This is a genomic window from Idiomarina sp. MD25a (assembly GCF_001870515.1).
In the GTDB taxonomy this organism is placed as follows: Bacteria; Pseudomonadota; Gammaproteobacteria; order Enterobacterales; family Alteromonadaceae; genus Idiomarina.
This window is the reverse complement of the sequence record NZ_MDGT01000001.1, coordinates 1-57671: the sequence shown is the minus strand read 5'-3', so window position 1 is coordinate 57671 and position 57671 is coordinate 1. Positions and strand designations below refer to the sequence as shown.

Below are 57671 nucleotides of genomic sequence, written 5' to 3'. Positions count from 1 at the left end.
GATGCGTCGATGGTTAAGAAACACAATACAAGAGGTACTCCAACGTGTCTGCAGAGAGCACTCAAGTTAACCAACTTTTTATGATTTATATCGGCGGTAGCGCGCCGGGTGCACATATTGAGCTCCATGATGTGCGGTTTGTCGTCGCGCCAGCGATTGAAGCCACTTTTCCGGCATTACGACAGCAGTGGTTCGGTTCGCAGAAGGGTCTCCACATGGATAGCTACGTTGCCTTACATCATGTCGATGGCTATCGCATTTCGCTCATTAAAGAGCCTGTCGACAATCAGGGGGTATCCTTATACTTTGTGAATTTTGGTGGTTATTTCCCGGGTCGTTTGGCGGAATTCCATGATTTTACTGTAGTGGTGGCGAAGTCAGCCGCGGATGCTAAACAACGGGCGCGAGTGCACGTTTCTGCCACAGGGCTTGCGGGGGCCGAACAACTGCATAAAGACGACTTGCTTGAAGTCGATGACTGCCTCAAGATTGATTTACTCGATGGCTATGCCATTAAACTTGAATACGATGGCGTGCAACAGCCGTTAAAGCCCAATTGGATGGGCTACCACCCTCTACCGTAGGATTTTCGAATGGCGGACAAACACCCCCTGCATCAACGACACCACGCTTCGGCTAAGCAGTCGGAAGAAGCCATCGCGCGACTGCAGAATAATGACAGCTATAAACTGGCATTTGCTGATAACGACTTTCTACTGGAAGACGATCTTCGCCATGTTCGATTGCAATTAGAGTACTTAAAGCCTGAGCGCGTGCTCGATAAGCATCAGATTGATGCGACGGTAGTCGTGTTTGGTAGCGCGCGTTTTTTATCACCGGAACAGGCGCAATATAACCTCGATATTGCGCAAGCTGAGCTTGATAAAACCCCCAACGATGCGACGACTAAAGCACACTGGATTAAAGCAAAGCGGGATTTAAAGAACAGCCGCTATTACTCAGAGTCGCAGAAATTTGCGCATTTAGTTACTGAGCACAGCCAGAATTACCCTGAGCATCGCGTTGTGGTAATTTCAGGCGGTGGTCCAGGTGTGATGGAGGCGGCTAATCGCGGTGCGACTGAGGCCGGTGGTGAGAGTATCGGACTTAATATTGTGTTACCCAAGGAGCAATATCCGAACCCTTACATCACGCCCGAGTTTTGCTTCCAATTTCACTATTTTGCCATTCGAAAAATGCATTTCTTGATGCGGGCACGCGCTCTAGTTGCGCTCCCAGGCGGCTACGGCACCTTAGATGAGTTGTTCGAGACGCTCACCTTAATTCAAACAAAGAAAATCGATCCAGTGCCTATTGTACTGATAGGCAAAGGCTTTTGGTCGAAGTTAATTAATTTCGACTTATTGATTGAAGAAGGTTTAATAGCGCCCGATGACGTGAAGTTGTTTACGTTAGTCAATACGGCGGAAGAAGCGTGGGCGCATATCTGCCGATGCTATGAACTCAGTGAGGGGAGTAAATAAATGACATGGGATGCGCTTGAAACGCCTTATTTACGTGTTGATCGTCCGCGGTTTGATGCCAATATCAAGCGTTTGAACTGCCATCTCAGCGCATTAAAGACGCCCTTGCGGCCCCACGTAAAAACGCTCAAATCGCTGCCTGCGGTTAAGGCTATCTTTAATGGTGGCACGGGACCGATTACCGTATCGACGCTAAAAGAAGCTGACTTTTTTGCAGAACACGGCTTTCTAGATCAAATTTATGCGGTGGGGATTGCGCAGAACAAACTGCCTCACGTTAAGCGGTTGATCGAACAAGGCGTTGATTTAAAAATCATCTTAGAGAGTGAGACACAGGCGCTTCAGGTGGTCGAGTTTTGTCGTATGCATGACATCGTTATTCCTGTGCTTATTGAAATTGACTGCGATGGCAGCCGTGCAGGATTAACTGCTGAGAGTCCTACGCTGATGGATGTCAGCAAAATCCTAGCGCAAGCCGAACTTTTTAAGGGTATTCTGTTGCATGCAGGTGGCTCGTACGGTTGTATGACACGTTCAGACAAAGTCGCGGCGGCTGAGAACGAACGTGCCACTGCGGTTCATGTGAAGGAGCGACTTGAACTGGTAGGAATTGACTGCCCGATGGTCAGTATCGGCTCTACGCCTACCGCACACTTTGCCCAAGATCTCACGGGCGTGACGGAAGTGCGTGCCGGTGTTTATACATTTTTTGATTTAGTGATGGCGAATATCAATGTGTGCTCACTTGATGATATCGCGTTATCTGTGGTGACCACTGTCATAGGGGTGAAGCCGGAGAAAGGTTGGATCCTCATTGATGCGGGCTGGATGGCGTTATCGCGCGACCGCGGTACAGCATCGCAAGCGGTCGATTATGGCTATGGTATGGTGCTAGATGCTGCGGGACGACCGCTTACCGACTGGATAGTAGAGAGCACTAGCCAAGAGCATGGGGTCATTAAACAGCGTGCAGGCTCGAGCGAAATACCCAGCGATGTTCAGATCGGCGATAAATTACGCATCCTTCCGAATCATGCTTGTGCCACAGCCTCTCAGTTCGATAAGTATTATGTTGCTGATGCAGAGGGGCAATTGAGCGAACAATGGTCACGGTTTAATTTCTGGTAACAAAAAAGGAGCCATTCGGCTCCTTTTTTATATGACCGAGGTGTTTATACCATCGGTTTAGTGCCTTTACCGCTACTACTATCGCGACGCCAGAGGCTGGTGATCCGCGCTGAACGCACGATGAGCCAAGTGAGTCCAAACAATGCCACAGCGAGCCCGAAAGCGAGTAACCGACTGTATGTGCTTGAGGAATAGATACCGCCATTACCGACGGGCACAGGCTCGGGAGGCATGAGTGGAAGACCGTAGCGTTCCGCCATTTTCTTAATGCCGATAAAATGAATGCCTGGGATATTCTCTTGTAAGAAGTAGCCCATCACCGTATCCACCGCGTAAGCGCGAGCCGGTGCGTCGTACTGTAGTCCTGATTTAAACATATCATCGATACCTGGAGGACCTACGATAGTCGCACCACCGCCGACGTTGACGAACGCTTTGTAGTTACGATCGGATGAGTATTCACGGAAAATCGCGATACGGTCGGCCACCGCTTCTTGATAGTTCGCCGGTTCAATAATCGGCAAGCCAGCGCGTTCAATCGTTTGACGAATCGATTGAATACCGGCTTGTGGGATACCAATGCCGCGGTCTTCGATGCCGCCAATCGAGGCATATTTAGGCTCGAACGAGATCACGCCGGCTTTGTTGAGTTCACGTGCCATGTCCAACCACAAGAAACCGGGTACGTTAGCTCCCCACTGCGATGACGACGCCGAAGCGATAATAACCGGCTCCGCTTCCATGGCTTCAATTGCAGAATACACGGCAAGGTTTAGAGCAGGGAAAGAGCCAGATACAGTCACCGCGACTAAGTCACCTTTTTTAACGCCTGCTTTAGCTAATAGTTTAACCGCCACGGCTGCCCAGTTGGGGTTCACTGTGGTCTGTTTAGACTCGCGTCCACCATGGTTAGTCGTGACGATGCTATTATCGAGACCGACAAAGCCCGAGCGTTGAGGGTCGAACTCTGGGTTAATCGGCTCCTTTTCAGCGCGCAATGGACGGATGACTTCCATTCCTTGGCGCATAATTTTTGCAGCCGTTACCATGGTGGCGTAGTTTTCGTCCACGATTGGATCGGTTTCTTTAACGTTTTCGACGGCGAGTAAAGCAATTAATGCCGCGATCATTAATACGATGAGTCCCCAGGCTGGCACACCTGAAGAACGCCAATAAATCTTAGTAAAACTACTCATTTGGGATTCTCCTTACCAGCCAGGCATGTGGAAGGCGCTGCTTGCTTCATACATCTGCAACGCTTCAGGCATGATGACAATCAGTGCGAGGCGCACTAATACGGCGGTGACGGCCAAGCCGCACAGCGTCTGCAGAACACCTTGGCGTTCAAACCAGATCGCGATCAGACCGGGAATAATATAGCCGATAATATTGCTCGACATGACGGCCATCATAAAGGATGACTCCAGTGTCGCGACTTGTGCTTGTGCATCGTCACCACCCGCGACCATTTGTAAATCGACCCAGTTAACTAAGCTGCCGAGGAACAAATCCATCAAGCCTGCGATGAGATAGCCAGTCAGGATCATAATGATCGTTTGTCGACGGCCGTAAATAATGGCAAAACTAGATATTACGCGCACGATCAAGAACGTGAGCAAGGCCGCTACGAGCGTAATCACCAGACTCATGGGTTCGGTCAGTTGCAGGGCAACATAACCAGGAACAACGAGGCCACCGGCGGCGAGTCCGAGCGTTTGTGTGAGCAATAACGTAAAGAACAATCCGATGCCAATGGCAACGGCTAAAATATTTAATGCGATCACAGGTCTTCCTCCTTCAAGGAACGGTTTTGGAAGAACCGAGCGACTTCTTCGCCGCCACCATGAATGTTACACATGCCGACAACGAGTGCACTGTTGCCAGCTTCTTCCAGCAAGGTTTCGGTAATATCAGTAATGGCAGCGTTCTCCATTACGAGAATTTTTTCTGGGTCGAGTCCGTATTTCACTGCGGCGCGAACAAAAATAAAGGTGCCTGAACCCATCAGGATATAGCGATCCGCTTGGGTCCACTCAACAGCAGCCTCAGCCATTTGCTGAGAACGGTGCGGACGGTCGGCTCGGCAGTTGATCAATACAATGCGTTTGCGCTCCTTGCCGTGTTTTTCTAGCATGTTTTCCCAAATCTTACCGGTCGACTCGGGATCGTTTGCAGCAAATGCATTAACGAAAACAATTTCGCGGCGGAAATAATTTACGTGAAGTACTTGCATAGCGCCGGCTTCGGGTTCGAGTCCAATCATGCCTTGCAATGCCTGCTCTCGCTCAACACCGAGGTGCTCGCAAACTTTTAATGCCAACGCCACATTCTCAGCATGTTCGGAATATTTAAATTGCTTGAGAATATCGTCACCGATGGCGTCGACCTCTTGTTCAGTGACGCCGTGTAGCTGACTGTTGCGGTCTTTGGTCGAGTGCTCGAAAACACCTAATAGATCGCGTTCTGCCGTGAAGAGATTACCTTTGACGGGTGTGCTGCCCGCTAATGCTAAGGCAACGTCCTCTTCGCCCGGACCCATGACATCCAGGTGGTCGGCGCGCGCATTGGTGATGACGCCCACGTTAGAGCGCACCATACGCAGTTCGCTGAGCGATTGGTAATGTGGCTGCAGTGCCATACATTCCATCACTACAATTTCGGGTTTAAGTGAGGCCATGCGTTTGAGCGTGCGCATTTGCTCAATAATGTTGGCACCGCTAATGCGGTAGATAGGAAACTCTCTTCCTTGAGGGTCAGTGATAGCGGCTGCAGAGCCGGTGGTTTTAGCGCAAATACGCTTGCCACCTGATCTTAAGCCCGCTGCGATAAGCCGAGTGACACTGGTTTTGCCGCGGGTCCCATTAACATGCACTCGTACTGGAATTTTATCGACCAGTAATTTGTGCCGGAACGCTTCAAACGCCGCAGCGATAACCAGTAAAAGCCAGATCGCAGCGACAATTCCGAGCAGGATGGGAATATCGTTCATCCAATATCCCTCGGCCCAATACTGTGACGAGAGTGTCTCTGCCATAATTTAAATAGCCTTTTAGGTTATGAATATACATACGAACGTGCATGTATATATTTAGCGAACTGCAAAGAAAAATACCAAGTATTTTAGTAATCTTTACAATTCGCTCGGCTATTTAAAACAGATCACTCGAAGGCGAATTAATTATTTAAAATAGGTTTTAAAACAGCTATTTTGCCATCAATTTTGGTCATTAATTTGAGGTCTAAAATATCCGCCATTAATGGATATATGTGAATATTTTCAAACCGATCGATAGTCATCCCGTTTTTAAACGCTGGACCCACTGCGACAAATAAACCATCCATGTCACGATTGTTGTAATAACCGTGCGTGCCACCGTCGGAGCGCTCTTCGACAGGTCGAGTTGCGAAACTCACCGGTGCATCAGTTGAAAGCACGATGGCGGGCTTACGTGGGCCATCACTGACATGTAATTGTTTAAGCTTGTCATCGGTTTCAACGCGATAGCCAAGGTCGCTACTGTTCTCTAGCTGTGTTCGAAGTGCCGCAATATCATCAGCGCTGGTGTCTTCGTTAGCATAAATGAGATAGCGTGTTTGCGAATTTACGGTGGTAAACTTTTCTTCATCAATGGCTAAGTCATCTGGGTCGATCATGGCATCTGCTTTAATCGGCGCCATGCCGTGATCGGAAACCACAATTAAGTTAACTGAACCTTCGGTTTCGTTCTGAATACGCTGCCACAGTTGTCCTATCAGCTTATCGACGGCTTGGACCGCGCCTTTTGTCTGCTTCGAGTCGGGACCAAACTTATGACCCATTGAGTCAACGATTGAAAAGTAGCCGGTGATCATTCGAGGGCGACTTTGTTCGGGCAGTTGTAACCACTGAATGATTTGGTCAACTCGCTGCTGGTTAGGGGCAAAGTGGCTGTACGGGTAATAATAGGTGGGTGTGCGTCCATTGATGCGTGCGCTGGATTCAGGCCAAAAGAAAGTCGCTGATTTTACGCCTTGGAACTCCGCCAAATTCCAAATTGGTAACGTATGCAGCCACGTACTGTCCTCAGTACCATCAGCCATTTTGTAATGTTCTTCGCGTTCCGTATCGTAAAAATTATTATCAACGATACCGTGGTGGGATGGGTACTGACCGGTGACTATGGAAAGGTGGTTCGGGAACGTCTTAGATGGATAAACTGGCATGAGCCCCTTGGCGCGAACACCTTGCTCAGCTAAATGACTAAGATGCTCGGCGTGATGTTGCTCAATATAGTTATAGCGAAAGCCATCAATAGAAATAAGCACAATAGTCTGTTGGTCAGTTTTTGCAAAGGCTGACGTTGCGGCCAATAAACTACTACAAACCAACAGTAGTGAGGTAAGAAAACGTTGCATGGCAGATTCCCTGATTCGGTCTATTAAACCTTTTTAACAAACTCAGATTTCAATTTCATTGCACCGACACCGTCAATCTTGCAATCGATATCATGATCGCCATCGACCAAACGAATGTTTTTGACCTTAGTGCCGACCTTAACAACTAATGATGAACCTTTGACTTTCAGGTCTTTAATGACGGTGACGGTGTCGCCATCATTGAGCTCATTGCCATTGGCATCACGAATCACTTTACTGTCTTCATTGCTCTCGTCATGCGGTGACCATTCGTGTCCGCATTCCGGGCAGACTAATACGTTACCGTCTTCGTATGCGTATTCAGAAGCGCATTGTGGGCAAGCAGGCAATTGATCCATCGAGAGACTCCATCTTAAAAAAGCGCTCAGTTTACCCGAGTTTGCTTAATAGAACATTTGATTTAGACCAAAACCATGACAATTGCGGTCGTTACAAAGGCTAAAAGAATGTTCAACACAATGCCTGTGCGTGCCATATCGCGGATGCTGATGCGATTAGACGCAAATACAATGGAGTTAGGTGGCGTTGCCACGGGCATGCAAAACGCGCAGCTGCAAGCAATAACCGCTGGAATCATGAGTATCTCGATAGGCTGATTAATTGCCTGTGCGGTTGCCGCTAAAATGGGCATTAATAGCGTTGCTGTGGCTGTGTTAGAGGTAAACTCGGTCATAAATGAAACCGCCAGCGTGAGCACCAGTACCAACAACCACAGTGGCCATTCTCCTAGTACTGTTAACGATTCGCCCATTAACGTGCCGAGACCACTTGCCATGACGCCTTTAGCGAGACAAATGCCGCCCGCGAATAATAATAAAATACCCCATGGGATATCTTTCGCTAGCGACCAATCGAGTAAGGTGGGTTGTTGCTTTTCTCCCGTTGGAATAATGAACATGGCTAACGCACCCGCTAAAGCGACAGTCGCATCGTTCAGTGCGGGTAGCCCCAGCAGACCTGTCCAGCCGCCAAACGGGGTGGTGCGCATCACCCACAGTAATACTACGACACCAAACACAGTCAGCACGCGCTTCTCATAAGCTGACATTTTATCTTGTTTGGGTAATTGTAATGGCATGCTCAAATGAACGTTACGAGTGAGATACCAAGCCATTAATGGGATGCTGATAACCATCATGGGTATGCCAATACCTAGCCAACGCGTGAAGTCGAAGCCCTGCCCTGAGATATTTTCATATATTGAGGCAAAAATAAGATTAGGTGGGGTACCGACTAAGGTGGCAATGCCGCCCACCGACCCTGAATAGGCAAGACCTAACAGCAGGGCTTTTTGGAATGGCTTGTTGTCGGTGGCATCTGCAAGTGCCAATGCTACGGGCAGTAAAGCCAACACACTCGCGGTGTTAGAGATCCACATCGAAAGGAAGGCGGTTGCACACATGAACGCGACAACGATGCGACGGCCACTGTCGGGTCCAATGAGCGCAATTAATGATAGTGCGAGTCGCTTGTGTACGCCGCTGGCTTCAATGGCTTTTGCCATCATGAACGCCGCCATGAATAGCAGAATAATGTTATCGCCTAAGGCTGTCGCTGCCTCTTTAGGGTCAAGAACACCAATAACCGGTAGTAAAATAAAAGGTAGCAACGCCGTTATCGCTAGTGGAATACATTCAGAAACCCACCACCAAGCCACCCATATGACGATTGCTAAAGTCAGCGCAGCATCAAGCGGCATTTCTAAACTTCGTGTTACTATGACACTTAATAGGGCGGCAATAGGGCCGATGATTTTATGGGACATGAGCGACCTTTAGACGTGTTCTTTTTATTGTAAGGAAGTGTAGCATGCGCGATATCGTAATCTTGCACGAAAATGAAGAATGGTTGAAGCCTCTATACAAAGCGTTCGGAGAACGTGGCGTGACACCTAAAAGCTGGTTTTTAGATGAAGGTGTTGTACCGTTTCATGACCAACCGGACGATGCGGTTTACTACAATCGAATGAGCGCGTCGTCACATACGCGGGGACATCGCTTCGCGCCGGAACTGACTAAGCTGGTGTTAACTTGGTTAGAAAGCCAGAATCGTACCGTCGTGAATGGTTCGCAAGTGTTAGCGCTCGAGGTGTGTAAACTTTCACAGTATGCCGCATTGCAACGTTCAGGCTTGTCGGTACCGCGTACTTTTGCAGCAGTTGGTAAAGCGCAACTCGTTGAAGCTGCGAGGCAATTTAACGATTGGCCTTTAATCGTCAAGCCTAACCGTGGAGGTAAAGGTCTCGGCGTACAAAAGTTCAATCAGCTTGATGAGTTGGTTGCTTATACAGAGAGTGCCGACTATGAGGAGCCGCTCGATGGTACCTGGTTAGTGCAACAATATATAAAGGCTAAATCACCGGTTATTACGCGGGCTGAATTCGTCGGTCAGAAGTTCGTTTACGCGGTGCAGGTTAATACTGAACAGGGCTTCGAATTGTGCCCAGCGGATGCTTGTGAGATTGCTGAAAAATTCAAAATTACCACGCGTTTTAATGAACACTCGATTATTCACCAATTGGAAACGTTCTTACGTAGTAATGACATTGACGTAGCAGGCATTGAGTTTATAGAAAACAGTCAGGGTGAACTGTTTGTTTATGATGTGAATACCAATACAAATTATAACCAAGACGCCGAGCAGCGTGCGCACGTTGCTAAAACTGGCATGGGTGCGTTGGCGGATTATTTAATCGCATTAGCCGGTTAGAAAAATGACCGAGCTCTTAATGAGCTCGGTCGCTTGTTCTTTATCACTAAAATTTATAGTCGATACCCATCCAAACGGTCTGTGGTTTGTTCGGGCGAGCGCCATCAGGTGTACGTGCAACGATCGCTTGCTGATCGAAGATATTTTCGACTTTTACATAGACGGATGTCTGCGTGTTAAGTTCGTAGCGGCTGACTACATCGGTAACGAATAGAGACTCTGTTTCGTTAAACGCCGCAGTGCTGTTGTTACAGCCTACGCTGACACACATAGAATCAATATATTTAAAGTTGAGGTAGTTGATCCAACCGGCATTGTTATCAAGGCTAATACGGACGTTTGCCGTGTGCTCTGGAATGTCGTTTAACCGATCACCGTCCATAAGCCCCGAGACTGCATTATCTTTACTGATCTCACCTTGAGTGTAGGTGTAAGCAATATCAATCGGAATCAAAAACTTGCCCGCAGCAAAGGTGTGTTGCGCTTGGAACTCTAAACCTTGCACAACCGATTCGCCAAGTACATAAGTACCGGATTCAGCACCGTTATCACATGGTGTGGCGATAGAGCACAACTGGGTGGTGTCGCTAAAGTCGCTATAGAATGCAATGGCTTCAACAAAAGTATTTTGTTGTTGATAGCGTAGGCCGGCTTCGTAGTTAATACTCGTTTCGGGCTCTTGGTTTTCTGTTGCACCGCCACCGAGTGGTGAAAAGCCTTTGTGGATGCCCGCTAGCACCTGCCATGAGTCGCTTAAGTCGTAGGTAAACGATGCGCCGGGTAGCCACTCATCGCTTGAGTTGGAACGGGATGCTGGCGCAGTAGTACGTGCAGCCTCATCGTACTGGTTACGGAATGATGACACATCTTCATAACGCAAGGCTAAATTAACTTTTAGCGCTGGGTTAACTTGCCAACTATCGGTCACCCAGAGGCTGGTTGCATCGGCACCTTCAATACGGTTATTGCTACCTGAAGGGCTGACCGTGGATTGATAGACTAAGCTGCCGTTGATTTGGTCGAAGATCTCCACAGGTTGAAAGCGATCCATTTCATCCGTGTGGTCGCGTCCACCGACTTCAAGTGCATGCGCGCCAAGTTGCCACTGTGCATTGAGCTCAATGCCATAGCTTTCATAAGCGCGGTTATTATGTTTGTATTCAAGGCCGAGGGCATCTTCGGTACCGTCAAGAATATCTTGTGCTAGCATGTCGCCTTGGTTCGCTGCACTAACATACGACCCACCACCGTTGAGCTTAAACCAGTCACGTTTGAATTCGTTACGATATGCGACAGCATTGAGCGTAACATCACTGTTTACATCAAAGCCGTAAGCCAAGCTAAAGCTTTTATGGCTGTTGTCCATTTGGTCAATCGATGAGATGCCGTAGCGACGATTTGGTGTCTTCGCGAAATCGGCATCGGTTAGGCCAAGATAGGTCTCGTTAGAGATTTCTTCAGAGTACTGCGCCTTGAAAAGCAGGTGGTGTGGTCCTTGATCAAAGCTCAGCTTCGCGGTGTAGTCTTGAATATCATAGCCGCTGTCGCCATGACTGCGATCAATGGCTTTAAAACCATTACTTTCGCGTTGCACTGTCTCAAGTAAGAAGCCCCAAGCGCCTTGCGTGCCACCGACATAAGCATGAATATCGTTACTGCTGAACTCACCCCATTGTGCTAATAGCTGACCTGCAATAGTCTGTTCAGGAATGGGCGTAGATACCAGATTAAGCACGCCGCCTGTTGTTTGAGGGCCGTAACGCAGTAGTGGTGCCCCTTTCAGTACTTCAACAGAGGCCATCCGCATGGTGGTTGGGAAATAATACGCTGCTGGGTTTGAATAAGGTGCTGGTGCCATCATCACACCATCTTCTAATAGCGTGACTTTGCTTACCCGCCCCGCATTTGCCGCGCGAATACCGATGTTCGGACGTAGACCAAAGCCGTCTTCCTCTAACACGTAAACGCCAGGAAGGGTTTTCATCAACTGGTTAATATCGGTGGGTACTTCAACGCGCATTTGTTCTTCATCTATCACGGCTGATGAGCCTGCGATCTGACGCGCTTGTTCGGTTGAGCCAATGATTTTAATTGTTTCGATTTCGGTGTTCTCTTCCGCCATTATCAGCGGGCTACTTAGCAAGCTTGCGATAGCGAATGCAATCGGGGCTTTTTTCATTGTTTATCTCCACACGTTATTTTGATGCGGCAGATAGTAATTAAAATGCGAATAATTCGCAATTAAAAATTAAGAATTTATTAATTATTTATTTAGCAAAGGTGTAACTAATGTAAACACCTAGTTAAGTGCTTGAGCTTTTGACCTAGCGAGGTATGCTGAGAATCAGAGATTTATATGAATTTTATTGGATTGATTATGTTTCGGTTTGTAGTTGTTATCTTTCTGACCAGCGTCGTTATCGCGGGATGCTCGTCCTCATCGAAAAGAGATATGAAGCAAGAACAAGTGTTCATTTGTGGCGCCTATACGGTGTATACCGAGTGGCAGAATGAGCAACTTAAAGTACGTTTTGGAGACCGCCAAGACACACTAAAGCAACAACCCGTGGCATCGGGCGCTAAATTTGTTTCTGATGATGGTGAAAGTAGCTTCTGGAACAAAGGCAATATGGCCACATTTATCTGGCGGGGCGAGTCGCTTCCCGAGTGTCGAGCCGCTGACTCTCTCCCCAAGGCGTTCTCAGCATCGGGTAATGAGCCATTTTGGGCGTTATCGCTTAATGGAAAGCAGGCTGAGGTAAGCACACCAGAGAAGGAGTGGATTGCCACGATTGCGTCCGTTGAACCCGTAAATGAAGATTCCGATACGCCGAGTTGGCGATTGTCTACGGCGAACGGCGACCAAATAGATATTCGTTCCGAGGTGTGTCGGGATACGATGAGTGGAATGGTGTATCCCTTTTCGGTGAGGTACTCGGGACAATTAAATGTGACAGGGTGTGGCGGCGAAACGTTGGACTTGGTGCAAGGCCCTAAGTGGATTCTGACCGAGACTAATGCATCAATGACGCCTTCGTCTAATATGTATATTCAGTTCTTAGCCGATGGCAAGTTAGTGGGCTCGGACGGGTGTAACCGTCGTTTTGGACAGTATCAGTTTGGCAGCGAAATGGTGCACTTGAAGTGGATAGGAAGTACACGTCGTGCATGTTCAGAAACCATTATGCAGGACGCAAACATATTTGCCGAAGCAGTTAACAATGTCCGCGCCATTAGCTTTGATCAGAATCGGCTCGTAATAGAAAGTCGCAACGGAACCCAATTAAAACTAAAAAATGAAAAACTCTAGGAAACCGCGTGCAATTAAAGAAATATACAGACTATGGACTCAGAGTACTGATTTACCTTGCTGCATCTGAGCAAGATAAAAGAGCCACGATTAGTGATTTGAGCGAGGTGTTTTCGGTACCTAAAAACCATTTAAACAAGGTCGTTCACCATCTGGGAAAACTTGGGCTCATTAAGACTTGGCGCGGAAAAGGAGGCGGTTTTTCTCTTGCTACTAACGCCAACCGAATGCGTCTTGATAGCGTTATCCGCCAGCTAGAAGGTGATGAAGAGTGGATTGATTGTTTAAACCCAAGATGTAAGATTTATCCAGTATGTGATTTAAAAGGCATTATTCACGCAGGTAAAGAGCAGTTTTATAATTACCTTGCTAAATACACCATTGCTTCTCTGGTTGAGCGACCAGAGGAAATTCAAGTGCATTGGCACATAAATACTTAGGAGTTGAATAATGAATCATAAAATAGCTCTTAGTTTGGTGTTAGCGGTCTGTAGTTCTGCTGCTCATGCAGATGGCTGGTTACATTGCGGAGACGTATTTGATAGCGAACGTGGCGAGTTAGTGGGTGAGCGCTATATTCAGTTTAATAATGATAAAATTGTGAGTGTCACTTCTGACAAGCCGGCATCAGACGTTGTCGATTTGAGTGATAAAACCTGTCTTCCGGGGTTAACTGACTTACATGTTCATTTAGATGGTCAATCAGGCCCTGGCGCCTATTTAAATCGTTTTACCGAGGGGCCTGCCGATCTGGCTTATACCGCTCAAAATTACGGTATGAAGACCTTGCTCGCTGGTTTTACTACGGTGCGCAATCCAGGTGATTCTTTTAATGTGACTCTGGCGTTGCGTGATGCGATTAAAGCAGGCAAAGTCAATGGGCCTCGTATATATAGTGCAGGTAAATCGCTTGCTACTACGGGCGGACATGCGGATCCTACCAATGGTGTCAGACCTGATTTAATGGGTGAGCCGGGGCCGAAACAAGGCGTTGTGAATAGCCCCGCAGATGTTAAAGAAGCGATTCGTCAACATTATAAAGATGGTGCTGACTTTATAAAAATCACGGCTACCGGAGGCGTGTTAAGTATGGCTTCAAGTGGTGAGAATCCTCAGTTTACTGATGATGAACTTGAAGCATTGGTCGCGATTGCGGATGACTATAATTTCCATATTGCTGCGCATGCACATGGCAAGAGCGGTATGCTGCGGGCGGTGAACGCGGGTATCGATACTATTGAGCACGGCACTTATATGGATGATGAGGTGATCGCAGCGATGAAGGCTAATGGAACGTACTTAGTGCCTACGATTATGGCGGGTAAGTTTGTTGCTGAAAAGGCTAAGATCGACGGCTACTTTCCTGCTGTTGTTAAACCGAAAGCTTTGGCTATTGGTCCAAAAATTCAAGATACCTTTGCGACGGCTTATAAAGCTGGCGTGAAAATTGGATTTGGCACCGATAGTGGTGTTTCTGCTCACGGCGATAATGCGAAAGAGTTTGAATACATGGTTGGGGCGGGTATGCCTGCCGAAGAGGCTATTCAAGCGGCAACGATAGCTGCCTCAGATATCTTAAGAGATCCGCGTTTAGGTCGTATTAAAAGCGGTTCATACGCCGATGTCATTGCAGTCGATGGTAATCCACTTGAGGATATCACCGAACTGCAGCGTGTGACCTTTGTTATGAAAAATGGACAAATTCACAAGCAATAATAAGCAGTAACTACGAAGGGAAGCGAATCTTCCCTTCGAGTTGTACTTGCGTGTTGTCGTTATTCCGTACTTCGTAACCCTCGGGTGAGTCACTGTTACGCCAAAGGCGAATACGAGCTGGCAGAATGACTGGGCGCTTAAAAGTGACATCAATATAGTTAGCACTTTGACCCTCGATGCGTTCGATATCGGCTTGTGCTCGGGCCATCATATACATGCCATGAATAATTGGTTTGTTAAAACCAAACCAACGCGAAGTAAATGGGTGTAGATGAATTGGATTGAAATCACCCGATACACGCGCGTAACGTCTCCCAAGCCCCGATCCTAGTTGCCAATGATGTAAGTAGGTCCAGTTGGGCTTGTCAATCTTAGCCTCTGGTTTCTTGGCTCTCGGTGCCTCTTTACCTTGGGCTTTCATCACCTGGTATGTGCTAACGCAGCGCACCACTTCTTTATTGTCTTGATAAAAACTGACTTCGAACTTGGGGCGCAAACGGCGAGGCGAGACTTGAGGGCCTCGTGCTGGAACACTGACCGAAGCTTTAATATAAAAAGGTTGGTCAGGTTGAATTTGTTCTAATTGCTCGAGGCGGTTGTTCAAATGAACCAAACCCGGTGCCGGCCATGGGAAGCGCTTATCGAGCATTTGCGCTAAGTGAGTCCGTTGTGCGAGGCAATAAAACAAGGATAAGGGGATATCACTGACAAAACCACCGAACATATTTTTGTAGGCATCAATGCGTTTGACCGATAGGGCTTCTAAACTATATTCATGCTCGATTTTATCAGCTTCAGCCTGGCTATTATCGTTACGCAGCAAGGTGAGCAACGAGCGTGCGAGCATGCCGGGCATTGCTGGGAGCGTTGTTGGTGAATGCATGACACCATCCATATTAGTTATTTACCCTCGTAGTGATGTGACTACCGTGTTGACCTTTGTGAACATCAATGCGCGTATCGATACGCTCCTTTAATTCTCTCACATGGGAGATGATTCCAACACTCCGACCACTGGCGCGTAGATTAGCCAGCACATCGATTGCGGCGTCTAATGCCTGCTCATCGAGACTGCCAAACCCTTCATCGACAAACAACATATCGAGCTTGATGCCGCCAGAATATTGTTGTACCACCTCAGAGAGTCCGAGTGCTAGCGCTAATGCGGCTTGAAAGCTCTCTCCGCCGGAAAGTGTCTTAGTAGAGCGTTGAATGCCTGTGTAAGCGTCCGTAACAGCAAGGTTCAGACCACTGGCTGAGCGAGCATCACTGACTTCGTTTTCACGTACTAATTGGTATCGGTGATGCGTCATTTGCCCTAAATGTTGCGATGCAACAATTAGTATATCATCTAGTAGAACACTTAATATAAATCGGTGCAAACTTAAACGTTGGCTGTTTTGGCCTGTAGCTAGATTGGCAAGCGTGCCAATACTGGCATACTGCGCTTCCAATGCTTGGTTCTGTATTGCCAATTGCTGCAGGCGTTCTGCGGCCTTTTCGTTGTTAAGTAATACACTTTGCTGGTGGTTAAATCGACTTTGTTCCAACTCACGATCTTTACGTAACTTTTCGAGTTGCCAGGTTAGCTGTTCGATATCAGCTGGCGGAATATCATCAATATAGCGTTGTAGCTCTTTGATAGTCGACTTGAGTTCGATAGCACGTTGATTGTATTCGGCAACCGCTTGGCTGAGTTGTTTAAGTTCTGACTCGTCGATTTGTGCCGACTTGAAATCTTCATCGGAAATAAAGTTGCTGGCTGAAAGCTGGGCTTCCCAAGTCTGTTGTGCATATTTCAAGGCTTGCGTAAGGCGTTCGCCCTCCTCTGTCTCTGCCTTCAACTGAGCTTGAGTGGCATGGTACTGCTGCGATTGCTTCTGTGTTGCTTGCTGCGCCTGCTCAAATTGCTGTTCAAGCTGGCCGAGCTGTCGCTTAAGTTCTGCAATTCGTGGTTTTACTTCGGCGACACTCATGTCGCTTTGCTGCCAACGCTGTCTTAAGTTTTCTAGCTCGGTTTGTGCGCTCGCATGTTTAGCTTTCACTTCGGCGTATTGTGAACGGCAGTGGTCAAGTTGTCCTTCAAGTTGCCCGCGCTGTTGCTCCGCTAGTTCAAGCTTGTGTTGAAGCGTTTGGCGGTGGTTTAACAGTGCTGTTCGCTGTTTACGCTCATTATTAAGTCGAGCTTCTTGCTGCTCCAGTGTTGCTTCGGATAAGTCAGCCAGCTCGGATAATTGTTGAGTTAGTTGGTGTTCATGTTCACTGGTTTTTGTGAGCGTTGTTTGTTCATCGTAAAACGCCTGCTCTGCCGTGCGATAGCTTTCACGAGCTTGCTCGAGTTCATGCTGCTCAACTAATGCGTTTGCGTCCGATTGAGCAGGGCTAGGATGTTCTGTGCTACCGCAAACGGGACAAGGCTGTTGAGGTTCGAGCCGGCGGGCAAGCAAGGGGGCTTGGCTCGCAAGCCAGCGTTGTTCAAGTTCGTTGACCTGATTGTAGACGTGCTGTTTGTGAGCGAGTTTCGCCTCCAATGAGCGTTGTAATTGAGCCTGAGTGTTTTTAAGCACAGCTGCTTGTTCAGCCAACTGCTGCTTTTTCGAGAGTTGTTTGCGTTGCTCTAATAATGCTTGAGTACGGCTTTCCAACTCGGGTAACTCATCAATTTGTGTCTGTACTTGCTGTTGCTCTGTTCGTAGTTGCTTGAGCTCTGACTGAGCGGCGTCGTAGTCTGTTCTGAGTTGCTTACCCTCCTTTTCTTGTTGAACAAGCGTAGACTGATACTGCTCGACTTGCTGTGTTAAACGCTCCAGTTGCTCTACGGTTGGTAAAAGCTCCTCTAAGCGTTGGAGTGTACTTCTAAGCGGTTTATTTTGCTCAAGCTTTGTTCGTGCGTCCTCGAGCTTAGCTTCAGTGTTTGTCAGTGACTTAGCTTGTTGCTGTTTGTCCTCGCTAAGCTGGGTTTGTTTTTGTCGGCTTGCGTTTAGCCGTACCTCCGCTTGTTGCCAGTCATTATAGGCAGGAACCAAGCGAATGGCGGCTTGAGCCTTGTTAATACGGTGTTGTTTGTTATCGATTTCTGCTTGCTGGGTGTGCAACTCATCGTGTTGTTGCTTGGCGTGTTGTAAATCTTTGGATTTGGCGTTGCGCGTGTGTTGTTGTTTGAGTTGATAATCGGTATCAACGACCTGCTGATGAAGTTGTTGCAGGGCGTTCTGCTGGGTTTCCAGGCGAGGTTTTAGCTCTGCGACCTGCTGCTCAAGCTGAGTCAGGTCATCACATCCTGTGCCTTCGAGTATGTGTGCTTTCTGTTGCTCGAGCTTTTCAAATGCTTTTTTAAGATCGCCGGCCTGTTGTTTAAACAACTCCTCATAACGCTTGAAACGCTGGGTCTGAAATAATTGCGACAGAATATTTTCACGCTCATTGGCATCGGCGTTGAGTAGCTCACGGAATTTGCCTTGCGGTAACACAACCACTTGCCGAAACTGCTCGGCACGTAACCCGAGAAGCCCTTCTATGAATTTATTCACCTCGGTTACTTTACGCGTTTCGATCGGCTGCCAGTCCATTGTGCTAAGTGACTGCTGGCTATGCCATTCGCCGCGTAACTCATATAATGACGCAGTAGTACGACGCTCAACAGTGGCATTGCCACGCTGCCCTAAAACATGTTGTGTGGGCTGGCGCGTCACCCGATAGATTTTGGTACCGATGGCAAATGTGAACTCCACTTCGGTAATACAGTCATCGTCTGCATGATCACAGCGCATTTGTTTTCCAGCGCGGTCTTGCCCTGTGGTTTCACCATAGAGTGCAAAACTAATGGCATCGAGTAGTGTCGTTTTACCGGCTCCCGTGGCTCCATTGATTAGAAACAAGGGGTGTTCGCCCAACAGCGTAAAGTCAATTGACTGTTGCGTGGGAAAGGGGCCAAATGCCTGCATCGTAAGCGCGAGCGGTTTCACGATCCTGACTCCTCTTGTTCAATCTGTTGAATGACCTGCGAAATTGCGTTTTTCTGATCTTCAGTAAGCGGCTCTCCGTGGACTTCAGAAAAGAAGTCTTGGATGAGCTCACAATCTGCCTTTTTCAGCTGTTCCTGAGAGTGAGCCGCGGGGGAGCGTTGTTCGTGCTCAAACTGCGCTTTTCTTAACTGCATCAAATTAGGGTAATAGGCGCGGAGTTTCGCCATCGGATGTAGAATCGCTTGTTTATCAGTCAGTATCGCCTGAATGAAGTCGTTACTATGCGGATCGTGTTTAGCCTGTTCAATCAAATCGGCTAACTCACCCTTAAGCACGCGCATATCCTGGCTGGGTTTAAGCGCGACTTGTTCAATGTTCTGCACACCCTGGTTGTTTATATCAATTAACGTGACCGACTTACTTTGGTTCACTTCAGAAAAGCTATATTTCATTAAGGAGCCACTATAGCGGATATGTTCAAGGCCTTTATATTGAGGCTGATGAAGGTGTCCTAAAGCCGCGTAATCAAAATCAGCAAACATTTGCCAATCAACGCGATCGGCCCCGCCGATCGAGAGTGGCCTTTCTGACTCTGACTCTGATGCACCGTCTAAATAGCAGTGACTGACGATGATGTTGCGATACTGGCTATTACGTTGAGCGTTGATACGGTCAACAATCATCTGATGAGCTGTATTAAAGTTTTTACAGTCACTTCCGAACCAATGGCTTACCTGCAATGGATCGTGGAAGGGAACGCACCATAAATATACGTCGGCGTCTGCATCGCTCAATACAACGGGCTCGACCGACTGCGGTAAGTCGGTAATCAAGTGCAACTTAGCTTGTTTAAGCAGGCTATGTGCAAAGCCAAGGCGCTCGGCACCATCGTGATTACCTGAAATGGCGACGATGGTACACTGCCGTTTTACCGCAACTTGTTCGACAAAGTCACTGAACGCTTTCACAGCGGCTGAAGGCGGTACTGAACGGTCGTAAATGTCGCCCGCGATGATGACCGCATCAACCGCGTACTCATCAATGACATTGACCAGCTGTTGGAGAAGTTCAAGCTGCTGTTCAAGCAGCGACTGCTGATGAAATAGGCGGCCAAGATGCCAGTCTGAGGTGTGCAAAATCTTCATGATGATTAACTGAACGCCAAACAAAAAAGTCAGTATATCAGATAAAAAAAGCCCCCATCGGTGGGGGCTAAAATTGTTTACTTATTGGTTTCGATGTCTTGTAAATCCTCATCGTGCTTTTCCATCTCCCACGGCAGTACACCTGGGCTGTGATGTCTAAAGTGTAAGTAGTTTTCGAACTGGTTAATGACATCATTAATAATATCTGTCATTTCGTAACCATAGAGATCGTATGATTGACCGCCTTGGCGTAAGAACAGCTCGGCACGATAGTAGTGCTCATTCTTGTGGCTAGGACGTAGCACAAATTGCGGCATCGAATACTCACGTAAACGAATTTCGTAGGCAAAGTCGAGGTCGCCTTCGCGTTCAACGGTTAGCATAATACGTTCATGCTCTTCGTCTTTAGTAAATTGAGCGGGCCAATCTTGTGCCTCGAGCTCAGCTTTGACCTTCTCTAAAGCTTCGCTCGCACGACCATAAATAAACTCTTTTACTTCGCTTTGCTGCGGGAATTTGACCAAGCCACGTAACCGCTTCTTCCAGTAATCAGGTCCTTCGTTAACGCCACGGCGGTGAGACTGACGGTGACTCTTCAGGCTTGAATACTGGTGACCCTCAATAACTAACGCGCGCCACATGCCGACGGCAGCAATCAATATGATAATCGCAAACGGAAAGGCGCTTGTGATGGCTGCGGTCTGTAATGCATTTAAACCACCTGCAACGAGCAGTACCGCAGCAACTAAGCCTTCGGTCGATGCCCAGAAGACGCGCTGCCATACAGGCGTTTCACCAACACCGCCAGACGCCAGCGAGTCGACAACGAGCGAGCCAGAGTCAGATGATGTGACGAAAAAGGTAATAATTAATAGTACGGTCGCGAAGCTCAGTACATTCGTAAGTGGCAAGTTTTCAAATAGCTTAAACAACGCGATAGCTTGGTTGTTTTGCACCTCGGAGATCAACGAGGTATAGCCCTCGTTCATAATCATGTTAAGCGCCGTATCCCCAAATACCGCGAACCAAAAGAAAGTAAAGAACGTGGGCACTAACATCACACCCAAGACGAACTGACGAATCGTGCGCCCACGACTGATTTTGGCAATAAATAGACCGACAAATGGTGCCCAAGCGATGGTCCAACCGAAGATAAAGAGTGTCCAGTTACCTATCCAATCACTGCGGGTATAGGCCTGCAGATTGAAGGTACGTTCCACGATGCCACTCAAGTAGGCGCCTGTGTTTTGTAGGTAAGTCTCAAGAATATGGATAGTTGGACCCACTGCAAAAACGAATATCAGCAAGAACATCACCAGCGCCATGTTCAATAGAGAAAGGCGCTTTATCCCTTTGTCCATGCCGGCAACAACCGAAGCAATGGCGGCAAGCGTAATCACGGCAATGGCAATCACTTGTACCGTGGTATCAACGGGGATGTCCTCCCAAAGGTAATTCAATCCCGTATTTATTTGGATAACCGAAAGACCCAGCGTGGTTGCGATACCAAACAGGGTGCTCAGAATCGCAAAAGTGTCGATAGTGTGTCCTGCTGGGCCGTGAATCTTATCACCAATTAAAGGATATAAGGTCGACCGCATCGATAGCGGTAGACCATGCCGAAAGGAAAAATATGCCAGAACAAGACCTACCAGGCCGTAAATAGCCCAGATGTGAAAGCCCCAGTGGAAGTAGGCGATTTGCATCGCTTGTTTAGCGGCATCGACGGTTTCGGCGGCCCCAACTGGAGGCTCGGCAAAGTGCAATACAGGCTCTGCAACACCGAAAAATAATAACGCAATGCCGTATCCGGCGGAGAAGAGCATGGCGAACCATGAGGTAAAGCTATACTCGGGTTCGCAATGATCGGGTCCGAGTTTAATTCGTCCCCATCGTGATAAGGCAACACCGACAATAAAAATCAAGAATAATGCGACGGCTAGCATATAAAACCAACCGAAATGCTCCGTGATTCCAGCTAGAGTTGCACTAAAAAGGTTGCCAGCTAGCTCCGGTGCGCTTAAAGTGCCTACTACCAATAAGGCTATAACGATAACTGCGGGGAGGAAGACGGGAACCAAAATGGCGTTGCGCCAATTTCCTTTGGCGTTGGACATAAATTGCTCCTGTTATCTATAATTCTTGTTCGTTTATATATAGCCTACTGTGTCTTTATGGAAAAAGCTCACAATTGGTGATTACTGTTTAATGGCAAATGAAATCATTCTTAGGGAAGGAAAATGGCTAGAACACCACAATTTGATAGGGATATTGCACTCAACAATGCCATGCTTTTGTTTTGGAAACAGGGCTACCACGCAACATCAATGAAGGATATTGAATATGCGTTGGATATGCGTCCAGGTTCAATCTATGCGGCCTTTGGTAACAAAGAGTCATTATTTAATGAAGCACTGAGAACTTACGGCGAGCGACTTATCGACCAGTACACAGCGTTATTGTTTGAAGGCTCCGATGTAATGGACGGCTTCCGCCAAGTCATGATTACTATGGTGGGCGAATGTGGTCAGAACAAGCCGAGCATGGCGTGTATGATCGTAAAGAGCATGCTCGAATTGCATACCCTTGATGATGCAGATGCATCAACAGCGATTAATTATATTGATCGGTTTGAGAATCTATTCAAAGAAGCATTCCTACTGGCAAAAGAGCGCGGGCAATTAAGCGCTTCGGCTGATCCAGAGCGCTTGGCGTTGTTGTACCAAGCGACTCTAATCGGTGTGACGACGTATGCTCATCGTGGTTTAGATAAAACAGATCTGAATCACTTAGTTGAGGATGCTTTGTTGCGTATTTTACCGCTTAACTAAAAATGCGTCGCTGTAGCCTGCAGGACGAAAGCGCGTCGTCATAAGTAAAATGACGACGCCTACTAAAATATGAAACGCCCAACCCAACTGATAATTGCCACTTAAATCTCGAAACGCACCGGTCACGAGCGGCATAACACTCGCAAATATAAACCCAATGCCTTGCATGAACGAAACGAGTCTACCCGACTGTACGGGATCCTCGATATGATCGAGTGCCATGACAATACACAGCGGGAACGCACCACCCAAACCGAAGCCACAGAGCGCAGACCACAACCAAGGTGCTTGTTCTGGCAGCCAGCATAACCCTGCAAAACCAATCATTTGTGTAATCACGGCTAATGCTAACCACGGACGCCGATCCATGCTGCGTGATAGCGTTGGCAAAATCAGCGCACCCATTACCTGAACTAAAGAGAATAGTGCGAGTAGATTACCGGCTTGCTGGGTGGTCCAGCCATATTCACCATAAAACGGAGCAATCCAAGCTATAAAACCGGCGTAACCTGCATTAACTAAAGCAAAGTAGGCGCCTAATAGCCAGCTTCGAGGATACTTGAACGCTTTAAGCAGTTCATTTCGTGGAGGGATATCGGCTCTTGGCACTCGGTTGGCGGGGGCCGACCACAACGCTAAAGTCATGATCGCTAGAATGGCCCAACTGGCGAGCGCGATGGAGTGAGAGTCAAAGTGAGTATCTAACCAAGGTGTTAAAACCGCTCCCAATGCAGCACCGCCCATGAGCGCCGCTGACCAAACGCCGGTCATGGCACCCAATCGATGTCGGAATTGTTGTTTAGTTAATTCGGGAATAATAATGTGCAATAACGCAATGCCGAAGCCACCAATGATTGCACTTGTAACAAGCGTCGTCGCCGAGGCGGGCCAAGCGCGAATAGACAAACCACCGATAAGAACAAGCAAGCCGGCGGCGATACCGCGTTGATAACCAAGCGCTCGCGTCATTCTGCCTGCAAACAGCGCAAGAATACCAATCATCATGATGGGAATCGTGGTAAGTAATGAGAAGCTACTGTAGGGCATGCCTGAGGCTGCCTGCAAGTCCTGAGTGAGCGGGCCTATCGAGGTAAGCAATGGGCGTAAATTTAATCCTAAAAGTATCAATAGGAGTATCGCAAACCAAACACGTGTATTGCCTTGCTGTGTGATGCTCATGGCGTCCTTGGCATTATTTAAAAGCGTTTATGATACTGATTTCCGTATAAAGTGCGAATGTTAACTTTTTCCAAATCTCGCTGCCCGTGTTATTCTTGCTCCCCATATAAAGCAAGGTACTGTGTTTTTTATGGCAAATCACACTGGCAATTTATTTATTATTGCAGCGCCAAGCGGCGCAGGCAAATCGAGCCTGATCGGCGCGTTGTTGAATAAGCATAATGATGGCTCAATGCAGGTTTCTGTCTCCTGCACTACCCGAGCGCCGCGTCCCGGCGAACATGACGGCGTGCACTATCACTTTTTATCGGTTGCAGGGTTTGAGGAAAGAATCGAGAAAGGGGAATTCTACGAGTGGGCGAAAGTCTTTGATAACTATTATGGCACCTCAAAAAAAGTGATAGAGGAAGGTTTAGCTGCAGGCATCGATATTTTCCTTGATATTGACTGGCAGGGCGCGCAGCAAGTGCGTGAACACCATCCTGATACTTGCTCTATTTTTATTATGCCGCCTTGTTTGGCGACTTTAGAACAGCGTCTCAGACGCCGCGGACAAGACAGTGATGAAGTCATCAGTAAGCGGATGGCAAAGGCTCAAGCAGAAATGTCTCACTATCATGAATTTGATTACTTGTTGGTAAATGATAATTTTGACGATTCATTAGCGCAGCTTGAGCACATTGTTTTAGCGCAACGTAATGCAATGACTGTGCAGCAAGAGCGTCATAAAGCTGTGATAAACGAATTACTTGGCTAATTGCGCTTATTTCCGTATAATTATTAGCCTTTCGAAGAATTTCACTCAGGTTGGATGGAGAGTAGAGCATGGCTCGCGTAACTGTAGAAGACGCTGTTGACCGCGTAGGTAACCGTTTTGATTTGATCTTGCTTGCTGCACGCCGAGCGCGTCAGCTGTCAGTCCAAGGCAAAGATCCATTGGTTGAAACAAAAAACGAGAAACCCACGGTTATCGCTTTACGCGAGATCGAGCAGGGTAAAATTGATGCTGATCGCTTGGACGCCGAAGAGCGTGCGGCGCAGCAAGAAGCAGACGCAGAAGAAATGCGCGCGGTTGATGCGTTGCGTCGCGTTGAATAAGCCAATTATTAGCTAAAGGGCTGACCCTTTAGCAGGATGAGTTCGCACTCATACTAAAAGCCAACGGTCTATTCCGTTGGCTTTTTTGTCTTTTGCTCTTATGCTGTCAGTAAGTATCGGTATTTACCGCAGTAGAAACTTTGCCTAATCGCCCACAAATGGAGTCTTTCGGTGTATTTATTTGAAGGCCTGAAAAATCAAATAAGTGAGTATTTGCCAAGCGATCAAGTTGATCGTGTTGAACATGCCTTTAAAGTGGCCAAGGATGCCCACAGTAGCCAGAAGCGTAGTAGCGGTGAACCCTATATAACTCACCCTGTTGCGGTTGCCAGCTTACTAGCGGATATGCGCCTTGATCACGAAACCCTGATGGCAGCGCTGCTACACGATGTCATTGAAGATACCGAAATCAAGGAAGAGGACCTTGCTGAAATGTTCGGTTCGACAGTCGCTGCGTTGGTCGAAGGGGTTTCTAAACTCGATAAGTTGCAGTTCAACTCTAAAGAAGAAGCGCAAGCCGAAAACTATCGTAAAATGATCATGGCGATGACGCAGGATATTCGTGTCATTTTGATCAAGCTAGCTGATCGTACGCATAACATGCGAACAATACAGCACTTAAGACCCGATAAACGCCGCAGGATTGCCCGAGAGACACTAGAAATTTATGCCCCGCTTGCTCACAGACTGGGTATTCACGATGTTAAAAATGAGCTTGAACGACTGGGCTTTTGGGCGCTATTTCCTTGGCGCGCCAAACTATTGGAGTCTGAAGTTAAAAAAGCGCGCGGTAACCGTCGAGAATTTATGGAACGTGTTCAACATGAAATCCATGCCAGACTCGAAGGCAATAGTATTAGCGCACGGGTGATGGGGCGTGAGAAGCACTTGCACAGTATTTACCGCAAGATGTTGAATAAAGAGCTGCGTTTTAATCAGGTCATGGATATCTATGCTTTTCGTGTCATTGTTGATTCGGTGGATACCTGTTATCGCGTGTTGGGCGCGCTACATAACCTATACAAACCGATTGAAACTCGTTTTAAAGACTACATTGCGATTCCTAAATCAAACGGTTATCAGTCTCTGCATACATCGTTAAAAGGGCCCCATGGCGTTCCTGTCGAGATTCAAATCCGCACGGAAGAAATGGATTTGATGGCGGATCGCGGGGTGGCTGCACACTGGCTTTATAAAAATAATGATGATTCGGGCACCACGGCCCAGGTAAGAGCACGTAAATGGATGCAAAGCTTATTGGAGCTGCAACAAAGTGCAGGCAGTTCGTTCGAGTTTATTGAAAATGTTAAGTCGGATTTGTTCCCCGACGAAATATACGTATTTACGCCAGATGGGCGCATCGTCGAGTTACCTCAAGGCGCTACTGCTGTCGACTTCGCTTATGCTGTACATACGGATGTGGGCAATACATGCGTCGGTGCTCGTGTTAATCATCGCACATACTCACTGAGTAAACCGTTGGAAACGGGGCAAACAGTCGAGGTTAAAACGGTTCCTGGCTCAAGACCCAACATTGCATGGCTCAACTTTGTTGTCACCGGAAAAGCGCGCGCTAAGATCCGTCAGTTTTTAAAAGGGCAAGAAGCTTCCGAGGCAGAACATTTGGGCGAGCGTTTGTTGCGCTCCGCGTTGGGATCTCTGAGCTATGATGAAATTCCTAACTCAGAGTTTGAACGTGTGATTGCTGAATTGAAGTTAGAAACACGTGGTGAACTGCTGAAGCAAATCGGTTTGGGTAATCTGATGTCGCTCGCTGTTGCAAAACGGCTAATGGGCGAGTTGCAACCACTGAAAGATGAGAGCTTGAACCGTAAAAGTTTGTCGATCAAAGGTGCTGAAGGGCTGTTGGTCAGTTTCGCTAAGTGCTGTCGGCCGATTCCTGGCGACGACATTATTGCTCATGTCAGTCCAGGGAAAGGGCTGGTGATTCACCGTCGTGAGTGTAAAAACGTTCGTGGTCATGAAGATGAGCCTGGACGTTACTTCCCGGTGGAATGGGATAATAATCCAGAAGCCGAGTTTATTTCCGAGATTAGAATCGAGATTATCAACCATCAGGGCGCACTGGCTAAGCTGACTTCAGCTATTGCGACAACAGGCTGTAATATCGATGGTCTCAAAACTGAAGAAATCGATGCCAACATTTATTTTATTGATGTGGCACTGACTATTAAAAATAGAAAGCATCTCGCTGATGTGATTCGTCATATCCGTAAGATGCCTGATGTACAGCGCGTGACGCGCTTAAGGAAGTAAAATGTCTAAGGTAATCATTGCAACAGATAAAGCGCCTGCGGCGATAGGCACATACTCGCAAGCGGTAAAAATCGGTACCACCGTCTATCTTTCAGGTCAGATTCCGCTTGATCCTGAAACCATGGAGTTAGTATCCGAGGATTTTCAACATCAAGCCGAGCAAGTGTTTAAGAACCTAGCAGCGGTGTGTGAAGCCGCCGGTGGCGAACTTCAGGATATGGTGAAAGTACAAATCTACTTAACTGATTTAGGTGAGTTTGCCATCGTCAATGAAGTCATGGCTCGCCACTTCAGCAAACCTTATCCAGCGCGCGCGGCTATTGGTGTGAAGCAGCTGCCAAAAGGTGCTCAGATTGAAATCGACGGTATTCTCGAACTACCAAGCACCAATTAATTTTTGATAGAAGCGGTCTAAGTGACCGCTTCTGTTTGTTCGGGTATACGATCCTCAAGTGGCTTACGCCATACGATAATTACTAAAGCGACCGCACCTAAGATAAAGCAATAGCCGGTATGGATACTCACCGATAATGGGGAAATACCGAAACTCGCCCCCATGAGTAATGCCTGCGCGCCATAAGGCAATACGCCCTGCACAACACAGGCAAAAATATCCAATAAGCTGGCGCTTTGGCGCGCTGCTAAATTACCTTTTTTAGCTAAGCGAGCACTGACTTCTCCCGCAAGCAGAATACTCACTGTGTTATTCGCGACACAGAGATTTGTAAGTGATGTAAGGCCAGCGACGCCAAGCGCAGAAGACCGTTGTTTATGCTTACTTAAGCGGCTGGTGACCGCTTCAACGGCTTTGGCAAGGAAAGCCAAACCGCCCTGCTGACGGATCAAGCCGGAAAGCCCACCTATCAGCAACGACAGCAAGAAGATTTCTTGCATCGATGAAAAGCCATCGTAGATATCCTGACTAAATTTTACCCACTGGTAATCTACCGCAACCATGCCAAATGCAGCGGCCAATACGATACCAAGACCCAACACCGCAAATACGTTCAAACCCATTACTGCCAGCACGATAATGGCGAAATAGGGAATACATAACCATAGGTTTGCGTCGGGAATATTGAGCGGCGCGTTACTGGTGTCGTAACTGACTAACCAAAGCATCGTAATAATTGCCGCGGGAATCGAGATTTTTAAGTTTGCTTTAAACTTATCCCGCATACTACAGCCTTGTGTGCGTGTGGCTGCGATCGTGGTATCAGAAATAATTGATAGATTATCACCGAACATAGCACCACTGACCAATACCCCCGCGAGCAACGGCAGACTGATGTCTGTTGCTTCGCCAATGCCTAATGCTACGGGAGCAAGGGCAGCCAAGGTGCCCATCGAAGTCCCCATCGCGGTCGAAATCACACCGGCAATAATAAACAGGCCGGGCAGTAAAAATGACGCTGGGATAATACCTAAACCAAGGGCTACCATGGCATCAACACCACCGGTTGCTTCGGCGACCGTAGAAAATGCACCGGCTAATAAATAGATCATGCACATGGTCACAATGTTGCTGTCACCTACACCCGCGACAAAGGTGGCGATGCGTTCTTCGAACGCTTGTTTGCTGAGCAAAATACCTAACGCAATCGCAGGTAAAATAGCGACGGGGCTTGGTAGTTGATAAAAGGCGTACTCGACGCCCTCTGACTGAAAATAAATGCCTGTTCCTAAAAACAGCGCGAGGAACAAAGCAAGTGGCAACAACGCCTTAGCACTAGCGGGTTGCGCAGGAATTTGTGACGACATAAGTGACCCTTATGGTAATTCGATATTTTTATTTGGACGTCCAGAAGTTTATATAGCTAACTGATGTGATGCAACCTTTATTAAAAACCGTGTACACTACTCGTATAGTAATTGGCGTAAAGAGGCAAGTATGAGCCCAGAAGAATTGCATCTTCAGATTCGTAATCTTCGATTAGATGATTACGAGCAGTTAAAAGAGTTAATGGATGCCATCTACACCGATATCGGTGGTGCGTGGAGCAGTTTTACCATCGAGAAGTTGATCAAAGACTTCGCCGAAGGACAGTTTTGCCTCGAAGATAATGGTCGCATTATTGGTGTGGCGTTGACCGTGAAAGTTGCCTATAACAAATTTTCGAACCCGCACACTTACGAGGATTTGATTGGGCATCGCGAAGCCATTCTTAATGATAAGAAAGGTGATGCATTGTATGGCCTGGATGTGCTGATTCATCCAGATTATCGCGGCTACCGTTTGGGCCGCCGTCTTTATGATGCCCGTAAAGAACTGTGTCGCCAGAAAAACCTGCGCGCCATTCTTGCCGGTGGGCGTATCGTTAATTACCACAAGTACTCAAACGATCTGTCTCCGTCACAGTACTTAGATAAAGTACAACGCCGTGAAATCTATGATCCGATCCTGACTTTCCAGTTAGCGAACGACTTTAGTGTGAAGCGCTTGCTGGGCAAGTACTTACCTGAGGACGAACGTTCGCGAGGTTTTGCCACGTTATTGGAATGGAATAACTTCCTCTACGATCCGTCAACAAACATGCTGAATACGCGCGTTCAAAATGTGCGTGTCGGTGCGGTGCAGTGGCAAATGCGATCAGTCGAGTCTGTTGATGAGCTTCTTCAGCAAGTCGAGTACTTTGTTGATGCGCTTTCAAGCTACCAGAGTGACTTTGCTGTGCTACCCGAATTTTTTAACGCGCCGCTGATGGGGTTAACCGATCAGAGCCAACAGATGAATGCCATTCGCTTTCTCGCCGGTTTCACCGAGCGATTTAAACGCGAAATGTCGCAAATGGCCGTCAGTTACAATGTAAACATCATCACGGGTTCAATGCCGTTACAAGACGGCGACAGTATCTACAACGTGTCTTACTTGTGTCGTCGCGATGGCTCAGTTGAAGAGCAGCGTAAACTGCATATCACTCCGCACGAGAAGCGTGACTGGGTCATTGAAGGCGGCGATGATGTGCGCGTATTCGATACCGATGCGGGACGTGTCGGTATTTTGATTTGTTACGACGTCGAATTCCCTGAGTTGGGTCGTATTATGGCTGAAGAGGGACTTGAGATCCTGTTTGTGCCCTTTTGGACCGATACACGGAACGCGTATCTGCGCGTTCGCCATTGTGCACAAGCACGTGCCGTTGAAAACGAGTGTTACGTAGTGATTTGTGGCAGTGTTGGTAACTTACCTGAGGTGGAAAGTTTAGACGTACAATATGCGCAGTCTGCTGTATTTTCGCCGTCGGACTTTGCCTTCCCACACGATGCCGTGATGTCAGAAACGACCCCGAATACAGAAATGCTGATGTTCTCTGACTTGAATTTAGATGAACTGCGTTATCTGCATCACGAGGGTTCAGTGACCAATAAGAAAGATCGTCGTACCGATATTTATGACGTAGTAAGAAAGCACAGAAGTTAAAGGCTATCAATGAGTCCAGAACGTTATCAACGCATTACCGAGATGCTGGCGTTTCGCCAGCCCGACTTAACTGTCGTCATGGAAGGCGTGCATAAGCACCATAACTTATCGGCGGTAGTGCGTACTGCGGACGCGGTGGGCGTCCATGAAATGCATGCCATATGGCTTAGCAGCAAAATGCGCGTGTCCGGCGGCACTGCTTTGGGAAGTCAAAACTGGGTCAACGTGCATCATCATAGCCAGTTAAGCCCTGCGGTAGAGCAAATAAAGCAACAAGGTATGCAAGTCGTGGTGACTCACTTGTCTGATCAAGCGGTGGATTTTCGTGAAATCGATTACACACAGCCTACTGCAATCTTGTTAGGTCAGGAAAAGCACGGTGCGACTGAAGAGGCGCTGAAAATTGCCGATCATCACGTCAAGATTCCGATGGTTGGTATGGTGCAGTCGCTGAATGTCTCAGTCGCAGGTGCGGTAATGCTTTATGAGGCGCAGCGTCAACGTGAGCAAGCGGGAATGTATGACGCTATACGTTTAAGTGATGCCGAACAGCACCGCGTACTGTTTGAAGGTGGCCATCCAATTTATGCCAAAGCCTGTAAACGTAAGGGACTACCGTATCCGCCGCTAGATGAACACGGGCAAATTGTCGCGGATAACGAGTGGTGGTTAGCCATGCGCGCAGCTAAAAAGCGAGCCTAATCAATGCAGCCTCTCAGCAAAATTCCACTGACCACGCTCAAAGGGGTCGGCGATAAAGTCGCTAAGAAGTTGGAAAAGCTGGGCTTAGTGACGGTAAATGATGCGATTTTTCATCTACCTGCAAGGTATGAAGATCGCACACAGATTTACCGAATTGCTTATGCGCGTCCTGGGGTGGCAGGTCACTTTCAGGTAACCGTCGATAATGCGGACATTAAATATGGTCGCAAGCGTATGTTGGTGTGCCGAGTGCGTGACGAAACCGGCACCATGACATTGCGCTTTTTCCAGTTTAGCGCTGCGCAACTAAAACAGTTCAGCGCTGGCACCTCGTTATTAGTCTTTGGTGAAGTGCGTGCGGGGCTTAGCGGGTTTGAAGTGATTCATCCCGAATATCGTGTACTTTCCTCATCCGACGCGATTGAGTTGCCTGAGACCTTGACGCCTATCTATCCCACTACTGAGGGCGTCTATCAGGCTTCTCTACGTAAGATTATCGACCAAGCACTCTCTTATGTGACCGAACGAGCGTTGCCCGAGTTATTGCCAGCACCTCTTCAGCCCCACGACCTATCTTTGGTCGAGGCACTCAAAACATTGCATAACCCGCCCAAGGATATCGGTCTCGCGCAACTTGAACAGGGGGCCCATCCTGCACAACAGCGGTTAGCAATGGAAGAATTGATTGCACACCAGGTCAGTTTATTGCAGTTACGCGAAAAACGTCAGCAAGAACGTGCACATGCGCTGAATGCGGAGCCGCACTTACAAAGTGAATTCTTAAAGCAACTACCGTTTAAGCCAACGGCTGCACAACAGCGTGTGTTAAGTGAAATCCATGCGGATCTCGCGCAAGATCAGCCGATGATGCGTTTGGTTCAAGGTGACGTTGGCTCGGGGAAAACGCTCGTGGCGGCCTTGGCCGCATTGGCCGCTATCGAGCAAGGTCATCAAGTGGCGATTATGGCGCCCACCGAAATTCTGTCAGAACAGCACGCATTGACGTTCGAACAATGGTTTGCGCCCTTAGGTATTGAAGTTGCTTGGCTGAGTGGTCGCAGCAAGGGTAAGGCGCGTCAGCACACGTTAGAGCAGCTTGCGAGCGGTAGAGTTCAGCTCATTGTGGGTACCCATGCATTGTTTCAAGCCGACGTGCACTATCACTCACTCGCGTTAGTTATTATTGATGAACAGCACCGTTTTGGTGTGCACCAACGGTTACAATTGCGAGAGAAAGGTGTACAAGCGGGCTTTCAACCGCACCAATTAATTATGACAGCAACACCGATTCCGCGAACATTGGCGATGACCGCATATGCTGACTTAGCGACTTCAGTGATTGACGAGTTACCGCCGGGGCGCACGCCGATCACAACAGTGGCCATCCCGGATACACGACGTGACCAGGTGATCGAGCGTGTGCGCGAAGTGTGTACTCACGAAGGTCGACAAGCTTATTGGGTGTGTACTTTGATTGAAGAATCTGAGGTGTTGGAATGTCAGGCGGCTGAAGACACTGCAACGGAGTTACAAGAACAACTTGATGGCTTGACGATAGGGCTCGTGCATGGGCGAATGAAAGCCGACCAAAAGGAAGCGGTGATGTCGCGTTTTAAAAGCGGCGAAATTGACTTGCTGGTGGCGACCACTGTGATCGAGGTGGGTGTCGATGTACCTAATTCATCTTTAATGATTATCGAGAACCCAGAACGGTTAGGCTTAGCGCAGCTTCATCAGTTACGAGGACGTGTGGGTCGAGGCTCGGTAGCGAGTCATTGTGTTTTGCTCTACAAAACGCCCTTATCGAGAACCGCGACCGAGCGTTTGTCCGTATTAAGGGATAGTAATGATGGCTTTGTGATCGCGCAACGAGATATGGAGATCCGAGGGTACGGTGAACTTCTCGGTCAACGGCAAACTGGTTTAACACAGATGAAAGTGGCGGATATTGAACGTGATGAGGTGTTGATACCCGAAGCTCAGACGGTTGCTGAGGAGCTTATCAGCGATTACCCGAATACCGTCAATGCGTTGATTGCGCGCTGGTTACCACGTCGAGATCATTATGCGCAGGTGTAGTATTACAGCAGTGACGCCCGTACAATAGGGTAAAAAGTCGTTAGGAAAAATTATGTCAGATAAACACGAAGATGGAATCGACTTTGGCTACCAGCGTGTGCCAAAGGATGCGAAAAAGGGCCTTGTTGCCAATGTATTTAACTCAGTGGCAGCCAAATATGATGTCATGAATGACCTCATGTCGATGGGTATCCACCGTGTTTGGAAGCGCTATACCATTGACTGTAGCGGTGTGCGTAAGGGCATGAAAGTGCTTGATATCGCGGGCGGCACCGGCGATTTAACGGCACAGTTCTCGCGTCGTGTTGGCGAGACGGGCGAAGTCGTTTTAGCGGATATCAATGACGCCATGCTTAAAGTGGGTCGCGATAAATTGCGCGACAAGGGCATCGTGGGAAATGTTAATTGTGTACAAGCCGATGCGGAAAACCTGCCCTTTGCTGATAATAGCTTTGATATTGTGACTATTGCTTTTGGTTTGCGAAATGTGACCGATAAGCCAGCTGCTTTGCGCTCCATGTTGCGGGTGCTGAAGCCAGGCGGTCGCTTACTAATCTTGGAGTTTTCCAAGCCAACAACAGCGACACTGAATCAGCTTTACGACTTTTACTCATTTAATATCCTGCCCAAAATGGGGCAATTGGTGGCTAACGACGCAGATAGTTACCAGTATTTGGCTGAGTCAATTCGTATGCATCCTGATCAAGACACCTTGAAGCAGATGATGTCGGAAGCAGGTTACGAAAACGTCGACTATCAGAATTTGACGGGCGGCATTGTCGCACTTCATCGAGGATACAAATTTTAATGATTTGGCAATTGATTCCGTGGATGGTGCTTGAGCGCACTATCAATGCACTGTTGCAGCAGGACCCGAATTCAACCGAGCGATTAAATCAGTTGGCGGGTAAGCATTTTCGATTTAGCTTCAAAGAGCTACCCTTTGATATCAATATCGCTGTGCACACCGACGGACTCAATTTAAGCTCTGTTGACGATGGCGGTGAAGTGGATTGCCATGTCAGAACGGAACTCGGCGTGTTACCGGAGTTAAGCGATACGGCTAACCTTACGCGCCTTATTAAAGCCGATAAATTGGATATTGATGGCGATCCTATGCTGGCGCAACAATTGGTGAATTTGGTTAAAGCGCTGGATATTGATTGGGAAGCCAAACTAGCAGAAAAGCTCGGTGACGGTATGGCGCACCGTATCAGCACCTTGTTTAAACAGAGTCGCGAGCGCTTTCAGCAACAAAGCGAAATGCGCCAACGTTGGTTCAAGGGTGTGCTCACCGAAGAAAAGCAAGTGCTTCCTAACCGTTTGGAATTTGAATTATTTAAAGACGATGTGCAGGCTTTGCGTGCGCAAATTGAGCGACTTCAGCGAAAACTAAAGTAGAGACCCAGCATGCGCAGTAAACGTATATATCGCATTGCAAAAACCTTTTTAAATTATGGTTTGGATGACTTGATTCCGGCACGTTGGCTACCGTGGTATCTGCGTTTTGGGCGCCATATGATGTTTTGGTGGCCAAATAAGCATAATGAAAAGCCCGCTGGAGAGCGTTTGCGTTTAGCGCTGGAGTCGCTAGGTCCTGTCTGGGTCAAGTTCGGTCAAATGCTATCGACACGGCGTGACTTGCTCCCCCCTGACATCGCATTAGAACTGGCCTATCTGCAAGATAGGGTTGCGCCATTCGATGGCCATGCCGCGCAACTTATCATTGAAAGGTCGTTGGATATTGAGCATATCGGTGAGTTGTTTCAAGACTTCGCTGTTAAGCCATTAGCGTCTGCATCGATTGCACAAGTACATACAGCCAAGCTAAAGCAAAAAGATGGCGAGCTAAAAGACATCGTCATTAAGGTGATTCGTCCAGATATACGTGAGACGATTAATGCTGACTTGGAGCTGATGGAGTCGCTTGCTGCCGTATTAGCGCGGCATTTGCCCGATGGCCGTCGGTTAAAACCGAAAGAAGTGGTAAGAGAATACCGAAAGACGTTATTGGACGAACTGGATTTGTTGCGTGAAGCCGCCAACGCTATTCAGTTAAAGCGCAACTTTGAGGACTCTGAGTTACTGTATATACCCACTGTTTACAGCGATTTAAGTCGTAAAAATGTGATGGTAATGGAGCGTATCGACGGGATCCCTGTCAGCGAAGTCGATATGTTGAAAGCACGCGGGGTGGATATGAAAAAGTTAGCGGAGCGCGGTGTCGAAGTGTTCTTCACACAAGTGTTTCGCGATAGCTTCTTTCACGCGGATATGCATCCAGGCAATATTTTTGTCGCCAAGGATGACCCGACTTATCCTCGGTACATCGGTATTGATTTTGGTATCGTCGGCACCCTTAATCGTGAAGATAAACGTTACTTGGCGGAGAACTTTCTCGCCTTTTTTAATCGCGACTATCGTAAGGTGGCTGAGCTTCACGTGGATTCGGGCTGGGTGCCACGAGAAACGAATATCGAAGAGTTTGAATCAGCTATCCGAACGGTGTGCGAACCCATATTCGAAAAACCCCTCGCGGAGATTTCATTCGGACATGTGTTAGTCAATCTCTTTAATACCGCCCGCCGGTTTCAGATGGAAGTACAACCGCAGTTGGTACTGTTACAAAAGACTTTACTGTATATCGAGGGATTAGGTCGTCAGTTGTATCCCGAATTGGATTTATGGAAGACCGCTAAGCCGTTTTTAGAACGTTGGATGAATGAGCAACTAGGGTGGAGAGCAGTAGTGCGTTCAGTGAAGGAAAACGCACCTTATTGGGCTGAAAAGCTGCCGGAGCTCCCTAACCTATTGTACGATGGACTGCGCTCTCAACAACGTATTCAAGAGCAACTAGAAAGGCACCGCGTAGAGCAATTGATGACGCAACAGCAAGCGGCCACCAGTCAGTTTTGGACTATCTTAACGGCAAGCGGGGTTGTCAGCTCGGTATGGTTAATTAGCCAGGGCACTGCTGCGTGGGCGCTGGGTTCTGGTATACTTACCGTAATGGTTGGATTAAAAGCGTGGCGCGCGCGCCCTCAAATTAAGATAAAGGAATAGGTGAATTATGAGTCCAGGTCCTTGGCAATTACTGATTTTATTACTCATTATCGTGCTACTTTTTGGTAGTAAGCGCCTACGAAACCTCGGTTCAGACGTTGGCAGTGCTGTACGCGGCTTTAAAAAGTCAGTGAGTGACGAACCTAAAAAGGATGACGACGCTAACGAAGACGATGAGCCAACCAAAAACCTGAAGCAAAACCAACAAGCGGAAAGCACAACCAGCGAATCCGAGAAAGATAAGAACGCCTAATTTTTTATGTTCGATATTGGATTTTGGGAGTTGCTGGTCATTATCGTGGTCGGTCTATTAGTGCTAGGACCCGAGCGCTTGCCGTCCGCTTTGCGTGGCGTTCAGCGGGGCATGGCGAAAGTAAAGTCGTTCTCTCAAAACGTACAAAATGAGCTTGATCATGAACTCAGAGTTAAAGAGTTACACGAACATTTGCGCAAGTTCGAGCAAGAAGGCAAAGATTTTCACGAATTAAGTCCTGAGTTACAGCGTTCAATCGTTGAGTTACAAAACGCCGCAGCTGACGTTCAGCGTCCCTACCAAGCGGCAAAAGAATCGGATACTGAGCCTAAAAAGCATGACTGATTCGCCTCTCCTAAGTCACCTTATCGAGCTTCGCAAACGCTTGCTCAGAGCTGTGATCGCAGTCGTGGCGGTGTTTGCTGCGTTAGCTTATTTTGCCAATGACCTATATCGTCTACTGGCCGATCCGCTCATTCGGTACTTGCCAGAGGGGTCGCAAATGATAGCGACTAATGTGGCGGCGCCTTTCTTCACGCCTTTCAAACTGACTTTTGTGGTCGCGTTTGCGTTAGCAGTGCCCATTATTTTGTGGCAAATATGGGCCTTTATTGCGCCGGGGCTATACAAAAAGGAAAAGCGCTTTGTCGTGCCATTATTAACCAGTAGTACATTGCTGTTCTATCTTGGTATCGCGTTTGCGTATTTCGTTGTGCTGCCGTTAGCGATGAGTTTTTTTATGGCCGCAGCCCCTGACGACATTCAGGTCGCTACGGATATCTCAAACTATCTCGATTTTGTTCTAGCAATATTTATTGCCTTTGGTATCGCCTTCGAGACGCCGGTAGCTATCGTGCTTCTGATATGGTCTGGTGTTACCAACCCCGCGAGTTTACGTAAGAAGAGACCTTATGTCATTGTTGCGGCTTTCACTATCGGCATGCTGCTGACTCCCCCAGACGTTATCTCGCAAACGCTAATGGCGATACCGATGTGGCTATTGTTTGAGCTTGGTCTTATTATCGGAAGCTGGTATAAACCCAAATTGAACGATAATTAAATTAAAGTGGGCTTTATGGAATGGTTTGATGCGGGCGTGAATCTGACACACGCTCGACTTGATCGCCAACTTAAATCAGTCATCGAAAGGGCACAGAGTACGGGTGTCCTTAATCAGCTTGTGATAGCCACTAATCTGGCTGAGGCTCAAGCAGCACTGGAGTTATGCCAGCGTTTTCCTGACTCATTACATATGACGGTAGGGGTTCACCCTCACGATGCTGATGATGCGCCCAATGATTTACAACAACAGCTTTTACAATTAGCTCAGTCGCCTCATGTCAAAGCCATAGGTGAGTGTGGTCTTGATTTTAATCGAAATTTCTCAAGTCCGACGAATCAGCAGCGTGTTTTTATTGAGCAAATTGAAGTTGCTAATGAGCTCAATCTGCCGCTTTATCTGCACGAGCGCGAAGCGCTTAAAGAGCAACTGCGTATACTCGATCGTTATGCTTCCCCTAATTTACCGCGTTTAACTCATTGTTTTACGGGTGGGCGCAACGCCGCAGATGCTTATAATGAACGCGAACATTGGTTTGGTCTAACTGGCTGGTTGTGCGACGAGCGCAGAAACCATGATTTATTGACAGCACTACCGACGCTACCAAAACAAAGAACAGTACTTGAGACTGATGCTCCTTTTCTACTACCTCGGAATATTCGCCCTCGGCCTCGCGATAATGAACCCGCGTTCGTACCTTATATTGGCGAAGTCTTAGCTAAGCATTGGGATTTAAGCGTGGCTGACGTCGCAAAGTTGACTACCGCTAATGCACTCCGCCTATTTAACCGCGACAAGATGTTGAGTCAAGCATGAGCCGCTGGTCCTCGATCGTTGTCTTCTTAGTTGTAATTGCCGCGACCATCTTATGGTTCGCTTTTTCATCGCTAACGATGGATCAGAGACGCAGTTCAGAAATATTAGATATTAAGTACTTCAGTACGTCGGCTGCTTTAACGTTAACGGATGTTGAGGCACGTTCTGACTCCGAGTGGCAGAAGCTGAGTGGCGCACGAGGCTCATTTGGCTATACCGATGAACACTATTGGCTTAAGTTCAGTATCGATGACGCCGATTATGATCGGGTCCTATATATTGCCTACCCTCTGCTCGACTCCATTCACATATATTGGCGCACTCGTTCGGAGCTGGTTGAGTATCAACTAGGGGATAAGCAGCCCTACTTTGAACGACCGATATTAATCTCGGACTTTGCTATCCCTATTGCGGAGGCTCAACAAGGTGAATTCTTCATTGAGGTAACAACCTCAAGCTCTATGCGTGTGCCAGTAGCATTGATGTCCGAAACCGATTTTTTTGATGCCAAGCTACAACGTCGTCTTATAGAAGGCCTGTATTTTGGCTTACTGTTTTGTATGACGGTCTACAATTTATTTGGTTTTCTTGCTTCGCGTGAACCGGAGTTCGGCATATATTCCTTGTACACGATTTTTTTTGGCGGCTTGATGCTGAGTCTCGATGGTCTCGGATTCCGCTATTTATGGCCCGATTGGCTGTATCTACAAGATAAAGGAATACCGATATTTGGTAGTTTGACATTGTTGATGGCTGCCCTGTTTGCTTATCAACTATTACGCCTGAAAAATTATCGCCGTACCCTCGCAAGAGGGTTATTTATTATGGCTGGACTCGCAATACTCAGCTTGGCTATAGGTGCCTTTAGCAGTTATCAGGTAGGCATTCATGCACTGCTTGCGTTGGCTGTACCCGGTTGTCTCTACTTGCTAATAATTGGCGTGTATTTGTGGAAAAAGGGCCTCGTTTATGCACGCATGTTTACTATTGCGTGGGGCGCTTTATTACTGTCAGTGATGGTTAACTCACTTGGATACCTTGGCATTATCGACAGTATGTTTATTCAGCGTCACGCCATTATGCTCGGTTCTGCACTCGAAATCCTGCTGCTGTCTTGGGTGCTTGCTGTGCGCTACAACGAGCAAAGACGTGAAAAGTTGATCGCTCAACAACGTTATAATGAAGAGCTTGAAACGCGTGTAGAGGAGCGCACCTTCGAGTTGGAAATTACCTTAAAAGAATTACAAGAGGTGAATAACGAGCTCGAACAACGCAACTTAGAGGATCCGCTAACTGGACTGAATAATCGCCGTTATTTTACTCAGCAATTAGAGCGTGAATACCGTCGCAGTCGCCGTAATCAAAAGCCCATGTGCTTAATCATGGTTGATATCGATCGCTTTAAGGCGGTAAATGATACCTATGGGCACGGTGTAGGTGATGACATCCTACAGGCGATAAGTAAAGAGTTACGCAAACAAGCTCGGCGTCCGACTGATGCGGTGTGTCGCTATGGTGGAGAGGAATTTGCTTTCATTCTTGCGGAGACCGATTTAACAAACGGTGTCGCGTTTGCAGAGAAGTTGGTAGCTCATGTACGACAGTGTGTGTTCTCGACACGTGACGGTGAACACTCAATTACTATCAGCGCTGGAGTTGCAGCGATAGATAATACGCGCGATCATAGTGTGCATGATTTATTTACTGCGGCAGACTCGGCGCTATACAAAGCCAAGCGCGAGGGCCGCGATCAAGTTGTAACAACGTCCATTGAGGAGTAGCCGTCATGTCGACGAATGGCAGTTTTCCACGCACGCGTATGCGCCGCAATCGCGTATCCGATTTTAGACGCAGGTTGGTAGCAGAGAGCTCGCTCACAGTTAATGACTTAATTTATCCCGTGTTTGTGTTAGAGGGAGAGCAGCAACGCGAACGGGTTTCTTCGATGCCGGGTGTGGAACGAAAGTCAATTGACTTGTTGCTTGATGAATGCGCAGAACTGGTCGAGCTTGGGGTTCCACTAGTTGCGTTATTTCCTGTTACGCCCTCGTCGGTAAAGTCAGAAATGGCTGAAGCTGCATATGATGACGATGGCCTTGCCCAGCGCGCAGTGCGTGCTATTAAAGCTAAATTCCCGCAGTTAGGTGTGATGACGGATGTCGCTCTCGATCCGTTTACCACCCATGGGCAAGATGGCATTATTGATGATTCCGGTTACGTCTTGAATGATATAACCACTGACGTATTGGTCAAACAAGCGTTGTCCCATGCACGAGCAGGTGCTGATATGGTTGCACCTTCAGACATGATGGATGGGCGTATTGGCGCGATTCGCGATGCGTTAGAGCGTGAGGGTTTCTCCAATACACAAATCATGGCGTACTCAGCGAAATACGCTAGCGCATTCTATGGGCCTTTTCGGGATGCAGTTGGTTCAGCCGGTAACCTCAAAGGCGGCGACAAGAAAACCTACCAAATGGATCCGGCCAACCGTCTCGAAGCGTTGCATGAGATTGCCCTAGATATCGAAGAGGGTGCTGACATGGTAATGGTCAAACCGGGTATGCCGTACTTGGACATTGTCCGAGAAGTAAAAGACCAATTTAAGGTACCGACGTTTGCTTATCAGGTGAGCGGTGAATACGCGATGTTGCAGGCTGCGATTGAAAACGGTTGGTTAGCAAATGATGTCGTGCAGGAAAGTTTGCTCGCATTTAAGCGTGCAGGAGCCGATGGCATTCTCACCTACTTCGCTAAACAGGTTGCGCGCGAATTAGCGCAGCGCTAATTGTTCATTGGACTGGCTGATCTCAGCGAGCAAGCCTTCTCGTAAAGCGCCATTGGTTATCTCAATGGCGCGAATACCCAATTGCTCGACAAGTGTGGCCAGAATCACTAACCCACCCAAAAAGATAGGCTTGCGATCGTCGCGTAGACCCATCAGTTTTAGGTTGTTCACTGTGCCTGCTTGGACACATTGTGAAACTAAAGCGGTGAGATACTGTCCGTCGATCGGATCTTGCTGATTCGCTTGAGCGATTTCGTACACCGCTCTGAACGTGCCGGATGCGCCTATGACGCGCGCCCAGCCGAGACGCTTAAAGGCCTCTTGGTAGTGACTGAGTTGATTGCGCACTTGTGCTTGCGCGGACTCGATACGACTTGGCGTGATAATACCCTCAGGAAAATAATTATTCTGAAATACCACACAGCCCATATCAAAGCTGTGTAATAGTTTGGGTGTTCTGTCATGGCCTGCAATCACTTCAGTACTTGCACCGCCAATATCAATAACCAACGTGTCGCCACGACTGCGTGCTGTTGATGTCACGCCCGCATATATTAATTCTGCCTCGCGTAAGCCAGTAATAATCTCAATAGGAAATTTTAATGAGGCTTCGAGCGCTTGCAGTACATCGGCTTGATTATTTGCTTGACGCATCGCCGCTGTGGCGACGGCTTTAATGGTACCTGCGCCGAACTGAACGATCTCATCATGAAACAGACTCAAGCATGCCTTAGCTCGATCTATACCTTGTTGGCTGATGTTTCGAGAGGTATCAAAGCCATCGGCTAAACGCACTTTTTGTTTAACGCGCTTGATGATACGAGGCGAGTCAATACCGCCGCGCGTTACCATTTCGGCCAAAAGTAAGTGAAAACTGTTGGAACCTAAATCAATGGCAGCAATGCGGCGGCTATTTGAGGTCATGTTAGTTCTTAGGACCTCTGTGCTTGTTATTGCGATTGCGATTACGATTGTTGGGATGAGGTCCGCGGCGACGGCGATGTTGATTTCGAGGACGTTTCAAGTCCGTCAAAATCGCAGTCTCATCATACTTGGTTACCGGAATGACATGCCCGATATAATCTTCGATTGCTGGTAGATTATAGACATACTCTTCGCAGGCTAAGCTAATTGCAGCCCCACTCGCACCCGCGCGCCCTGTGCGTCCAATACGGTGTACGTAATCTTCGCAGTCATCAGGTAAGTCGAAATTATAAACGTGGGTTACTTCTGGGATATGAAGTCCACGCGCTGCCACATCGGTTGCCACTAAAATATCAAGATGGCCTTCGGCAAAGTCATCCAAAATCTTCAAGCGTTTCTTCTGTGGTACGTCGCCCGTTAACAAGCCCACTCGATGGCCGTTGATTTCGAGCCACTGATGAACCTTGTCACATCCATGTTTGGTGTTTGCAAACACGATAGCGCGATCGGGCCAGTCTTCCTCAATCAATGTCAGCAACAGCGGCATCTTATCGTACTTAGACGGATAAAATAGCTCCTCCGAAATACGTACGCCGGTTTTCTGTTGAGGCTCCACCTCGACTTTGGTTGGCGCATTCATATGCTCATACGCCAGCTCCTGCACCCGATAAGATAAAGTGGCAGAAAACAACAAGTTGAGTCGCTCACTCGGATCGGGCATGGCTTTCAGTAAATACCGGATGTCGTTGATAAAGCCCAAATCGAACATGCGGTCAGCTTCGTCGAGTACCACCACTTCGATATTACTGAGCGGGAATAGGCTTTGTTTGTAGAAGTCAATGATACGACCTGTGGTACCAATGATGATGTCGGGCTTGTCGGCTAATTGTTGCTGTTGTGCCTCGTAACCTTCGCCACCATAGATGACTGCCGTTTTGAGACCGCAGCTCTGTGTTAAGATGTTTGCATCGTTAGCAATTTGTATCGCAAGTTCACGTGTCGGAGCCATAACAATGGCTCGAGGCCCCTGTTCAGACGATTTTTGCGATTGCATTAATCGGTTGAAAGTTGCCAACAAAAATGCCAAGGTTTTGCCAGTGCCTGTTTGGGCTTGACCTGCAACATCTTGATTAGCTAGCGCTACCGGTAGGCTAAGTGCTTGAATGGGTGTACAATTTTCGAATCCTGCAGACGCAAGTGCCTGTTGGATTTTTTCATGCAAACCCAGCGTTTCGAATCGAGTTTCAGTTAAATGTGTTTTATTCATAGGTTATAAGCATATCAGTTTGCGCTTGTAATCAAAAACAGAAATAATATCATCATACACACATTAGTCGCGAAAAGAGTAGCGGAGATTAACATGAGTGACGTAATTGTTCAGCTTAGCGATGACAGCTTTGAAGCGGATGTCATCAATTCTGATAAACCTGTATTAGTAGATTTTTGGGCCGAGTGGTGTGGTCCATGCAAGATGATCGCGCCTATTTTGGACGACATCTCTAAAGACTACGAAGGTCGTTTGACCATCGGCAAGCTGAACGTAGACCATAACGATCAGACGCCACCGAAATATGGTATTCGTGGTATCCCTACCTTGCTGTTGTTTAAAAACGGTGAAGTGGTTGCCACTAAAGTAGGTGCGTTGTCTCGAGCTCAGTTAACTGAGTTTCTTGACCAACACATCTAATTGATCGTAAAAAACGGCGTCCATGACGCCGTTTTTTAATTTTTATGGCCTAAAAACTGGACGAATCCGAAGTTTGGTGTTAGGTTTTGCTCATTAACTGAGCATCGAGGCAATGTGCGCTAATCATTGCACGCAAAACAAGTCTTTCTTGACTCGATTTCCAACCGCTCGGAATCCAAATTTCAAATTTTAATGTAACCCTAACTTATAACCTTAGCGAGTCCTTACCGACTTTGTGATGAATCGATAATTCGAAACCCCCCTATGAATCTGACTGAACTTAAAAATAAACCTGTAAATGAATTAGTAGAACTAGCCGATAGCATGGGCCTTGAAAACATGGCTCGTCTGCGTAAACAAGACATTATCTTCGCGATTTTAAAGGCGCACGCCAAAAGTGGTGAGGATATATACGGCGGTGGTGTCCTAGAAATATTGCAAGATGGCTTTGGCTTTTTACGCTCAGCCGATTCTTCATATCTCGCAGGACCCGATGACATTTATGTCTCGCCGAGTCAGATCCGACGCTTTAATCTACGCACCGGTGATACGATTGGCGGTAAGATCCGTCCTCCGAAAGACAGCGAACGCTACTTTGCTCTACTAAAAATCCGTGAAGTTAATTTTGATAAACCAGAAAACTCACGTAATAAGATCCTTTTCGAAAACCTAACGCCTCTACATGCGAATGAGCGCTTCCACCTTGAACGTGGTAACGGCAGTACTGAAGACATCACTGCACGTGTGCTCGATTTATCAGCACCTATCGGTAAAGGTCAGCGTGGTCTTATCGTTGCGCCGCCTAAGGCGGGTAAAACCATGTTGCTACAGAACATTGCAACGTCGTTAGCAGCCAATCACCCTGAAGCTGAACTCATCGTATTGCTGATTGATGAACGTCCAGAAGAAGTGACCGAAATGCATCGGTTGGTTAAAGGCGAAGTCGTTGCGTCGACGTTTGATGAACCGGCAAACCGTCACGTCCAGGTTGCGGAGATGGTGATAGAGAAAGCTAAGCGTTTAGTTGAACACAAAAAAGATGTGGTCATCTTGCTCGACTCAATCACGCGTTTAGCGCGTGCTTATAACACCGTGATTCCTAGTTCAGGTAAAGTACTGACCGGTGGTGTTGATGCCAATGCGTTACATAAGCCTAAGCGCTTCTTTGGCGCTGCCCGTAATGTCGAGGAAGGCGGTAGCTTAACCATTATTGCGACGGCACTGATTGATACTGGCTCGAAGATGGATGAAGTCATCTACGAAGAGTTCAAAGGTACCGGTAACATGGAGCTGCACTTAAACCGTAAGCTGGCAGAGCGCCGTGTATTCCCAGCGATTGACTTTAACCGCTCTGGTACTCGTCGTGAGGAACTACTTACATCTCAAGACGAACTGCAGAAGATGTGGATCCTACGTAAGATCATGAACCCGATGGGTGAAGTTGAGGCCATGGAGTTCTTAATCGACCGTCTGCAAATGACCAAAACCAATGACGAGTTCTTTGAGTCAATGAAGCGTCAACGCAATAGTTAACCTATGAAATATCAAGATCTGCGTGATTTTATTCAGCAGCTTGAGGCGAAAGGTGAACTCAAGCGTATTCAACACGAGATCGATCCATACTTAGAAATGACAGAAATTGCCGACCGCACGCTAAAAGCGGGCGGGCCGGCATTGTTATTTGAGAATGTGAAAGGTCACTCGATTCCTGTGCTCGCCAATTTGTTTGGTACTCCCGACCGTGTCGCTATGGGTATGGGACAAACATCGGTCACTGCACTGCGTGATGTCGGTAAGCTACTGGCTTTTTTGAAAGAGCCTGAACCCCCTAAAGGCTTCAAAGACGCGCTAAATCTACTACCCACGTACAAAAAAGTGCTGAGCATGGCACCTAAATCGATTAAAAAGGCGCCTTGCCAAGAAGTGGTTGTAGAGGGTGATGACGTTGACTTGACCCAGTTGCCTATTCAACATTGTTGGCCAGGTGATGCCGCACCTTTAATCACGTGGGGCTTAACGATTACCCGAGGTCCGCACAAAGAGCGTCAGAACTTGGGCATTTACCGCCAACAGGTACTTGGCAAAAATAAGCTCATCATGCGTTGGTTGTCGCACCGTGGCGGTGCCTTAGACTTTCAAGAGTGGTGTCAGCAAAATCCGGGTAAACGGTTTCCTGTGTCGGTCGCTTTGGGCGCTGATCCTGCAACAATTTTGGGGGCGGTCACGCCGGTTCCAGACAGTTTATCGGAGTACGCTTTTGCTGGCTTGTTACGCGATAGTCGCACACAAGTGACTCAGAGTGTGAGCAATGACTTACAAGTGCCTGCCCACGCCGAGATGATCCTAGAAGGCTATATTGAGCCGGGAGAAATGGCGCCGGAAGGACCTTACGGCGACCATACAGGTTATTACAACGAGGTGGATGAGTTCCCTGTATTTACAGTGACTCACATTACACATCGTAAAGACCCTATCTACCACAGCACCTATACCGGGCGTCCGCCGGATGAACCCGCCGTATTGGGTGTTGCATTGAACGAAGTGTTTATTCCGCTTTTACAAAAGCAGTTTCCAGAAATAGTCGACTTTTATTTACCGCCCGAAGGTTGCTCGTATCGATTGGCTGTTGTGACCATGAAGAAGCAATACCCAGGTCATGCAAAGCGTGTGATGATGGGGGTTTGGTCTTTTTTACGACAATTTATGTATACCAAGTTTGTCATCGTGTGTGACGATGATGTCAACGCGCGTGATTGGAAAGACGTGATTTGGGCGATGACAACGCGTATGGATCCAGCGCGAGATACGACGATGGTTGAGCATACGCCAATCGACTATTTAGACTTTGCTTCACCGGTTTCGGGTCTTGGCTCAAAAATGGGTCTCGATGCCACGAATAAGTGGCCTGGGGAGACTAATCGCGAGTGGGGCGAACCCATCGTGATGAGCGAAGCAGTCAAGCAGCGCGTTGATTCGCTGTGGGATGAATTAAATATTTTGGAGAAGTAAATGTCGCAAGTGATGCACTGTAAAGCGCATGTGAGCCGTCAGTTAGCAGAGCACGTCTGGGAAGTCAGTGTGACCTTACCTGAGGCGACAAAATTTGAAGCGGGCCAATACTTAATGGTGGTCATGGGTGAGCGTGATAAACGCCCGTTTAGCATTGCGTCGGCACCGACTGCGCATAAAGAATGGTTACTTCATATTGGCGCGCCACCGGATAACAGCTACGCGACAGAAGTGTTAGATGTTATAAAAGATAAAGGTGAACTCACTATTGAAGCACCGGCAGGCGAGGCTGTATTTAAGTCCGATCGTGCTGGCGATACGGTGTTGATTGCCGGAGGTACGGGCTTCTCTTATACGTACTCTATTTTGCAGAAGCTGCTGACAGATGGCTTAGATAAACCTGTTTATTTCTATTGGGGCGCAAAGTCGGCGGATGACCTTTATTTGCATGAGGAGCTGCAGGCATTAGCAACTCAACATCCATTATTTACGTACCATCCTGTGGTCGAAGAAGCGCCGCAGGGTTGGGCTTATGGCGTTGGTTTAGTCCACCACGAAGTTATGGCTCAGCAACCGAATTTGTCCGAATGTCAGATCTATATGGCTGGACGTTTTGAAATGGTGCGTGTCATTCGTGATGATTTTACGGCACGTGATGTGCCGATGGAAAATATGCACGGTGACGCATTGGCATTCATCTAGGTTTGCCAATTTTAAACAAGGCGTTATACTAGCGCCCGAGTACCAAGGGGTGCCTTTTTAGGCTGAGATGCGAAAGCGAACCCTTTTTACCTGATCCGGTTAATACTGGCGTAGGGATGGTAAAGTCTCGCATACAATGAGTGAATAACCTCCTTCAGTATCAGTCTTTGACTGATCCAACCGGATCGTTTCTTTGCAGTCAATAAGGGAAATGATCCATGCATAACAACAGTTTTAAACTATCTGCGCTTCTGGTCAGTTTACTGAGCAGCACTTCTGTTTGGGCACAAGATACCAACGAAACCACTATTGATGAATCCATTGAGGTGGTCGGTGACTTTCAAAAGCAGACCATCACACAAACCACGCGCAGCATCGCCATTGTTGATGAAAACTCAATGCATCAACGCGCATCACGTCACTTGCAGGACGTCTTGAACTCGGTTGCTAACGTCAATTTTTCGGGTGGCTCCAGTACGGCACGTTTCATCCAGATCCGCGGTATCGGCGAACGCTCACAATTTGTTGATGCAATTAATCCATCGGTCGGCTTAGTCATTGATGGCATCGACTATTCTGGGTTGGGTTCTGCAGCGACATTATTCGATGTCGGACAAGTGGAAGTCTATCGTGGCCCACAAAGTGGTCGCTTTGGCGTTAACGGGCTAGCGGGTATGGTGTTGCTCGAGTCTAATCAGCCTACCGAGGTTACCAGTGGTGAGTGGCTAATCGGTGTGGGTAACTACTCTGAAAGCACATTGGCCGGCGCTGTGGGTGGTTCCTTAGGCGCGTTGGGCAATGCACGCTTATCCCTCATGCAATTCGACCAAGATGGCTATACCGAGAATACTTTTCTAAACCGCGATGATACTGAGCAACGTGATGAGTTCACGGCACGCTTAAGCATCGATACTCAGCTCGGGCAGGACTGGCTGTTAAAAACCCGTATCCACAAAATGGATATTGATAATGGCTACGATGCTTTTAGTTTAGAGAACGACCGTACCACGTTATCTGATGAACCTGGGTTTGATCGTTTGGATTCAACGGCTGCTCGATTACAGCTCGATTACAGCGGCTTTGAAAACGTTACGATTGAAACCGCGTTTAACGTACTCAGCGCTGACAAAGACTACGCGTTTGACGAAGATTGGACTTATGTAGGTATTGCCCCAGGTTGGGAGTACTCCTCTTTTGACGCATATTATCGCGAGCGAGACGATGTGACGGCTGAAATCCGCTTTACCTCGGATGCGCCGATTGACCTGTGGGGTTTGCCAACAGATTGGACAGCCGGTGTTTACTATTACAGCAAAGACGTGAATCTAACCCGTGATTACTATAATTGGGACCTCGGTTCACCGAGTATTTTCGGTAGTATTTATGAAACTCAGAACCAGGCGGTCTATGGTGAGCTTGTCCAACAAGTCAACGATAACTGGAGTTGGATTGGTGGTTTGCGTATCGAACGTTACGACAATGACTATGTTGATAGTAACGGAGTGGTTGCAGAGCCTAGCGATACCATGGTTGGTGGAAATCTGAGTTTACGGTATCAATATGCGCCGCAAAGTTATGCTTATGCCACGCTCGCACGGGGTTATAAAGCGGGTGGTGTTAATGGTGAGGCGTTAGGGCGCGCGAAAGACCAACAACTCGACGAACTTGAAGCCTATTTACTCGATCGTGCGACTTTTGCCCCTGAAATATTGTGGAATGCGGAAGTGGGTATGAAGGCCACGCGCAGCGATTGGAGTTATCGGGTGGCGGCGTTTTACAACTGGCGTGATGATGTACAGCTCAAGAGCTGGGTAAATCGCAATCAGTCGTTCGTGGGTTACATTGAGAACGCCGCACAAGGCAGTAACTATGGGTTAGAAGCCGAGCTAAGATACCGTTTGAGTGATTCCATCAGTGCGTTTGGATCATTGGGCTGGTTGGATACGGAAATCGATGGCTTCGTGACTGAAGATGGCATGGATATGAGTGGACGCGACCAAGCTCACGCACCTAACTACCAAGCCAACATTGGCTTAGAGGGACAACTGACGAATGCGTTGAGCTGGAGTGTTCAAACCGATCTAAAAGATGGCTTTTACTTCTCTAACTCACACAATCAGCAGGCCGATAGTATGGCCTTGCTGCACGCGCAACTTAACTACGATTGGAACCAGTGGCGTTTTACCCTTTGGGGACGTAACTTAACCGATGAAGACTACGAAATACGAGGCTTCTATTTTGGTAACGACCCGCGCGATGAATACGTGACGGAAACCTACGTCCAATATGGTGAGCCGCGTCGATTTGGCCTCACCGCACGTTACACATTTTAAGGAGGTTATATGCCATTTTCTGCAGAACTCTCGCTCTATCCGCTTGCAAATAACTACTTAGAGGTCATTCAAGCGTTTATCGATAGATTGAATGAATATCCCGATTTAACAGTGCTCACTAACACGATGAGCACACAAGTATTTGGTGAACTTGAGGTGGTTATGGGCGCCCTGACAAAAGAGCTCAACTGGTTATATGATCGGGTGCCATCGCAGGTTCTTGTTTGTAAGTTTATCAATAAAGATCTGACCCCCGATCATGTTAAGTGAGTTAATGGACCAACTTATGCTGAGCTCCTTTTGGGAGCTTGGCGCTTTGCTACTTGCGCTTGCTTACTTAGTGCTCGCCGCGCATCAAAGGCAAGGGTGTTGGCTCGCTGCGGCGGTAAGCTGTTGTGTTTACGCAAGCATCTTTTGGGATGCAAAGCTGTATATGGAATCGCTACTGCAAGTGATTTACGTCATCATGGCTGGTTATGGTTGGTGGCAATGGCGACAACAAGGAAGTGCGATTGAGGAAAATCAACGCGGTCATCACTATTCCTTGAAATGGCATCTCAAGCAATGGGCTTGGGTTTCGGTGGTTGCTGTGGTTATCGCCTTACTGTTACAAACCTATACCGATGCAGATGCAGTCTGGCTCGATACTTTTACGACCGCATTTAGTCTACTGGCGACCTACTTGGTTACTAAAAAGGCGATGGAAACCTGGTGGTATTGGCTTGTAATCGATTCGGTCTATGTCTATCTCTATTTAAGTAAAGGCTTTGTCGCTACAGCCATGCTGTTTGTGGTCTACTTGGTACTCGTGGTGTATGCCATGTATCGTTGGCGAGTGGATGAAGAACCCGCGGCTCAGGCGACATGAAACTGCCAACTCCTCAATGCGTTGAACGTATATCGACCGGACAGCTTAACGACGTCTGGCGCATTACCTGCGCCAACCAAAGCTATCTGTTTAAGTGGCTCAATGCATCAGAGGGGTTATTGCTTGATCGCGAGGATGAGTTGCGGCTGCAAAGTGCTTTGGCGGTGCAGGATTTAGCGCCAGACATTATTGATAGTGACTACAGGCGTTGGGTGCTGCAAGCGTTCGTCGAGGGACCTACACTAACGCAAAGCCCATTACCGAGAACCGAAAAGCTAACTATCATGGTTGGCCTCATGGCTACGCTGCATCAAACACGCGTTGATTACCAGGGGCCTTCTTTCTGGCAACGCCTTGAGGGCTATTTTGCGTGCGCTTCTGAGCAGCAATTAGCACGCATTCATGCGCTGCAAGAACAGTTAACGATTGATTCAGCGCAATCTTGTCTTTGCCATTTCGATCTTTCTTTCGATAATATCGTACTAACAGAACGACCTGTGGCGTTGGACTGGGAGTACGCCAGTTTTGGTAACCCCGCCGTTGATTTTGCCAGTGCTATGTTAATTAACCGCTGTTCGGTGGCTGAGCAGCATTACTGCTTTGATGAGTACCGTCGCCAGTCGCCGGTACCTTTAAAGTGGGATGATGTTCTAGCCGCGCTGCAACTGATGCAATGGGTCAATGACATTTGGTATCAATTAGCTGACGATTAGGGAAAGGTGATGGCTGATAAGCAATTGATGAATCGTGTCTACGGCTACCTTGCTGAGGACGAAGACGCACGCGTATGTAAGGATATCCCCGAAAATGCATGTAATGAACAGCCGCGTTCATTCGTGTTGATGCTTATTTCTCTAATGTTCACCAAGCTCGGCGATTCACTGGTGAGCGCACGTCTGGTATTGGCGTGGATGCTCAGTGCACTGGGTGCGCCACCCGTATTCATTAGCGCCTTAGTGCCCATTCGAGAATCTTTGGCGTTGCTACCACAACTCTTTGTTGCCCAAAAGTTACGCGAGCAACCTGTACGAAAGTGGTTTTGGGTCGCCGGGAGCGTTGGGCAAGCCGTATCATTGGCTCTAATGCTTGTGGCTGTCGCGACTTTGGACGGTACCGCGTTGGGCTGGACAGTCATTTTATTCCTAATTACTTTTTCACTATCGCGTGGGGTTTGTTCAGTAGCCAATAAAGATGTGACGGGTAAAACCGTTTCGAAAACGCGGCGTGGGCGACTGTCGGGCGTAGCCGCCTCGGCTGCGGGGTTACTGACCCTAGTGACTGCTGTAGTCATCGTAATGTTCCCCGATGTTGAGGGACAACGCAGTCTTTTCCTTGTGTTGCTCGGTGGTGGCGTGCTGCTTTGGACCTGTGCGGCAATCACCTACGCGGGTATACCCGAAGTTGCTGGTGCAACAGAGGGCGGCGGCAACGCTATCAGCGAAGCGTTAAAATCACTCTCGCTACTGTGGCGAAATGCGCTTTTTGGTCACTTTGTTCTCACTCGTGCGCTATTAGTTGCGGCGGCCTTTGCGATTCCGTATATCGTCGTTCTTATCCAGCGCGAGGGGGATGCAGGCTATACCAGTTTAGGTAGTTTGCTATTGGCCAGTGGCTTAGCTGGCTTATTGGCCGGACGCTTTTGGGGGCGTTGGTCCGACTCTGCTAGCCATCATGTGATGGCGGCGGCGTCGGTGATGTCGACGCTTGTGATGTTGGTAGCCTTGGCGATTTATTATTGGTTCCCGCAAGCGTTGAGCTCAATTTGGGCGGCGGGTGGTTTGATGTTCCTATCTGCGGTAGCGCACCATGGCGCGCGAGTGGGGCGCAAAACCTACCTTGTGGACATGGCAAATCAAGATAACCGCGCGCAACTGACTGCTGTATCCAATACGGTGATGGGCGTTATTCTACTGGCCGGTATCTTACTCGGTTGGTTAGATGCGTCTTACGGCGTGGCGGCGGTATTATGGTTGCTTGTTGGTATTGGTTTGCTTGCCACACTGTCCTCGCTGTCACTTAAAAATGTGTCTGGCAGTTAGCCAGACACACTGCTCTATATTCTACTTTCCTTTAAATACCGCATATAGCCCAATAATCACGGCTACTACACCACCGATTAAGTACCACATGGTGTTATCAGTTGGCTCATTGGTGACCATTTGTGAAGCTTCAGACGCAAGTGACTGAGATGCCTCGTAAGAAAAGTACAACAAAATTGCTCCGACCACTAAAAGAATAAGACCTACGATTTTATTCATCTGATTCCACCTAAGTTGTTGTTCTGTAAATAAAATAAATTAACTGCACAAACTACCATAGCATTTATTTTTTAGTTTGACGTCAGCGTTACGTCAAATGTCATATATATATTCTTCCGTAATATAAGTAAACACTGTAAATGAACTATTACAAAATGGTGAAGGAAGAGCGAGCATGAAAGAAAAAACAATAAAATTAAGTGTCATCGCGCTTGCCGTATCAGCAGTTTGCAGTGCCTCACCGGTTTTGGCACAGCAACAGCAAGCTGAAGAAGCGCCCGAAAATATTGAGCGTATCGTAACTCTGGGATCTCGGGTTAACGGAAGGACGGCCACTGAGTCGGCCTCACCTGTAGATATCATCTCCAGTGAACAGCTGGCAGAGACGGGAGCAACAGAACTAGGTAAAGCGATTCAGATGAGCGCGCCCTCGTTTAACTTTTCTTCCACCACCATTTCAGATGGCTCGGATATCATTCGACCAGCGACGTTACGTGGCCTAGGACCTGACCAAGTACTTGTACTCGTCAATGGTAAACGTCGTCATCAGCAGGCCTTGGTTAACGTGCAAGAGACGATTGGTAAAGGCTCGGCAGGTTATGATATCAATGCGATCCCAATCACCGCGGTTGAACGCGTAGAAATTCTGCGGGATGGCGCAGCAGCTCAATATGGCTCTGATGCTATTGCAGGTGTTATCAACATCACGCTTAAGTCGAGTGACGGGGGGAGTGTAAATGCTGAAATTGGACAAACCTACGAAGGCGATGGCGAAGTTAATCAAGTCGGTTTCAACTTAGGTACGACCAATGATAAAGGCTACTTTAACTTTACCTTAGAATACCGTGATCGCGGTATGACTAACCGCGCCGCTCCCGCAACGTTGGAAGCGACTGGTGGGCAGCTAATCGGTGACTGGTGGGACCGTAATGGTGATCCTGTTGTACGTTTACATGTCGGTGATGCGGATTCGGAAAACTATTATGCATGGTTTAACTCAGCTTACACACTGACGGGGTCTACCGAGCTCTATGCGTTTGGTGGCATTTCGTCACGCGATGGTGGATCAGCGGGCTTTTTCCGTGGCCGCGGACATCCTCGAACTATTGAAACAATTTATCCAGACGGGTTTTTGCCACAACTTAAAACCGAAGCGGATGATCAGTCGTTAGCCGTTGGGGTACGTGGCGACCTACCCAATGCTTGGTTGTGGGACGCGAGCATTGTGTATGGTAAAAACGAGTTTGGTTTCAATTCCGCTAACTCAGCAAACGTCAGCTGGTATTATGAGCCGGCGCCAGGCGGCGGAATCTACGCAGACACGCCGACCGAGGCTTTTGATGGTGAATTAGTGTTTGACCAAACCACCTTCAACCTCGATTTTAACGGCACCATCGACGTCAATAACGAATTACTCTATCTCGCTTTGGGGGTTGAGTTTAGAACCGATGGTTATGAAATCAATGCAGGTGATCCGGTATCTTGGGCCTATGGTCGAACTAATGATCCTTCAGTCACTATTCTGACCCCATCCGGTGCACCGGCAGAAGCCGGTATACAAGGATTTCCAGGCTTTAGTCCAGGGCAAGAAGTGGATGCCTCACGTGATAGCTATGGCGCATACGTTGATGCCGAATATTACGTAACCCCTGACTGGTTGCTTGCCGGCGCGTTACGTTACGAAGACTACGATATCGCGGGTGATAATATTTCCGGTAAGATTTCAACACGGTACGATATTACCAGTGATTTCTCGGTCCGTGGCACTTTGGCGACCGGTTTTAGAGCGCCCGGTGTGCAACAGATATATTACTCACAGGTGCTTACTAATATCGTAAATGGTACTTTGGTACAAACGGGTACTGTGTCGAATGACGATGAAGTTGCCCGTCAATTTGGCATTAACCGACTCGAAGAAGAAACATCTGAGAGCGCGAGTATCGGTATCATCAAACGTTGGCGAAACGGACTCGACCTAACCATCGATTTGTATCAAATAAATATTGATGATCGCATCGTTATCTCAGAGCCCTTAACGGCAGATATCGGTACCGAGTTCGCAACTATACTCGATAATAACAATCTCGGCGCGGCGCAGTTCTTCACTAACTCTGTGGATACCAAAACGCAGGGTGTCGATATTATCGCGTCATATCCGACAGAAGTTTTGAGTGGCGACCTGGTGTTAACTACGGCGTTGAGCTTTGTTAATACCGATGTCGAACGCGTTAACTCAGTGTCATCACTTATTCCTGCTGAGCAGATATTTAACGATACGCAAGTATTACGTATTGAAGAAGGTCAGCCGAGTGAGAAAGCCTCTATCATGGCCGACTGGGAGCGTGATCGTTGGAGCGTTAACCTTGCATTTAACTACTTTGGCGCTGTAGAAGGTCAGGCTTTCACTGGTGTCAAACACAAGTGGGATGGAAAGTGGCTCACGGACTTGTCGGTAGGCTACGATCTAACTGAGGACTTTAAAGTGGTCGTGGGTGCAAATAACGTGTTTGATACGTATCCAGATGAATGGGGCAGTGCAGGCGTTCCGTTTTCTCAAGCAGGTTTTAAATATGGCTGGGAAACACTACCGTTCGGTATAAACGGTGGTTACTACTACGTAAAAGCGAAGTACAGCTTTTAATCGCTCACAAAAAAAGCCCACCGCAGGGTGGGCTTTAATTTCAAGTTTCGCAACCTTAGTCGTTTAGGTATGAGGTGAGCATCCACGCCGTTTTCTCTTGCTCGCGGATATAATCACTCATCAGTGCTGAGGTGCCTTCATCATTTGCGTCATTCGCCAGATCTTGAATTTCGCGTTGTAGGCGAATTGTCGTTTGATAACTATCTAAGATGTTAGCCACACACGCACGACCATCATGAACGTCTTTGACTTCTTCGATATCACTAGTCTTGATGTAAGTCGAATAGGCATGCATCGGGCGCTGACCTAATGTCAAAATACGCTCGGCAATTTCATCAATCTTCAACAATAAATCGTCGTAGGTTTCTTCGAACTTGGCATGTAGCTCGAAAAAGCGCTCACCTTTAATATTCCAATGAAAGCCACGAACGTTCATGTAAAAAATCTGATAGTTAGACAACAACTCGTTGAGTTTGTCGGCTAATTGCTCAGCTTTTTTCTCATCTAAACCAATCACTTTTAATTGCTTCATTACCTATCTCCAGTAAAACGATGCTGTTGAACTGATACGAATCTAGCGTAATTCCGATCAGTTTTGTAGTGTGGCATCGCGTTTGCCATCGCGAATGTGCGCTTCACCTCGCTGTTTAGCGAGTTGGATCTGGCGTTCGCGTTCGGCATAGCGCGCTTTTTGCTCGTCAGTTGTTTTGTCGTGACAGTGTGGACAACTGACACCTTTCACATAATGTTCCGATTGCTTCTCTTCATCAGTGATAGGCATGCGGCAAGCATAGCACTGGTCGTACGCACCTTGCTCTAAACCGTGTTTTACCGTTACACGCTGGTCAAAAACAAAGCACTCACCATCCCAAAGGCTGGTTTCCTCTGGCACCATTTCTAGGTACTTTAAGATGCCGCCTTTTAAATGATAAACCTCATCAAATCCTTGCTCTTTCAAGTAAGCCGTCGACTTTTCACAACGAATACCGCCAGTGCAAAACATGGCTACTTTTTTGTGTTTAGACGGATCTAAGTGTTCTTTGACGTATTCAGGAAACTCACGGAACGTTTCCGTCTTGGGGTTGACCGAGCCTTTGAACGTGCCTACCGCGTATTCGTACTCGTTACGCGTATCAATTAAGAGCACTTCGGGATCTGAGATAAGGTCGTTCCACTTTTCTGGCTCGACATAAGTGCCAACGGTGTTCTTCGGATCAACCCAATCGACGCCCATGGTGACAATCTCGTTTTTAAGCTTTACCTTAGTGCGATAGAACGCTTGTTCATCGCTTGGTGACTCTTTATGCTCAATACCAGCGAGGCGTTTATCTGCGTTGATATGAGCCAATACATTATCAATGCCTTGGCGCGTACCACAGATAGTACCGTTGATGCCCTCACGTGCGAGCAATAACGTGCCTTTAACATCATTCTCTAACATCACTTGGTAGAGCGGTTCACGGAGCGCTTCGAAGTCGTTGAGTTCAACGAACTTGTAGAGGGCTGCACAGATATACATATTTACTTCCTTTTTCAGCAGGTCGGATCGCAAATCCGAGGCGTTAAAATCGAGCGGATTATAACCAAATTAGAGCGTTGTGTGTAGGGGGCAAGTTGGGCGTACAGGATATCTGGTTTAGTTTATTGGTGGGCCTTTCGTTTTTGACATCACTATTGAGTGCTGTCGCAGGTGCGGGGGGTGGCGCTGTACTTATTGCCGTATTAGCTTCGGTATTGCCCGCGCATGCAATCATCCCCGTGCACGGTTTTGTGCAAATGGGATCGAATGTAGGACGTTCAGCGCTGACG

Annotated in this window: 53 protein-coding genes, 1 pseudogene and 1 riboswitch (1 of these 55 running past the window's edge); of the genes and pseudogenes, 36 read left to right on the top strand and 18 right to left on the bottom strand. The window is 47.7% G+C overall.

The window, feature by feature from the left end; all coding sequences use genetic code 11:
• The 4 genes in view from BFR57_RS00270 to BFR57_RS00255 are tightly spaced (at most 10 nt apart) and all read left to right on the top strand, a layout consistent with a single transcriptional unit that may run on beyond the window.
• Window positions 1–70, top strand: partial view of a LysR family transcriptional regulator gene (locus tag BFR57_RS00270; RefSeq protein ID WP_071462098.1) — the end only. Its footprint begins 860 nt before the window's first position; 70 of the gene's 930 nt are visible here — the last part of the coding sequence; its start codon lies beyond the left edge, outside the window; its stop codon occupies window positions 68–70.
• 10 nt (window positions 71–80) lie between these two features.
• A complete protein-coding gene (locus tag BFR57_RS00265; RefSeq protein ID WP_071462264.1) occupies window positions 81–584 on the top strand; it encodes a DUF1543 domain-containing protein in 504 nt (167 codons plus the stop codon).
• Window positions 585–593: 9 nt separating this feature from the next.
• Window positions 594–1484: a TIGR00730 family Rossman fold protein gene (locus BFR57_RS00260; protein WP_006954487.1), complete on the top strand. Its 891-nt coding sequence runs from the start codon at window positions 594–596 to the stop codon at window positions 1482–1484.
• Window positions 1485–2612: a DSD1 family PLP-dependent enzyme gene (locus BFR57_RS00255; protein WP_071462097.1), complete on the top strand. Its 1128-nt coding sequence runs from the start codon at window positions 1485–1487 to the stop codon at window positions 2610–2612.
• 44 nt (window positions 2613–2656) lie between these two features.
• Here BFR57_RS00255 and pgsW read toward each other — a convergent pair whose 3' ends face one another.
• The 6 genes from pgsW to BFR57_RS00225 all read right to left on the bottom strand — a co-directional run bounded on the left by pgsW (window position 2657) and on the right by BFR57_RS00225 (window position 8793).
• Window positions 2657–3808, bottom strand: a complete 1152-nt coding sequence (gene pgsW / locus BFR57_RS00250; RefSeq protein WP_006954483.1) for a poly-gamma-glutamate system protein — start codon at window positions 3806–3808, stop codon at window positions 2657–2659.
• Between the two features lie 12 nt (window positions 3809–3820).
• Window positions 3821–4396 carry a poly-gamma-glutamate biosynthesis protein PgsC gene (gene pgsC, locus BFR57_RS00245; RefSeq protein WP_006954481.1) on the bottom strand — a complete coding sequence of 192 codons (576 nt, stop codon included), beginning with the start codon at window positions 4394–4396 and terminating at the stop codon, window positions 3821–3823.
• Window positions 4393–5646 (bottom strand): poly-gamma-glutamate synthase PgsB, encoded by a 1254-nt coding sequence (gene pgsB, locus BFR57_RS00240; RefSeq protein WP_171903913.1) that lies wholly within the window; start codon window positions 5644–5646, stop codon window positions 4393–4395. The genes pgsC and pgsB overlap by 4 nt, the downstream gene beginning before the upstream one ends.
• 140 nt (window positions 5647–5786) lie before the next feature.
• The gene (locus tag BFR57_RS00235) at window positions 5787–7007 is read right to left on the bottom strand and encodes an ectonucleotide pyrophosphatase/phosphodiesterase (protein WP_071462095.1); all 1221 of its coding nucleotides are present in this window, start codon (window positions 7005–7007) and stop codon (window positions 5787–5789) included.
• A gap of 23 nt (window positions 7008–7030) precedes the next feature.
• Complete coding sequence (locus BFR57_RS00230; RefSeq protein WP_006954474.1) at window positions 7031–7366, bottom strand: zinc ribbon domain-containing protein YjdM; 336 nt, start codon at window positions 7364–7366, stop codon at window positions 7031–7033.
• 62 nt (window positions 7367–7428) lie between these two features.
• Window positions 7429–8793 (bottom strand): SLC13 family permease, encoded by a 1365-nt coding sequence (locus BFR57_RS00225; protein ID WP_071462094.1) that lies wholly within the window; start codon window positions 8791–8793, stop codon window positions 7429–7431.
• Window positions 8794–8837: 44 nt separating this feature from the next.
• On the opposite strand from BFR57_RS00225, the gene BFR57_RS00220 reads away from it, so the two are divergent.
• Entirely contained in the window at window positions 8838–9737 is a 900-nt protein-coding gene (locus tag BFR57_RS00220) for a RimK family alpha-L-glutamate ligase (RefSeq protein ID WP_071462093.1), read from the top strand.
• Between the two features lie 46 nt (window positions 9738–9783).
• Here the strand turns inward: BFR57_RS00220 and BFR57_RS00215 are convergent, their stop codons facing one another.
• Window positions 9784–11916 carry a TonB-dependent receptor gene (locus BFR57_RS00215; protein ID WP_071462092.1) on the bottom strand — a complete coding sequence of 711 codons (2133 nt, stop codon included), beginning with the start codon at window positions 11914–11916 and terminating at the stop codon, window positions 9784–9786.
• Window positions 11917–12189: 273 nt separating this feature from the next.
• Between BFR57_RS00215 and BFR57_RS00210 the strand changes: the two genes are divergently transcribed.
• Genes BFR57_RS00210 through BFR57_RS00200 form a run of 3 tightly spaced genes read left to right on the top strand, consistent with a single transcriptional unit; the run spans window position 12190 to window position 14763 of the window.
• Window positions 12190–13047 carry an META domain-containing protein gene (locus tag BFR57_RS00210; RefSeq protein WP_071462091.1) on the top strand — a complete coding sequence of 286 codons (858 nt, stop codon included), beginning with the start codon at window positions 12190–12192 and terminating at the stop codon, window positions 13045–13047.
• Between the two features lie 8 nt (window positions 13048–13055).
• The gene (locus tag BFR57_RS00205; RefSeq protein WP_071462090.1) at window positions 13056–13487 is read left to right on the top strand and encodes an Rrf2 family transcriptional regulator; all 432 of its coding nucleotides are present in this window, start codon (window positions 13056–13058) and stop codon (window positions 13485–13487) included.
• A gap of 10 nt (window positions 13488–13497) precedes the next feature.
• Complete coding sequence (locus tag BFR57_RS00200; RefSeq protein WP_071462089.1) at window positions 13498–14763, top strand: amidohydrolase family protein; 1266 nt, start codon at window positions 13498–13500, stop codon at window positions 14761–14763.
• Window positions 14764–14773: 10 nt separating this feature from the next.
• On the opposite strand, the gene BFR57_RS00195 is transcribed toward BFR57_RS00200, so the two are convergent.
• The 4 genes from BFR57_RS00195 to BFR57_RS00180 all read right to left on the bottom strand — a co-directional run bounded on the left by BFR57_RS00195 (window position 14774) and on the right by BFR57_RS00180 (window position 21990).
• Window positions 14774–15646: a MaoC family dehydratase gene (locus BFR57_RS00195; RefSeq protein WP_253183592.1), complete on the bottom strand. Its 873-nt coding sequence runs from the start codon at window positions 15644–15646 to the stop codon at window positions 14774–14776.
• A 13-nt stretch (window positions 15647–15659) separates the two neighbouring features.
• Window positions 15660–18728, bottom strand: a complete 3069-nt coding sequence (locus tag BFR57_RS00190) for an AAA family ATPase (protein ID WP_071462087.1) — start codon at window positions 18726–18728, stop codon at window positions 15660–15662.
• On the bottom strand, window positions 18725–19873 hold the full coding sequence (locus BFR57_RS00185) for an exonuclease SbcCD subunit D (protein ID WP_071462263.1): 1149 nt from the start codon (window positions 19871–19873) through the stop codon (window positions 18725–18727). Before BFR57_RS00185 ends, BFR57_RS00190 begins: the two co-directional genes overlap by 4 nt.
• A 77-nt stretch (window positions 19874–19950) precedes the next feature.
• Window positions 19951–21990 (bottom strand): BCCT family transporter, encoded by a 2040-nt coding sequence (locus BFR57_RS00180; RefSeq protein ID WP_071462086.1) that lies wholly within the window; start codon window positions 21988–21990, stop codon window positions 19951–19953.
• A gap of 123 nt (window positions 21991–22113) precedes the next feature.
• Here BFR57_RS00180 and BFR57_RS00175 point away from each other — a divergent pair, with 123 nt between their 5' ends.
• The gene (locus tag BFR57_RS00175; RefSeq protein ID WP_071462085.1) at window positions 22114–22704 is read left to right on the top strand and encodes a TetR/AcrR family transcriptional regulator; all 591 of its coding nucleotides are present in this window, start codon (window positions 22114–22116) and stop codon (window positions 22702–22704) included.
• Here the strand turns inward: BFR57_RS00175 and BFR57_RS00170 are convergent.
• Window positions 22690–23883 carry a cyanate transporter gene (locus BFR57_RS00170; RefSeq protein WP_071462084.1) on the bottom strand — a complete coding sequence of 398 codons (1194 nt, stop codon included), beginning with the start codon at window positions 23881–23883 and terminating at the stop codon, window positions 22690–22692. The two genes, BFR57_RS00175 and BFR57_RS00170, sit on opposite strands and share 15 nt — an antisense overlap.
• Before the next feature lie 130 nt (window positions 23884–24013).
• Here BFR57_RS00170 and gmk point away from each other — a divergent pair, with 130 nt between their 5' ends.
• From gmk to BFR57_RS00150, 4 genes are all read left to right on the top strand, one after another.
• On the top strand, window positions 24014–24640 hold the full coding sequence (gmk, locus tag BFR57_RS00165; protein WP_071462083.1) for a guanylate kinase: 627 nt from the start codon (window positions 24014–24016) through the stop codon (window positions 24638–24640).
• A 68-nt stretch (window positions 24641–24708) separates the two neighbouring features.
• Entirely contained in the window at window positions 24709–24981 is a 273-nt protein-coding gene (gene rpoZ / locus BFR57_RS00160; protein WP_006954443.1) for a DNA-directed RNA polymerase subunit omega, read from the top strand.
• A 171-nt stretch (window positions 24982–25152) separates the two neighbouring features.
• Window positions 25153–27258 carry a bifunctional GTP diphosphokinase/guanosine-3',5'-bis pyrophosphate 3'-pyrophosphohydrolase gene (spoT, locus tag BFR57_RS00155; protein WP_071462082.1) on the top strand — a complete coding sequence of 702 codons (2106 nt, stop codon included), beginning with the start codon at window positions 25153–25155 and terminating at the stop codon, window positions 27256–27258.
• Between the two features lies 1 nt (window position 27259).
• Complete coding sequence (locus BFR57_RS00150; protein WP_071462081.1) at window positions 27260–27652, top strand: RidA family protein; 393 nt, start codon at window positions 27260–27262, stop codon at window positions 27650–27652.
• 17 nt (window positions 27653–27669) lie between these two features.
• On the opposite strand, the gene BFR57_RS00145 is transcribed toward BFR57_RS00150, so the two are convergent.
• Complete coding sequence (locus BFR57_RS00145) at window positions 27670–29019, bottom strand: Na+/H+ antiporter NhaC family protein (protein WP_071462080.1); 1350 nt, start codon at window positions 29017–29019, stop codon at window positions 27670–27672.
• 130 nt (window positions 29020–29149) lie between these two features.
• Between BFR57_RS00145 and BFR57_RS00140 the strand changes: the two genes are divergently transcribed.
• The 12 genes from BFR57_RS00140 to hemB are packed head-to-tail and all read left to right on the top strand — an operon-like array spanning window position 29150 to window position 41440.
• The gene (locus BFR57_RS00140) at window positions 29150–30679 is read left to right on the top strand and encodes a bifunctional GNAT family N-acetyltransferase/carbon-nitrogen hydrolase family protein (RefSeq protein ID WP_071462079.1); all 1530 of its coding nucleotides are present in this window, start codon (window positions 29150–29152) and stop codon (window positions 30677–30679) included.
• A 9-nt stretch (window positions 30680–30688) separates the two neighbouring features.
• On the top strand, window positions 30689–31381 hold the full coding sequence (gene trmH, locus BFR57_RS00135) for a tRNA (guanosine(18)-2'-O)-methyltransferase TrmH (protein ID WP_071462078.1): 693 nt from the start codon (window positions 30689–30691) through the stop codon (window positions 31379–31381).
• Between the two features lie 3 nt (window positions 31382–31384).
• Window positions 31385–33460: an ATP-dependent DNA helicase RecG gene (gene recG, locus BFR57_RS00130; protein ID WP_071462077.1), complete on the top strand. Its 2076-nt coding sequence runs from the start codon at window positions 31385–31387 to the stop codon at window positions 33458–33460.
• Between the two features lie 52 nt (window positions 33461–33512).
• Window positions 33513–34268: a bifunctional demethylmenaquinone methyltransferase/2-methoxy-6-polyprenyl-1,4-benzoquinol methylase UbiE gene (ubiE, locus tag BFR57_RS00125; RefSeq protein WP_071462076.1), complete on the top strand. Its 756-nt coding sequence runs from the start codon at window positions 33513–33515 to the stop codon at window positions 34266–34268.
• Window positions 34268–34861, top strand: a complete 594-nt coding sequence (locus BFR57_RS00120; protein ID WP_071462075.1) for an SCP2 sterol-binding domain-containing protein — start codon at window positions 34268–34270, stop codon at window positions 34859–34861. The genes ubiE and BFR57_RS00120 overlap by 1 nt, the downstream gene beginning before the upstream one ends.
• 9 nt (window positions 34862–34870) lie before the next feature.
• Complete coding sequence (gene ubiB, locus BFR57_RS00115; RefSeq protein ID WP_071462074.1) at window positions 34871–36523, top strand: ubiquinone biosynthesis regulatory protein kinase UbiB; 1653 nt, start codon at window positions 34871–34873, stop codon at window positions 36521–36523.
• Window positions 36524–36530: 7 nt separating this feature from the next.
• Window positions 36531–36776 (top strand): twin-arginine translocase TatA/TatE family subunit, encoded by a 246-nt coding sequence (gene tatA / locus BFR57_RS00110; RefSeq protein ID WP_071462073.1) that lies wholly within the window; start codon window positions 36531–36533, stop codon window positions 36774–36776.
• 6 nt (window positions 36777–36782) lie between these two features.
• Window positions 36783–37121: a Sec-independent protein translocase protein TatB gene (tatB, locus tag BFR57_RS00105; protein ID WP_071462072.1), complete on the top strand. Its 339-nt coding sequence runs from the start codon at window positions 36783–36785 to the stop codon at window positions 37119–37121.
• Window positions 37114–37836, top strand: coding sequence for a twin-arginine translocase subunit TatC (gene tatC, locus BFR57_RS00100; protein ID WP_071462071.1), 723 nt, complete (start codon window positions 37114–37116; stop codon window positions 37834–37836). The genes tatB and tatC overlap by 8 nt, the downstream gene beginning before the upstream one ends.
• Before the next feature lie 15 nt (window positions 37837–37851).
• Window positions 37852–38652, top strand: a complete 801-nt coding sequence (locus BFR57_RS00095; protein ID WP_071462070.1) for a TatD family hydrolase — start codon at window positions 37852–37854, stop codon at window positions 38650–38652.
• Window positions 38649–40433 (top strand): diguanylate cyclase, encoded by a 1785-nt coding sequence (locus tag BFR57_RS00090; protein ID WP_071462069.1) that lies wholly within the window; start codon window positions 38649–38651, stop codon window positions 40431–40433. Before BFR57_RS00095 ends, BFR57_RS00090 begins: the two co-directional genes overlap by 4 nt.
• 5 nt (window positions 40434–40438) lie before the next feature.
• A complete protein-coding gene (gene hemB, locus BFR57_RS00085) occupies window positions 40439–41440 on the top strand; it encodes a porphobilinogen synthase (protein ID WP_071462068.1) in 1002 nt (333 codons plus the stop codon).
• Here hemB and BFR57_RS00080 read toward each other — a convergent pair.
• Together BFR57_RS00080 and rhlB are read right to left on the bottom strand one after the other, a co-directional pair.
• On the bottom strand, window positions 41426–42364 hold the full coding sequence (locus BFR57_RS00080) for a Ppx/GppA phosphatase family protein (RefSeq protein ID WP_071462067.1): 939 nt from the start codon (window positions 42362–42364) through the stop codon (window positions 41426–41428). The two genes, hemB and BFR57_RS00080, sit on opposite strands and share 15 nt — an antisense overlap.
• 1 nt (window position 42365) lies before the next feature.
• Window positions 42366–43631: an ATP-dependent RNA helicase RhlB gene (rhlB, locus tag BFR57_RS00075; RefSeq protein WP_071462066.1), complete on the bottom strand. Its 1266-nt coding sequence runs from the start codon at window positions 43629–43631 to the stop codon at window positions 42366–42368.
• Window positions 43632–43724: 93 nt separating this feature from the next.
• On the opposite strand from rhlB, the gene trxA reads away from it, so the two are divergent.
• The 9 genes from trxA to BFR57_RS00030 all read left to right on the top strand — a co-directional run bounded on the left by trxA (window position 43725) and on the right by BFR57_RS00030 (window position 53002).
• The gene (gene trxA, locus BFR57_RS00070) at window positions 43725–44051 is read left to right on the top strand and encodes a thioredoxin TrxA (protein ID WP_071462065.1); all 327 of its coding nucleotides are present in this window, start codon (window positions 43725–43727) and stop codon (window positions 44049–44051) included.
• Between the two features lie 264 nt (window positions 44052–44315).
• Window positions 44316–45584: a transcription termination factor Rho gene (rho, locus tag BFR57_RS00065; RefSeq protein WP_006954424.1), complete on the top strand. Its 1269-nt coding sequence runs from the start codon at window positions 44316–44318 to the stop codon at window positions 45582–45584.
• Between the two features lie 3 nt (window positions 45585–45587).
• Window positions 45588–47060, top strand: coding sequence for a 4-hydroxy-3-polyprenylbenzoate decarboxylase (gene ubiD, locus BFR57_RS00060; protein ID WP_071462064.1), 1473 nt, complete (start codon window positions 45588–45590; stop codon window positions 47058–47060).
• On the top strand, window positions 47061–47762 hold the full coding sequence (fre, locus tag BFR57_RS00055; protein ID WP_071462063.1) for an NAD(P)H-flavin reductase: 702 nt from the start codon (window positions 47061–47063) through the stop codon (window positions 47760–47762). It begins immediately after the preceding gene.
• 35 nt (window positions 47763–47797) lie between these two features.
• Window positions 47798–47896, top strand: a riboswitch (TPP riboswitch).
• Between the two features lie 84 nt (window positions 47897–47980).
• Complete coding sequence (locus BFR57_RS00050) at window positions 47981–50095, top strand: TonB-dependent receptor (RefSeq protein WP_071462062.1); 2115 nt, start codon at window positions 47981–47983, stop codon at window positions 50093–50095.
• Window positions 50096–50104: 9 nt separating this feature from the next.
• A complete protein-coding gene (locus BFR57_RS00045) occupies window positions 50105–50365 on the top strand; it encodes a hypothetical protein (protein WP_071462061.1) in 261 nt (86 codons plus the stop codon).
• Between the two features lie 16 nt (window positions 50366–50381).
• Window positions 50382–50963, top strand: a complete 582-nt coding sequence (pnuC, locus tag BFR57_RS00040) for a nicotinamide riboside transporter PnuC (protein WP_253183591.1) — start codon at window positions 50382–50384, stop codon at window positions 50961–50963.
• Complete coding sequence (locus BFR57_RS00035; RefSeq protein ID WP_071462059.1) at window positions 50960–51676, top strand: phosphotransferase; 717 nt, start codon at window positions 50960–50962, stop codon at window positions 51674–51676. Before pnuC ends, BFR57_RS00035 begins: the two co-directional genes overlap by 4 nt.
• Before the next feature lie 9 nt (window positions 51677–51685).
• Window positions 51686–53002, top strand: coding sequence for an MFS transporter (locus tag BFR57_RS00030; RefSeq protein ID WP_071462058.1), 1317 nt, complete (start codon window positions 51686–51688; stop codon window positions 53000–53002).
• A gap of 21 nt (window positions 53003–53023) precedes the next feature.
• Here BFR57_RS00030 and BFR57_RS00025 read toward each other — a convergent pair whose 3' ends face one another.
• On the bottom strand, window positions 53024–53221 hold the full coding sequence (locus BFR57_RS00025; RefSeq protein WP_006954416.1) for a DUF3185 family protein: 198 nt from the start codon (window positions 53219–53221) through the stop codon (window positions 53024–53026).
• 175 nt (window positions 53222–53396) lie between these two features.
• On the opposite strand from BFR57_RS00025, the gene BFR57_RS00020 reads away from it, so the two are divergent.
• Window positions 53397–55862, top strand: coding sequence for a TonB-dependent receptor (locus BFR57_RS00020; protein WP_071462057.1), 2466 nt, complete (start codon window positions 53397–53399; stop codon window positions 55860–55862).
• 55 nt (window positions 55863–55917) lie between these two features.
• Here BFR57_RS00020 and BFR57_RS00015 read toward each other — a convergent pair whose 3' ends face one another.
• Entirely contained in the window at window positions 55918–56394 is a 477-nt protein-coding gene (locus tag BFR57_RS00015) for a Dps family protein (RefSeq protein WP_006954414.1), read from the bottom strand.
• A 57-nt stretch (window positions 56395–56451) separates the two neighbouring features.
• Window positions 56452–57381, bottom strand: coding sequence for a rhodanese-related sulfurtransferase (locus BFR57_RS00010; RefSeq protein ID WP_071462056.1), 930 nt, complete (start codon window positions 57379–57381; stop codon window positions 56452–56454).
• Between the two features lie 95 nt (window positions 57382–57476).
• On the opposite strand from BFR57_RS00010, the pseudogene BFR57_RS00005 reads away from it, so the two are divergent.
• A pseudogene (locus tag BFR57_RS00005) lies at window positions 57477–57671 on the top strand (sulfite exporter TauE/SafE family protein); the annotation flags it as partial.

Excerpts from the sequence above, each read along its gene's own strand:
- trmH (WP_071462078.1), top strand. The coding sequence starts at position 30,689 with ATGAGTCCAGAACGTTATCAACGCATTACCGAGATGCTGGCGTTTCGC.
- tatA (WP_071462073.1), top strand. The coding sequence starts at position 36,531 with ATGAGTCCAGGTCCTTGGCAATTACTGATTTTATTACTCATTATCGTG.
- BFR57_RS00220 (WP_071462093.1), top strand. The coding sequence starts at position 8,838 with ATGCGCGATATCGTAATCTTGCACGAAAATGAAGAATGGTTGAAGCCT.
- BFR57_RS00025 (WP_006954416.1), bottom strand. The coding sequence starts at position 53,221 with ATGAATAAAATCGTAGGTCTTATTCTTTTAGTGGTCGGAGCAATTTTG.
- gmk (WP_071462083.1), top strand. The coding sequence starts at position 24,014 with ATGGCAAATCACACTGGCAATTTATTTATTATTGCAGCGCCAAGCGGC.
- ubiD (WP_071462064.1), top strand. The coding sequence starts at position 45,588 with ATGAAATATCAAGATCTGCGTGATTTTATTCAGCAGCTTGAGGCGAAA.
- tatB (WP_071462072.1), top strand. The coding sequence starts at position 36,783 with ATGTTCGATATTGGATTTTGGGAGTTGCTGGTCATTATCGTGGTCGGT.
- BFR57_RS00095 (WP_071462070.1), top strand. The coding sequence starts at position 37,852 with ATGGAATGGTTTGATGCGGGCGTGAATCTGACACACGCTCGACTTGAT.
- BFR57_RS00045 (WP_071462061.1), top strand. The coding sequence starts at position 50,105 with ATGCCATTTTCTGCAGAACTCTCGCTCTATCCGCTTGCAAATAACTAC.
- ubiB (WP_071462074.1), top strand. The coding sequence starts at position 34,871 with ATGCGCAGTAAACGTATATATCGCATTGCAAAAACCTTTTTAAATTAT.
- rpoZ (WP_006954443.1), top strand. The coding sequence starts at position 24,709 with ATGGCTCGCGTAACTGTAGAAGACGCTGTTGACCGCGTAGGTAACCGT.
- BFR57_RS00035 (WP_071462059.1), top strand. The coding sequence starts at position 50,960 with ATGAAACTGCCAACTCCTCAATGCGTTGAACGTATATCGACCGGACAG.
- BFR57_RS00225 (WP_071462094.1), bottom strand. The coding sequence starts at position 8,793 with ATGTCCCATAAAATCATCGGCCCTATTGCCGCCCTATTAAGTGTCATA.
- fre (WP_071462063.1), top strand. The coding sequence starts at position 47,061 with ATGTCGCAAGTGATGCACTGTAAAGCGCATGTGAGCCGTCAGTTAGCA.
- BFR57_RS00180 (WP_071462086.1), bottom strand. The coding sequence starts at position 21,990 with ATGTCCAACGCCAAAGGAAATTGGCGCAACGCCATTTTGGTTCCCGTC.
- trxA (WP_071462065.1), top strand. The coding sequence starts at position 43,725 with ATGAGTGACGTAATTGTTCAGCTTAGCGATGACAGCTTTGAAGCGGAT.
- rho (WP_006954424.1), top strand. The coding sequence starts at position 44,316 with ATGAATCTGACTGAACTTAAAAATAAACCTGTAAATGAATTAGTAGAA.
- BFR57_RS00080 (WP_071462067.1), bottom strand. The coding sequence starts at position 42,364 with ATGACCTCAAATAGCCGCCGCATTGCTGCCATTGATTTAGGTTCCAAC.
- BFR57_RS00175 (WP_071462085.1), top strand. The coding sequence starts at position 22,114 with ATGGCTAGAACACCACAATTTGATAGGGATATTGCACTCAACAATGCC.
- BFR57_RS00255 (WP_071462097.1), top strand. The coding sequence starts at position 1,485 with ATGACATGGGATGCGCTTGAAACGCCTTATTTACGTGTTGATCGTCCG.
- BFR57_RS00050 (WP_071462062.1), top strand. The coding sequence starts at position 47,981 with ATGCATAACAACAGTTTTAAACTATCTGCGCTTCTGGTCAGTTTACTG.
- BFR57_RS00015 (WP_006954414.1), bottom strand. The coding sequence starts at position 56,394 with ATGAAGCAATTAAAAGTGATTGGTTTAGATGAGAAAAAAGCTGAGCAA.
- BFR57_RS00210 (WP_071462091.1), top strand. The coding sequence starts at position 12,190 with ATGAAGCAAGAACAAGTGTTCATTTGTGGCGCCTATACGGTGTATACC.
- pnuC (WP_253183591.1), top strand. The coding sequence starts at position 50,382 with ATGCTGAGCTCCTTTTGGGAGCTTGGCGCTTTGCTACTTGCGCTTGCT.
- BFR57_RS00230 (WP_006954474.1), bottom strand. The coding sequence starts at position 7,366 with ATGGATCAATTGCCTGCTTGCCCACAATGCGCTTCTGAATACGCATAC.
- recG (WP_071462077.1), top strand. The coding sequence starts at position 31,385 with ATGCAGCCTCTCAGCAAAATTCCACTGACCACGCTCAAAGGGGTCGGC.
- BFR57_RS00185 (WP_071462263.1), bottom strand. The coding sequence starts at position 19,873 with ATGAAGATTTTGCACACCTCAGACTGGCATCTTGGCCGCCTATTTCAT.
- BFR57_RS00145 (WP_071462080.1), bottom strand. The coding sequence starts at position 29,019 with ATGTCGTCACAAATTCCTGCGCAACCCGCTAGTGCTAAGGCGTTGTTG.
- BFR57_RS00150 (WP_071462081.1), top strand. The coding sequence starts at position 27,260 with ATGTCTAAGGTAATCATTGCAACAGATAAAGCGCCTGCGGCGATAGGC.
- BFR57_RS00265 (WP_071462264.1), top strand. The coding sequence starts at position 81 with ATGATTTATATCGGCGGTAGCGCGCCGGGTGCACATATTGAGCTCCAT.
- BFR57_RS00200 (WP_071462089.1), top strand. The coding sequence starts at position 13,498 with ATGAATCATAAAATAGCTCTTAGTTTGGTGTTAGCGGTCTGTAGTTCT.
- BFR57_RS00195 (WP_253183592.1), bottom strand. The coding sequence starts at position 15,646 with ATGCATTCACCAACAACGCTCCCAGCAATGCCCGGCATGCTCGCACGC.
- hemB (WP_071462068.1), top strand. The coding sequence starts at position 40,439 with ATGTCGACGAATGGCAGTTTTCCACGCACGCGTATGCGCCGCAATCGC.
- pgsW (WP_006954483.1), bottom strand. The coding sequence starts at position 3,808 with ATGAGTAGTTTTACTAAGATTTATTGGCGTTCTTCAGGTGTGCCAGCC.
- pgsB (WP_171903913.1), bottom strand. The coding sequence starts at position 5,646 with ATGGCAGAGACACTCTCGTCACAGTATTGGGCCGAGGGATATTGGATG.
- BFR57_RS00215 (WP_071462092.1), bottom strand. The coding sequence starts at position 11,916 with ATGAAAAAAGCCCCGATTGCATTCGCTATCGCAAGCTTGCTAAGTAGC.
- BFR57_RS00090 (WP_071462069.1), top strand. The coding sequence starts at position 38,649 with ATGAGCCGCTGGTCCTCGATCGTTGTCTTCTTAGTTGTAATTGCCGCG.
- tatC (WP_071462071.1), top strand. The coding sequence starts at position 37,114 with ATGACTGATTCGCCTCTCCTAAGTCACCTTATCGAGCTTCGCAAACGC.
- BFR57_RS00010 (WP_071462056.1), bottom strand. The coding sequence starts at position 57,381 with ATGTATATCTGTGCAGCCCTCTACAAGTTCGTTGAACTCAACGACTTC.
- BFR57_RS00235 (WP_071462095.1), bottom strand. The coding sequence starts at position 7,007 with ATGCAACGTTTTCTTACCTCACTACTGTTGGTTTGTAGTAGTTTATTG.
- BFR57_RS00120 (WP_071462075.1), top strand. The coding sequence starts at position 34,268 with ATGATTTGGCAATTGATTCCGTGGATGGTGCTTGAGCGCACTATCAAT.
- BFR57_RS00020 (WP_071462057.1), top strand. The coding sequence starts at position 53,397 with ATGAAAGAAAAAACAATAAAATTAAGTGTCATCGCGCTTGCCGTATCA.
- ubiE (WP_071462076.1), top strand. The coding sequence starts at position 33,513 with ATGTCAGATAAACACGAAGATGGAATCGACTTTGGCTACCAGCGTGTG.
- BFR57_RS00260 (WP_006954487.1), top strand. The coding sequence starts at position 594 with ATGGCGGACAAACACCCCCTGCATCAACGACACCACGCTTCGGCTAAG.
- BFR57_RS00140 (WP_071462079.1), top strand. The coding sequence starts at position 29,150 with ATGAGCCCAGAAGAATTGCATCTTCAGATTCGTAATCTTCGATTAGAT.
- BFR57_RS00030 (WP_071462058.1), top strand. The coding sequence starts at position 51,686 with ATGGCTGATAAGCAATTGATGAATCGTGTCTACGGCTACCTTGCTGAG.
- BFR57_RS00170 (WP_071462084.1), bottom strand. The coding sequence starts at position 23,883 with ATGAGCATCACACAGCAAGGCAATACACGTGTTTGGTTTGCGATACTC.
- rhlB (WP_071462066.1), bottom strand. The coding sequence starts at position 43,631 with ATGAATAAAACACATTTAACTGAAACTCGATTCGAAACGCTGGGTTTG.